Below are 55,550 nucleotides of genomic sequence, written 5' to 3' on the forward strand. Positions count from 1 at the left end.
AAAAACAAAAACCTGAAGAACTCACGGAGGGCTGGGGGGGGGGGGGGCGGAACCCCCCCGCCCCTGCGTTTACCGCCCGACTCAGCCGACGGTGAAGGTCTTGCTCAGCTTGGCCGCGGCATGGGTCGCCGTCGCCGCCTGGGAGATGGTGACCGTACAGGTGCCCTTGGCGCCGAAGACGATCCCACCGGAGGCGAACCTGCAGACACCGGTGGCAGACATCGACGCGGAGTAGCTGAAGGCCTTGGAGCCGGAGGTGCTGGTGGCATTGAGCGGCACAGACTGGCCGACGCTCACCGAGCCGGGGGCATCCCAGGTGATCACATTCGCCTTGAGACCGGTGACCTGCCAGGAGCGGGTGACCGGCGCGGCCGCATTCACCGTCGCACTGCCGGGCTGGCTGGCGGTCACGGTGCAGGAGCCGCCGCTGAGGTGGGTGACCGTGCTGCCGCTGACCGTGCAGACCGCCGGGGTGGACGAGCGGTAGTCAATCGCCAACTTCGCCGATGAGGTGGCCGACAGGGTGGCCGTGGTGCCGGCCGCCGCATCGGCGGGCTGCGCCCAGGTGATCACATTCGCGGCCTTGCCGGCCGACCCGACGAAGACCGAGCGCGTCGTGGAGGCGGCCGCCCAGGTGGCATTGCCGGCCTGGTCCGCCTTGATGGTGCAGGTTCCTTCCGCCAGGTACTTCACCGTCGCACCGCTCACCGAGCAGATGGTCGGCGTGGTGGAGCTGAAGCTGACCGGCAGACCGGAGGTGGCCTTCGCGCTCAGGCCTGTGGTCTGCCCGATGGTGCCCGCCCCCGGCAGATCCCAGCTGAAGGACTGGGGCGAGGCGTCCTTCGTCTGGTCGAACAGGGTGGTGGTCCAGGTGTGGGCCGGCTGCACCACCCCACCCTTCTTGATGCCGCTCACGGTGATGGTCAGCGCCTTGTCACTGCTGACGTCCGCGGCGGTTATGCCCGGCTTGAAGCCGACAGCCGGCTTGCCGTAGCCAGCCGCGGGACGAGTGACCTCCACCGGAACACTCTTGCCATCGCTGGTGATGCTCACGGTGGCGGCGGACATGTCGGTGGCCGCATCGCTGGCGGACAGCGTCCAGATGTTGTTGCTGGGCACCAGCGCCTTGGGCACATAGCCCGCGTCAGGCCAGGCGACGAAGGCCGGCGTGTTGGCCGGGTTGGCGCTCGGCACCGCACCGTCCCACAGCTTCAGGGAATTGCCCCGGTTGGTGAAGCCGCTACCCATCACGGTGATCCGCGGATCCAGGATCCAGCGACGATGCCCCAGCGTGGCGTCATTGCCGGCGTCGTCGATGTACCCGTTGATCGCCTTCGCGCCATTCGAGTAGCCGAGCGCGAGGTTGCCCGTCTTGGCGGCATCCGCGCCGGCGGCCGTGTAGCACTTCCAGGTGCTGGGCGGGGTGTGGCTCAGCGAGTTGTTGGCCTCCATCATGAGCGCGGCCTGCTGCGCCTTGGCCGACCAGGTGGGGTTGAGGGTGGCTGGCGCCAGACCCACCATGGAGCGGTAGTAGTTGATGGTGGTCAGGGTGGCCGCCTGCGCGTCGGCAGAGACAGCACCGGGAGCGCAGGGATCCACCGACCCCGTCCAGCCAGCCGCGACGGCGGTGGCGGCCTGGTTGTAGGAGCGGTAGGCAGCCAGCGCCCCCGCTCGCGTCGAATTGTCCACGGTCGGCGTCGCGGGAAGCGACGCGTGGGCCGCAGGCTGGGCAGCGAGGCCCGCGACGAGAGAGGTGCCCGCAAGCATGGCGAGGGTGGTCCGGCGATGGTTGATGATCACTTCTTCTCCTGTGTTTGCGTACCCCCGTACGACCCCGATGGACATGTCCAGCTGACCACACGATGTGACGAAAGTCACTCCCTTTTGGACAGTTGACCCATTCACTGGTGGCGAAGAATTCACCAGTTAGCCCGGCCTGACAGGGAATACCAGCGGGAGGAATTCACTTCCGGACCCAACGGCCAGCTGGCCCGACCGCCCCAACCCGAGGCAGCGCCGGGCGACATCTGCCCCCGTCTGCTTCAATCTGCGATTTCCGCAAGACGTACCCATACACTGCAAGGCATGGATCCGATTCGCAATCCCTATGCCCCCGGTGCGGGCCAGCGCCCGCCCGAGCTCGCCGGGCGCGACGAGCAGCTGCGCGCCTTCGACGTCGTGCTGGAGCGGATCGCCAAGGGCCGCCCCGAGCGGTCGATCATCCTCACCGGGCTGCGCGGCGTCGGCAAGACCGTGCTGCTGAATGCCCTGCGGAGCCAGGCCGTGCGCGCCAAGTGGGGCACCGGCAAGTTCGAGGCGCGGCCCGACCAGGGCATTCGCCGTCCCCTTGGCGCGGCGCTGCACATGGCGGTGCGTGAGCTCGCCCACCCCGACGCCGATGCGGTGCTGGGCACCATCAAGGCCTTCATCGAGCGCGACGCCAAGCCCGGCGCCAAGCTCAGCGAGAAGTGGAACCCGGGGATCATGGTGCCCGCCACCAAGGGCCGCGCCGACTCCGGCGACATCGAGATCGACCTGGTGGAGCTGTTCACCGACGTCGGCGGACTGGCCCAGGACCAGGGCGTTGGGATCGCGATCTTCATCGACGAGATGCAGGACCTGCGCCCCGAGGACGTCTCGGCGATGTGCGCGGCCGTGCACGAACTGAGCCAGCAGCGGTTGCCGTTGATCATCGTCGGTGCCGGCCTGCCGCACCTGCCCGCGGTGCTGAGCGCGTCGAAGAGCTATTCGGAACGGCTGTTCAAGTACAACCGGATCGACCGGCTGGAGCGGGCCGCGGCGGATCTGGCGCTCACCCTGCCCGCCGAGGACGAGGAGGCAGCCTTCGAGGCCGAGGCGCTGGACGAGATGTACCAGCTGACCGGCGGCTACCCCTACTTCATCCAGGCCTACGGCAAGGTGGTCTGGGATCTGGCCCCGGCCAGCCCGATCACCGTCGACGACGTCCGGGTGGCCACCCCGGAGGCAGAGGCGGAGCTGGCCGTCGGCTTCTTCGGCTCCCGCTTCGAGCGCGCCACCCCCGCCGAGCGCGACTACCTGCGTGCCATGGCAGAGGCCTCCGGCGGCGAGGACGACGCCGACCAGGTGCTCACCTCCAAGGTGGCCGAGGTGCTGGACCGCAAGGCCCAGAGCCTCTCCCCCGCCCGCGACGCCCTGATGAAGAAGGGCCTGATCTACGCCACCGAACGCGGCAAGGTCGCCTTCACCGTCCCGCACTTCGGGCGTTACCTGCGCAGTCAACAGAGCTGACGCGGGCCCGCTCCCGCCGCGCCAGCCGGTGCACCAGCAGCGCGTGGCCAAGATCGAACAGCGGGGTGGCGACGCCCACCTCCCGGGCCCGACGACAGACCCCGCCCACCAGGGGATCCAGCTCCCCCGGTTGCCCGGCGGCCAGATCCCGATGCAGGGAGGTGGTGGCATCGGCCGGCATCCGGTCGGCGAAGGCGAGGGTTTCCTCCACAGCATCGTCGAGGGCGATGCCGGCGGCCAGGCCGACGTCGCGCACCTCTGCCATGATCGCGGCCAGCTGCGGCCGCAAGCGGGTGCGCTGGTCGCCCAGCGGGGCATCGGCCAGTGCCCCGAGCAGACCCGTGGAAACCACGAACATCACCTTGCGCCACAGGTCGAGCCAGATGTCCTCGGGCGGGGGCGAGGCAATCCCGGCGGCGACGAGGGCCTGGCGAATCCTCGTGTTGCGCTCGGTTTCCGCGTTGTCCCACTCGGCGACGGTGATTGATCCGGGCCCACCCATGTGCTCGATCACCCCGGGCGCCGCGATCCGGGTGTAGACCCGCACCACCGCGGGCAGAACTCGGTCGCGGCCCAGGACGCCGGCCACAACGCCGGGCGCCTCCAGCCCGTTCTGCAGGGTGACGACGGCGGTCTCCGGGCCGATCAGCCCGGAGAGGGTGGGCAGCACCTCGTCGAGCTGGTTCGCCTTGACCGCCAACAGCACCAGATCCGCCGGGGCCAGGATCTGCGGGTCGTCGGTCACCGCGATCGACAGGGTGAGGGTGGTGGCGCCGGTGATCCGCAGGCCGTCGCGGCGCAGCGCCGCCAAGTGCTCACCGCGGGCGAGGTATTCCACGCCGTGTCCGTCCCGCTGCAACAGCGCCCCGAAATAGCCACCCAGGGCTCCGGCCCCCACCACCACGATTCTCATGGGGTCACTGTGGCACTCGTGCCGACTCGCGGGGGAGGGGTTCACATCACGGCGCGCATCGCCTCGGTGGCACGGTGCAGGAAGCGGGTGACCACCGCCCGCTCCTCCTCGCTGAGATCGGCATCGGCCTGCGCCAGGCCACGAAACATCGGCGCCAACAACTGGACAACCTCGGCCCGCCCGGAATCGGTCAGGTCAATCTGGGTACGTCGGCGATCGCTGGGGTGCGGGCGCCGCTCCACGTGACCGCGCGCCTCCAGCCGGTCGACGATGCCGGTGGCCGCGGCGGAGGTGACCCCGAGCATCCGCGCCAGCTCGGCCGGGCCGATGTCATCCCTCATCAGGTGCCGCAGGGAATGCAGCTCGCTCTCGGAGAGCTGGGCGCGACGGGCGACGGCGGGCATGGAGGCCGCGGCCACCTGGACGAGCTCGTTGAGGGCATCCAGGGCCATCGATCGTTCCCATTCGGGGACGACCGCGCGCACCGACTCGTGGCCACGCTCACCCATCGTCCATCCTCCTGTCGCGCTGGTTTGCGCCGAACACGCCATGTCAGCTTCCCAAGCTGGTCACCTGACCTCTGGGCTGGCCCCATCATCCCACCGGCCCGGGTGCCCACCGGCCGAGCGGCTGTTGGTTCCCAGCCCCGAATATGATTAACTTTATTAGCAATCATTTTGGTGAAGTTACTTCCCGGAGGCAAGCCGATGTCCACCAGCACTTCGCACCCCGAGACCCAGCCGTGGCTGCGTCGCCATGCCTCATCGCTGGTGGCGCTGCTGCTCCTCCTGACCGGCCTTGGACTGATTGGTGGGCTCGGCTCCGCCACCGCGAACCGCAACAGCCTTGACCAGCTGCCGGTTGGCAGTGACTCGGCCGCCCTGGTCAAGGCCCAGGAATCCCTTCCGGACAAGGACTCCAGCGCGGCGATCGTGCTCTTCAGCAGCGACTCCAAGCTGCCCCCACAGACCATCGGCCTGATCGGGCAGAAGGCCGCGGAGCTGACCGGCCAGGCCAAGCCGCCGATCGTGCCCAGCCAGGACGGCACCGCGGTCTTCGTGCCGGTCAACGTCGATGGCGTCGGCTCGGCCGAGCTGAAGTCCGGCGTCGGCAGCCTGCGCGAGCGCGCCAAGCAAGGGCTCCCCGACGGAGTCACCGCGCAGGTGACCGGCCCGGCGGCCATCCAGACCGACCTGGGGGCGGTCTTCGACGGCGCCAATTTCAAGCTGCTGGCCACCACGGCGCTGGTGGTGGCGGTGCTGCTGGTGGTCACCTACCGCTCGCCCTGGCTGTGGCTGGTGCCGCTGACCGTCGTGGGCGTCGCCGACCGGCTGGCATCGGTGCTGGCCACCCATGCGCTGAACCGGCTGGGGCTGGCCTGGGACGAATCCACCACCGGCATCCTCTCGGTGCTGGTCTTCGGCGCGGGAACCGACTATGCCCTGCTGCTGATCTCCCGCTATCGCGACGAGTTGCGCCGGCACCACAGCCGCCACGACGCGATGCGGGTGGCCGCACGGCGCACCGTGGAACCCGTCGTGGCCAGTGCCTCCACCGTCTTCGTCGGCCTGCTCACCCTGCTGCTCTCCGTCTTCCCCAGCACTCGGGGACTGGGGGTGGCGTGCGCGCTCGGCGTCCTGGTGGCCGCCTTCTTCGTGCTGGCGGTGCTCCCGGGCGCGCTGGTGGTCTTCGGCCGGTGGATCTTCTGGCCGCGCAGCCCCCGGGTGGGCGAGCCGTCGGCCGTCGAGGGCAATTCCATCTGGGCACGGGTGGGGCACTTCGTGGCTGCCCGCCCGGCGACGGTGGCCATCGCCTCCACTGCGTTGCTCCTGCTGGCCGCGCTGGGCATGGGCTCGATCCGGCTGGGGCTGAGCGACTCCGACCAGTTCCTCGAGAAGCCGGAGGCCATCGTCGCCGCCGAGAGGCTGGGCCGCTCCTACCCGGCGGGCTCGGCCAACCCGATGCTGGTCACCACGCCGCCCAGCCAGGTGGCGCAGGTGACCGAGCGGATCACGGGCCTTCCGGGCATCAGCAGCGTGCGCCCCAGCACGTCGGGCAGCACCGTGACGGAACTGCAGGTGGTGACCTCGGATGCCCCCGGCAGTGCGGGCGCCACCGATCGAGTGCGTCAGGTGCGGGCGGCCGTCGCCGGGCTGCCCGAGACCCATGTGGGTGGCAGCGAGGCGCAGCGCATCGACGAGGCCGAGGGCACCGCCCATGACCGACGGGTGATCTTCCCGGTGGTCCTGGGGCTGGTCTTCCTGGCCCTGGTGCTCCTGCTGCGCTCGGTGGTGGCACCGGTGGTCCTGGTGGGCACCGTGCTGTTGACCTATCTGGCGGCGCTCGGCCTGGGCTGGTGGGCCTTCACCGGCGTGCTGGGCTTCGACCGGATGGACGGTCAGGTGCCGCTGTTCGCCTTCGTCTTCCTGGTGGCCCTGGGCGTCGACTACAACATCTTCTTGGTCACCCGAGCGCGAGAGGAGGCGGCTGGCCATGGCACGCGCACCGGCATGTTGCGCTCCCTCACCGCGACCGGCGGGGTGATCACCAGCGCCGGGATCCTGCTGGCCGCGGTCTTCGCGGTGCTCGGGGTGCTGCCGCTGGTGGTGTTGGCCCAGTTGGGCGTGGTGATCTTCATCGGGGTGTTGCTCGACACCCTGGTGGTGCGCACGGTGCTGGTTCCGGCACTGGCCTTGCTCCTGGGCGACGGCTTCTGGTGGCCCCACCGCCCGACACGCGCCTGATTCATCACTAGACCGGGTTGTTTGTCCGTGTTTACCGTCGATCCGCGTCCATGATTTCATCAGCGCATTCAGCCGGGCTACAGGTCAGGCAGTATGGAGCGTGCCCCGCGGATTGGGGCACCGCCACCCCGCAACCTAGAATGGGACGCATGATCGAGTCGCGTGACTGGACCCTGGTCGACCCCCCGGTCGACGGGTTGTCGTGCGACCGCTGGGCGGAACCGAACACCCCCCACCGGATCCCGATCGTGCTGGCCCTGGTCACCGTCGTGCTCTTCGGCATCGGATGCACGATGCTCGGCGCCGTTGCCGCCCGCACCGCTCATCCCTGCCTGAACGGCTGCTCGCCGCTGGCGATGGACCTGCTGGCCCTTCGCCTGATGACCTGGGGCCCCGCCGCCGTGAGTGCAGTGTCTTGCCTCATCACCCTGTGGCGCGCGAGCAATGGACGCAACCAGCCGTGGATCTGCTCAGTGCTGGGCTGCGTGGGCGGAGTCGCCTGCGTGGCCATCGGCTCGGCCATGCTCGGGATCTTCTGATGGCCGGTGCTGCTCGGCAGCGCCGCGCCCCGCACGGACTGCGCGAATGGCGCATGGCCGGCCTGGCCTGGTTGGACGAGGCCGAGGGCGGGGCGAAGGTGCTGGTGCGCCGCCCCCGCCCCCACACGAGCTCACCCATCCACCCGATCACCGCCAAGAATGCCGAGCGCTTCGGGCGGGCCCTGGCCCGTACCCACCGGGCCGGCGCTCCCGGCTTCGGAGCCGCACCGCCGGGGTGGAAGGGGGATGGCTTCTTTGGCAAGGACCCGCTGCCGATGCCTTCAGCCGATGCCCTGCCCACCAGCTGGGGCAGCTTCTATGCCACCTACCGACTGCTGCCGGCTGCCCGTCAGTCCCTCGCCCGCGGCGGCATCGACTCCACCTCCATGGAGCAGATCGAACGGCTGTGCGCCCTGCTGTCGGCCGGCGCCTTCGACGACTCCCGCCCCGCCTCCCGAATCCACGGCGACCTGTGGATCCGCAACCTCGTCCAGACCCGCAAGGGCTTTGCGATGACCAGCCCGTCCGCCCACGGTGGCCACGCCGAGACCGATCTGGCCACCCTCCGGCTGTCCGGGGCACCCTTCCTGGAGTTGATCGAGGGCGCCTGGGCCGAGGAATATCAGCCCGTCGGGGACTGGCGGGCCCGCACGGAGTTGCACCAGTTGCACACCATGCTGGTTCACCCGGCGCTGTTCGCCAACCCGCCGCGTCGCAGCTACTACGAGGGCCGGATGCCGCACCAGGCCGGCGAGATCGCCGAATCGTACGCCAACAAGCACCGCTGAGCGCCCGCCGTCACCACCACAGGTGCTGGATCCGGGGGCTGCATTCCGAGAATCGACCCGGGACTCGCCTTGCCCGGGGTTGGCCCGCGTGCACTCGCCGAAATAGTCGAATCTGGTGGGCGATTCTCGCAAGGACCTGTTCGTGAGATGCACGCGACCCCACCGGAGGCTCGGACGATGCCGGTCTTCCGGTGGGGTCGGGTGCGTGATCGGCAGGAGGGCCGGGATCAGCGCAGGTGGTCAGCGCAGGGTGGCCATGGCCTTGGCAGCGGGAACCAGGGTGTCGAAGAGCTCCTTGACCTCACCGGCGCGACGCTCATTGGGAGCGAAGCCGTTGTCATCCATCTCCGCGAAGATGTTGATGCTGACCGCATTGCGGATGTCGTAGACGTTGAAGTTGGCCAGGATCACCCGCCACGCCTCGACGGCGCGCACACCGGCGTCGGCACCGTAGGAGACGAAGCCCACGGCCTTGTGCATCCACTCCGCACCGAGCACGTCGACGGCATTCTTGAAGGCGGCCGGGACGCTGTGGTTGTACTCGGGGGTGACGAAGACGAAGCCGTCGTACTCGTCGATCTTCTTGCTCCACTCCTGGATCTCCGGCTCCGGGTATTGCTTGCCGAGCGCGGCCGGTGGCACGGGGCTGGTCATGAAGGGCAGGTTGAAGTCGGCCAGGTCCACCAGTTCGAAGGTGGCGTCGGTGCGCCCCTCGGCCTGCGCGACGACCCATTCGCCGATGTTCTTGCCGGCGCGGTTCTGCCGGGTGCTGCCAACGATGATGCCGATCTTCATGGTGCTCCTTGGGTGACGTGTTGTGGTTGAACTTTCTACTAACTCTACGTGTGGGGTGCCCGGATATTCCCGATCCCCGATCATCTCCGATCGGCGACGGATCTGGGCCCGGTGGCATCGGTAGGGTCCTGTGCATGGCATCACTGGTGGGGCTCTTGCGGCCCGTGGCGATCCGACAGGGCGAACGAACCATCGGACGGTTGGCTGGGTTGCCCGTGCCGCTCGATGCCCCGCATGGGCTGGTGACCCCGCCGAACGGGGCCGGGGGCCTGCGTCTGTCCCTGGCGGTGTTGGGTGACGAGTCCGCCCTGGGCGTGGGCGGGAGTTCGCTGTCCGAGGGGCTCCCCGGGCTGCTGGCCCGGGAACTGGCCGAGCGGGAGCGCCGCGAGGTGCTCTGGCAGGTGGTGGGCGAACAGGACGCGACCAGCCTGGGGCTGCACCACCGGCTGGTGCCGCAATTGTCGCCCGCGACGGATGTGGTGGTGCTGCTGGTGGGGATGCACGACCTGCTGGCCCGACGCCCGGTGACCGCCTGGCGGGCCGAACTCTCGGCGACGCTGGACCTGCTGGCCCGGGTACCGGAGGTGGTGGTCTGCGGTTGCCCACCCATCCACCGTGCCCCGCTGCTGCGCTGGCCCCTGACGGCCCTGCTGGAGCGCGATGCCCGAGCTCTCGATGACGCGACCCGGGAGCTCTGCGTCCAGCATGGGCGGACCTTCGTGAGCCTGATGGGGGTGGCGGTCCGGCCCGAGGACTTCGCCAGCGACGGGCTGCACCCCGGCGATCCCGGCTATCGTCGCTGGGCGCAGGAAGTCACCGCCGCGTTCTGAGCCGCCCGGCCCTTTCGCGACGGTGCGCTTGAACCCGACGTCCTTCCCCTGATCGGTCACGCGAGCTGGGAACGCCGGCGACCCTCCATCACCTCCTGCATCAGGTCGACGGTCTCGGGAGCGAGATCGACGCCCAGGTTGCGGGCCTGACGAGTGACCTGCAGCACCAGTCGCTCCACCTCCGGCTGGTTGCCGGCCAGGTGCTCGGTGCGAATCCGGACGCACAGCAACAGCTCGTCGCCGGGCGCTGCCTGCAGGGCACGGGCGGCCGCCCACCTGGCCAGATCGGTGTCCCCATCGGTCAGGGCACGTTCGCTGAGCACCACCCCGACGTCGCGCACCACCGAGGCCATGTCGGTGCGCAGTTCCTCGGCCCAGAGCCACTGACCGGGGGCGGCGTCGGCCAGCGGCGCGCCCCGGACCAGCTTGAGCGCATCCACCAGGGCATCGGTGGAGCTGCGGTTCACCCCGGGCGCTATCAGCAGTTGCAGGTGCTCCCAGTCGGTGGTGACCGCGGGGTGCAGCTGGATCCGGCCGGAATAGGCGTCGGGCAGGTAGAGGTCCCCATTGGGGTCGGCTCCCAACCAGTTGCGCAGTCGGCTCATGTTGGAGCGACGGGTGCTCTCGGCCACCATCAGCTCGCGTGACATCAGCGTCGAGGTGCGCCCCGGGTTGAGCTGCAGCCAGGCGCAGTATTCGATGCACTGCAGGCGAGCCCGCTTGGGCTGTTCGCCGCGGCAGCCGTGCAACTCCAACGGGCCGAGCAGTAGCAGGGTGGGTTGGGTGCAAGCCGTGGGATCCACCGGCTCCTCCTTGTCCGGGCCAGTGGCGGTTCGCCGCCGTTCGAGCAGCGTGAGATTGGGGGGCAGGTCGTCGTCGCTGGACCACCAGGGGGCGTGGCTGGTGGTGGGCGACGTGGTGGTCTGGAAGAGCTCCAGCACCGCCCGTCGTGCGGTGGCGTCCATCAGGTGTGGCGCGAAGGACTGCCCGGTGGAACACAGCCGGGCATGCTCGGCGTCGCGAATCTCGATCAGCTCGCCGCACTCCACCACCTGGTCTGCCGCGGCCAGGACGCTGACCCCGACGGGGGCGCCGGACAGGCAACGGCGGACGCGGCGCCAGTCGTCGTCACCCAGCCTCTCGGCGAAGACGAAGACCTGGGGCGACCACGCCTCCCACCGCTCCGGATCGGCGCGCAGGTCTGTCAGGGTCGGGGCGTGCTCCGCTGCCCGACGAAGCGCTGATCGCTCCGCTCGTCGCAGCCCGGAGTCCTCGTCGAGCCCAGCGGTGTCGGCACGGGTCAGGGCCATCCGGCGAGCGGCCACGGCACGTTCCAGCTCGGTCAGCGTTTGGTTCACATCGGTCCTGACCTGTACCTGTGGCTCATCGAGCGTGGCCAGCCACGGTAGGTTCCCGACCGCGACCACGCCGGATTCGGCCGACCAGGGGTGCAGCACCAGGCCCGTGGTGATGGCTGCCACCGCCCCGTCAACCACGTCCGCCGGCCCGATCAACACGGTGCTCCCGCTGCTCTCCAACTCGTGCAGCACCGGTTGCTCGCGCTCGTCCAGGCCGAGCAGCACGGCGGTGAGGGGGGCTTCGGCTGGTGGCTCGGGCGCGCGGGCCGCCGCCCTGCCAAGGGCCGCCTCGAAGCGACGATTCTCCTCCTGGGGCAGGGGAATCCGGCGGCCGGGTGGCCGCTGCGCCAGCTGGGATCGGCGTCGTACCAGCAGGGCCCCGCTGAGGGCCGCTGCCAGCAGCGTGCCGAGCCCGACGACCAGTTCAAGCCCGGGTTCGGCCTCTTCCACGGGTGCATCGGCTGTCGCCGTGAGTTCCGGCTCGCCGCCCGTCTGCTCCACGGAACCGCCGGTGGGAAGCGGCTCGACCTCCGGTCCGTCGTCCGTCGTTGCCGGGCTGGCCGCAGGCCTGCTTGGACGTGTCGTGGACTGCCCAGCCCCGTGATCCTTGCCCTGGCCACCGGGCTGTGGCCCAGCGGGCTGTCGATGGCCCTGCTCCGACGGTGGCAGTCGCAGCCGCCAGCCGGGCCGGATCAGGTCCGGGTCGGCGATCCGGGGGTTGAGCTCGACGATCTCGGGCCAGCGGTCGGGATCGCCCAAGTATCGTTCGGCCAGTGCGCTCAGGTTGTCGCCCTCCAGCACGGTCACCGTCCGGCCGTCGGTGCTGGTCTGGCGGGGCAGCGTGGATGCCGCGGGCGCGGATGGGGCGGGGACTTCGCGCAGGGTGAGAACCAGGCCGACCGGCAGCGCCGCCTCGGCGTCGAGCCGGTTGTCCTTGGCGATCCTTCGCCATTGCATGCCGTCGCCGTAGTACTTCTCGGCCAGGCTCCACAGGTCGTCACCGGAGACCACCCGGTGACGCACCAGCTGGTCGTCGGGTGAGGCATTCTCGGCTCGATGGTGCGGCGTGGGTGCCTTGGCCTGGGTGGTCGGAAGTTCCGCGGACACCCGCTCGGGGTGGCTCGGCGCCAACGGAGCGGCCACGGTTCGCGCCGGACGGTCCGGCATGCCGGTCTCCGCCCGGGCAACCCCGGCCCCGCCGGGCACCATCATGAGCGAGGCGACGGCCATCACCAGCGCGCCGACCATCGGCTGCGCCCAGGCCCCGCCGGGGATCCGTACCCGGATCCGTCCGCGACTGGCCACCCGGGCAATCTCGGCCAGCACGGTGGCGAGCAGCACCAGCCACGCCCCCCAGGCCACCACCGTCAGCAGGAAGAGCAGCAGCGCCCCGGTGTCCGACAGGAAGGCCAGCGAGTCGAGCGTCAGGGGCGGGAACCCGTCCAACCGCCCCACGCGCAACAGCGCGACCGGGGCGCCGACCACCAGCGTCGCCAGCGCCAGCAGGGAGCCCAGGCCTTTCAGCAGTCGTGTCATGGTTGCCTCTCCCGGAAGGTGTCCAATGGATGCTTGCCCTGGGCGCGGACCTGCCACTGGCCGGGCAGCCCCGGAGCCAGCAGATCGCCCAGCCCGACGGTGCAGCTGATCCCGACCGTCACCTCGGCGCGCTCCCCCGGTGGGCGGTGGAAGCCGGAGACATCCACGTCGATCCCGGCGCCCTGGCAGGGCAGTCCCAGCGTCTGAAGATTGCTGCGGGCCACGCTCTGCGCCCGGGCACGCGCCGCCGATCCACTCTTCTCCACGGTGGCGGCGCGGGCGGCGGCCCCCGCGGCGTCGGTCACCTGGGCGCGGGCCGACCACAGGCGCCAGCCAGCCACCAGGGTGCCGAGCACGAGCATCAGGACGGGGATGATCAGCACGACCTCCACCGCGACGGCTCCCCGTTCATCCGTCCGGTTGCGGGTGGGCGTCATGGCCCCTCCTGCGGCATGACGGCCCGGGAACGGACCTGGGTGGTGCCGATCACGAAGAAGGTGTCCACCCGGCCGGTGACCTCGACGCTGACCTCCTGCGGGCCCGCCGCCACGGCCACCCGGACATCGAGCAGCCCGGCGCCCTCGGCCACCTCGCGGGCCACCCTCTCGCCCGTACCGCCCGCGGCGTGGTGCAGCGCTTGGGCCTCGGCCCCCGCCAGGGCCGCATTGGCCGCCGCGCTGCGCCCGTGCAACCAGATCCCGGACTGGATCAGCCCCAGGATCGCCAACAACACCAGCGGCATCAGCACCGCCCACTGGACGGATTCGGACAGCCCGCGCTCGTCGCAGCGCCCCGGCCGGCCTCCCGGAGCAGGGTGATGCGAGAAGGCGGACGACGCGGGGTGGGCAGTGGTCACCGTCGGCTCACTTCGGCATGTTCTTGGTGACGTAGTTGGTCACCGCGGTGATCACGACGATGGCAACGGCCACCGCGCCGGCCAGCAGCACGGCATTCTCCGTCGACTGCGACAGTCCGCGCTCGTCGCGCCGCGGTTGTGGGTTGAGCAGGGCGACGACCAGCCCGACCATCGTGGCCAGTCGACGGGAGCTCTCGGTGGGGTTTACGGGGGTGGGGTTGTTCATGGCACGTCCTTTCATCAGTGAGTATGTGCATCGCGTGTCACTTGTCCACAGGCACTCGTCGCACCTGTGGACAACTCGCACCGTCCGGGCCGGTCAATGGTCCAGTCCGAGCAGTTTGAGAATCGGTGGGGTGAGGAAGACCAGGCCGAAGATCATCGACGGAATGACCATCCACAAGGTCATTCGCTCCGAGACCTGTTGGGCGGCCAGCTTCTCGGCCAGCAGGTGCGCATCCCGCAACTCCTTGACCCGGGCACGCAGGGCATCCGAGAGCGCGGCACCCTGCTCGTCCAGCCGCATCACGTCGGCGATGTCGCCGATCTCCGGCACCTCCAGCTCCCGGGCGAGTCGGTGCAGTTCGTGCCACGGTGGCCGTTGTTCCAGCCGGGCACGCTCCAGCGCGGTGCGCAGCCGCAGGAAGAGCGGCACGTCGGAGAGGGAGGCGGCCGACATCATCGCCTGCGCCGCGGAGGCATTCGCCAGGCGTTCCAACGTGACCAGGTCGAAGAAGGTGAACAGGGCTTCACCGGCGTCGGCCCGCAGGGTCTGGTCGGAACGACGCAGGGTGACGTCCGGCCAGAACCAGCCCAGCCCGGCCAGGGCCAGGGCCGCCCCCAGTGGCAGCGGGGTGATCAACTGCCCAAAGCCTTGCAGCAGGCCGGTCAGCAAGAGCGGGGCGGAGAGCCCGAGGCCGAACAGGATCAGCTTCTCGGCAAAGAAGTCTCCGATGGAGCGGTCTCGCAGGCTGAGTGCCCGACGGGTGCGCTCCGACAAGGGCAGCCTCAGCCGGGTGAAGGCCCAGGCCCCCAGACGGCTGGTCAGGTCTCCGTCATTGCTGGCGGGCTCATCGGCGCGCACCTGCTGCGGGTGCAAGAGCATCGGGTCACCCGCCAACAGCCCCAGGGCATCCCCCAGCCGAGCCGCCCGACCGTGCATCCCCGTGACGGCCAGGAAGAGTCCGGTGGCCAACAGGATGCCGCTCGCCACACCGCCCAACAGGATCGGGTCACGCATCGGCCACCTCCACCGCCCGCGCCGGGGGGCGGCGACGGATGATCCGCTCGCGCCGGCGCGGCACCGTGATCCGTCGCATCACCAACAGCGAACCGGCATAGCCGAGGATTTGCAGCAGCATCATGACCTGGCCGATCGGGGAGCGGTAGGCGAGGAAGAAGGAGGGCCGCAGCAGTAGCGCCGCGGCGACCGACAGCAGGCTGATCAGGGTCACCTGACGCACCACGACGCGCGGTTTGGCGCGTTCCGCCTCGATCTCGCGCAGGGCGCGCAACCTGGTCTGGATGGTGTCGGCCAGTTCTGTCAGGATCGCGGTGGCGCCGATGCCGCCGCGTTCGGCGGCTAGGATCAGTGATGCCAGCACGGCGTCCGCGTCGGGGCTGTCCAGGTCATCGGCCAGGGCCAGCAGCGCCTCGCGGGTGCTCCAGCGGGCATCCAACCGGGCCACCATCACCTGCACCGGGCCGCGGATCCGCTCCGGTGCCTGGGCTGCGGTGGCGCGAATGGCGTCGGTGACCGACTTGCCGGTGGGCAGCGACGCGCCCAGGGAGCGTACCCACCGGTCCAGGGCCTCCAGCACGTCGACGTCGCGATTGTGCGGCTCGGCCAGCAGCGCCGGCAGGCCGATGGCCAGCAGTGGGATCGCCACCAGCAGGACTGGCCAGCCGGTCAGCGTGAAGCAGACCATGGCCGCCGCCAGGCTCCCGACGAGGTGCACCTTCCGGGCCCGGGAGCGCGTCATCCACCACTTCTCCACAGTTGTCCACAGCGTTGTGGATTTCCCTGTGGACAACGCCCGGTCCCGCAGCCGCAGGCCGTCGGCGGCCAGGAAGAGCCCCGCCACCAGGGCAAAGACGGACAGCCCCACGATCACCGGGCTCATGCCGACTCCTCGAAGCTGCCGGCGAATTCGGCGAGCTCGTCGGCCAGCGCCGGATCGGGATGCCAGACGGCGGATGTCCCGGCGGTGGCGGCCTGGTAGAGCAGGTGGGTGATCGGCCGGCCGCTTTCCATCGCACCGGTCACCAGCCGCACCTCGGAGACATAGCGGCGCCGTGTGCCGCCCCGCCAGGTGTCGTCGACGAGCTTGACGTGCACCAGCAGGTGGATGTTGTGGGCTATCTGCCGGTAGGCCTCGTCGATGCTGACCACTCCGCCCTGCGCCACCCGAGAGGCCAGCCGGTCCATCGTCGATGACGCGGAATGGGAGTGCGTCGTGGACAGGCTACCCGCGCCACTCTGCATGGCCTCGAACATGGCGGCGGCCTCACCACCGCGCACCTCGCCCACCACCAGCCGGGACAGGTTCTGTCGCAGGGCCTCGGGGATCAGATCGCCGATGCTGAACTCGCCCATCCGACTGCCGTCGGCGGCTCGCTCCCCCAGGCCAACCTTGGCCTGCAGCGCCAGCATGTTCTGCCGCCCCTCCTGCAGGTGGGTGAGCAACTCGTAGTCGGTCTCCAGGGTGCCGAAGCGTTCCGTGGTGGGGATCGCGTTGATCATGGCGCGCAGCAGGGTCGTTTTCCCGGCGCCCTGATCACCGCTGATGACCGCTGATTTGCGCGCCAGGACGGCATCATGCAGCAATTTCGCCACCTGGAGGGGCATCATGCCGCCGTCGGCCAGCTGGCGCAGCGAGACCTGGGTGAGGATGTGCTGGCGGATGATGATGCTGGGCCGAAAGCTCAACCCGAAGCCGATCGCGTGCAACCGGAAGCGGTCGCCGAGCGCCAGCGTCATCATCGGGTGGGCGTCGTCGAAGGGACGGCTGGGGGCGGCCGATTCGCCCAGGAAGCGGATGGCTTCCACCAGTTCCTCGTCGGAATCCGCGACGGGTGGATGCGGTTCCCGCCGGCCGTCGCCGTACTGCACCATGACCGAATTCCAGCCGTGGATCTCGATGTTCTCCGCGTCGGGAATCTCGAACAGCGGCTGCAGTCGGCCGTAGCCGAAGATGGCATTCTCCACCGCCGCCGCATAGGACTGCTCCAGCTCGATCGGCCACAGCGCCTGCCCCTCGTGGGCCAGGATCTCGGCGTGCTGCCGCACCACCTGCCGGATCACGGAGCGGCCCATCATCCGCCGGTCCTGCGGGCTCATCGCCCGGCCCCGGTCCCCGCTCCAGTGCTCACCGACGTCGGTGATCTGTTCCGAGGCCCGGCGGCGCAGTTGGACGACCACGTCCCAGTCGACGGCAGGCTGCTCGGCCGGCTGGCCACTCGACGGCTGCTCGGGGCGGTTGCGCCTGGTCTCGGGCAGCCCGCGACGAGCGCCTCGCTCCCCGGGCAGGGGCCCAGCCAGGTTGCCCAGCGCCTCGTCCAGTGCCGGTGCCTCCACGACTGCCCGGCGGCTCATCGGGCACCCCAGTCGACGCTGGACCGGGTTCCGGCCACCACCTCGCTGCGCCGCTGCACCGACTCGGACAGCCGGGAGGCGCAGGCCTTGTAGCTGCGGGTGAGCATGCCCGTGGTCAGACCCCGCGGTGGAGCTGCACCATCACTGAAGACCCTTGCCTGCTTGGCATCCCAGGCGATGGTGTGCCGTACCGGGAGCCCGAACTGCTTCTGGATCTCCGAGCTGCCATAGGGCCTGCTCGGGCCCACGACCAGCAGGCCGAGTTGGCAGTGGGCCGCGAGCGCCTCGGCGTGGGCCTGCACCGTGGGCAGGTGGAGCCGCAACGCCGCGAGCGCCCGCAAGGAGCTTCCGGTCACCACCAACAGCACGTCGCTCGCCGCCACCAGCGCGGCCGGCAGACCGTCGCGCCCGACCCGTCCGGCGTCAACCAGCACGTCGGTGCCACCGGAGCCCTGGGCCACGAAGGAGTCGGCCAGCTCCTGCCAGATCGGGGCGAACAGCCCGACCGCGCCGGGATGGGTGAAGCCGGGCAGGTAGCGCCGGTCGCGTTCGCCGTCGTGCAGCCGGACGGTCTGCAGCCACATCTCCTCGGAGAGCTGCCGATGTTCACGATGGATCGCGGCCAGCTGCCCCAGCCCACGCCCGCCCAGGTCCGTGCCGCGCAGCCACCCCGCCGGAATGCTCTGGGCGGGATCGCGGTCACAGTCGGCCAGCAGCACGTCGCGTGGCCAGTTCAGCGCCAGCCCCAGGGCGGTGGTGGTGACCCCGGGCGATCCGGTGGCGCTGGCCAGGGTGATGACCGCCATCTCAGCCACCCGCCTTGCGGACGACCACCAGCAGATCCCGCGCCGAGAGGTCCGCCACGCGGGAGGCCTGGGCTTCCGGCACCGCGACGTCGAGGGTCTGGCTGGAGCCGTCGGGCAGGGTGCGCGGCGCGGTCACGACGCTGGCATCCACCACCAAAGCGGAGGATTCATGCTTGTCGGAGGTGACTTCCACCAGTTGGATCGGGGTTCCCGCGGGCATCGTCTCCACCGGGACCCGGCCGGCCGCCAGCTTGAGGCCCAGCTGGGCGCTTCCGGCGGGCAGCTTCGGCTCGCCCACCGAGCCGGCCCCGACCAGGGACCCGGCCGCCAGATCGACCAGTGCCTGCTTGCCCACCAGGGAGGGCAACTGCTCCGCATCGACGGTGTGCACTCCGGGCGCGGGGCCGATGGTCACCACCGCCAGATCGGTGGCATGCACCACCTCGCCGCGAGGCACCGAGCGCTGCATCACGACCACCTGGTTGGCATGCGAGGCCTCCTGGTAGGCCATCGCCCCACCGAGCCCGCCGAGGCAGGCGAGGAGCAGGCCGGCCGCGACCAGACGGGGACTGCGACGCGGCCTCAGGTGTGAGGCAAGGGCCGCAGGGCGGTCCCTGTCGACGGGTGGCGCGGCGGCGGTCTCGGATGTTGCGGTGCGGAGCATGCGGCCGAATGTGGCACGCCGGTGCGCAACCGATCGACCGTCATATGGCGGTTGTGGATAACCCGCGAGTTGTCCACAGTTATCCACAATCTTCTGTGGAAAAGTCGTCCTTCTGTGCACAAGTCCTAGTCAGCTGGCCCGCGGCGAATCCACGAATGATGGGCGATGAACCCCATCCGCCACGCTCGCAGCGCAGGTGTTTACCCTGAATTCATCTTCTGCTCACCCTCCGGGCGGGGAACCCCACTCTCCCGGTCGGGTCTGCATGCCTCTGTGCGCGCCGGTTGAGGTACCTCAGAAGCCACTGCCGAAGATCCTTCGGAAGAAGCACGCCCTTGGGTATGTTCTTCGGTTGGAGGAATTGATCGGAGTCGAAGATCATTCGGTCTTTGACCGCACCTCTTCAAAGTGGACCCCCATCCGGCCAACACTCGTCCTACTGGATGCCGCCGAACGGCCTGCGGCACCAACCGTCCAATGGAGGATGACATGCGTATTTCCGTACCCACAGAGGTCAAGAACAACGAGTTCCGCGTCGGCATCACCCCCGTCGGTGTGCACGAACTGGTCAAGCACGGCCACGAGGTGTTCATCCAGAAGGGTGCCGGGCTTGGATCGTCGATCACCGATGAGGAGTACATCGAGCAGGGAGCAAAGATGCTCGACACTGCCGATGAAACCTGGGCCACCGGCGAGATGGTGATCAAGGTCAAGGAGCCGATCGAGCAGGAGTACGGCTTCCTGCGCGAAGACCAGATCCTGTTCACCTACCTGCACCTGGCCGCCGACAAGCCGCAGACCGACGCCCTGCTGAAGGCCGGCACCACCGGCATCGCCTACGAGACCGTGCAGCTGCCCGACCGCTCGCTGCCGCTGCTCTACCCGATGAGCGAGGTTGCCGGTTGCCTGGCTCCGCAGGTGGGCGCAGCGCACCTGATGAAGGCCAATGGCGGCCGGGGCGTGTTGCTCGGCGGCGTCGGCGGCGTCCAGCAGGCCAAGGTGGTCATCCTGGGTGGCGGCACCGCCGGCCAGAATGCCGCGCAGATCGCGATGGGCATGGGCGCCGACGTGACCATGCTCGACGTCGACCTGAACAAGCTGCGCCAGTCCTACTGGCGCTACGGCAACAAGGTGCACGCCCTGGCCTCCTCGGCGCTGACCGTGCGCGAGCAGGTGCTGGCGGCCGACCTGGTGATCGGCACCGTGCTGATCCCCGGCGCCAAGGCGCCCAAGCTGGTCACCAATGAGATGGTCTCCCAGATGAAGCCCGGATCGGTGCTCGTCGACGTCGCCATCGACCAGGGCGGCTGCTTCGAGGATTCGCACCCCACCACCCATGCCGATCCCACCTTCACGGTGCACAACTCGGTCTTCTACTGCGTCGCCAACATGCCCGGCGCCGTGCCGAACACCTCCACCTGGGCACTGACCAATGCCACCCTGCCCTATGCTGTGAAGCTGGCGGACAAGGGCTGGAAGAAGGCACTGCAGGAGGATGAGGCGCTGGCCAAGGGCCTCAACACCCACCAGGGCAAGGTCACCTTCTCGGGCGTCGCCGAGGCCTTCGACATGGAATGCACCCCGCTGGCGGAGATCCTGAAGTAGTTCACCACCGCAGGGGGCGAACAGACCGGCGGTCCCCTGCCGCAGGCCGTCCTTGCGGAGCGCGTCCCCAGGACCGCTCCGCAAGGGGCACGGCCCCACAAATTCCCACCAGGAGAACAAAGGAGTCCTCCCATGACTGACACCGGCACCACAGATTCCACACCCATCCCACCCAGTTCTCGGCGCCCCACGACGGGCATCGGAGCGCAGGAGATGCAGCTGCAGCGCGGCCTGACCAATCGTCACCTGCAACTGATCGCCATCGGCGGCGCCATTGGCACGGGACTCTTCCTCGGCTCCGGCCGCACGATCCACCTGGCGGGTCCGTCGATCCTGCTCGTCTACGCCGTCATCGGCTTCTTCCTCTTCTTCGTGATGCGAGCCATGGGCGAGCTGTTGCTGTCCAACCTCGCCTACAAGTCCTTCGCGGACTTCGCCACAGATCTGATCGGCCCCTGGGCCGGCTTCTACATCGGCTGGACCTACTGGATGTGCTGGGTGGTGATCGGCATCGCCGACACCGTCGCCATCTGCGGCTATCTGGCCGTCTGGTTCCCGGACCTGCCCAAGTGGATCCCGGCGTTGTGCGTCGTGCTGCTGCTGACCGCACTCAACATGGTGGCCGTGCGGCTCTTCGGGGAGCTGGAGTTCTGGTTTGCCATGATCAAGATCGTCACCATCGTCGCCCTGATCTTTGTCGGCGGCTACCTGGCGCTGACCGCCTTCCAGCCGCCGCAGGCCGGCGCCCCGGCCGCGTCGATCACCCACCTGTGGGACCGCGGTGGCTTCTTCCCGACCGGATTCTCGGGCTTCCTGGCCGGCTTCCAGATCGCCATCTTCAGCTTCCAGGGCATCGAGATGGCTGGCACCGCCGCCGCCGAGACCGCCGACCCGACGCACAACCTGCCCAAGGCGATCAACTCCATCCCCGCCCGCGTGCTGATCTTCTACGTCTTCGCGCTCGGCGTCATCATGTCCGTTGTTCCCTGGGATCTGCTCGATCCGGAACACAGCCCCTTCGTGACCATGTTCGGCTTCATCGGCATCGTGATTGCCTTCCACGTGATCAACTTCGTGGTGCTCACCTCGGCCGCCTCGTCGGCCAACTCGGGTGTCTACTCCACCTCACGGATCATGTACGGCCTCGCGCGGGAGAAGGACTCCCCGGAGATCTTCGCCAAGCTCTCCTCCCGCCACATCCCGCGCAATGCCCTGATCCTGACGGCCTTCTGCATCTCGCCCGCCATCATCATGGTCTCGATCGAGGGTTCCGTGATGGACGCCTTCAGCATGATCGCCGGCGTCTCCTCGGTGCTGTACATCTCCGTGTGGGGCCTGATCATGGTCAGCTACCTGCGCTACCTGAAGAAGTTCCCGGAGCGGCACGCCACGTCGGCCTTCAAGATGCCGCTGCCGCACGTCATGCCGTGGGCCACGCTGGTCTTCTTCGCCCTGGTCTTCGTCGTGCTGGGCCTGAGCGAGGATTCCCGGATGTCCCTGCTGGCGGCACCCATCTGGGTGGGCCTGATGGCGATCATCTTCCGCCTGATGAAGCCGGTCAAGGCCACCAAGGAGCCGCTCGACTTCGACGCGATGCGTGACGTCGAGGCCGCTGCCCATGGGGCCGAGGCCTACGGTCGCACCACCAATGGGTAGTCTCATGGAGTGACCACTTCGGGTTCTCGGTCCGGGCAAGGAAGCCCACGGGGAAAGCAGCCACGGCAGCTGGACGGCACTGATCGTCAGATCCTCCAGCTGCTGATGGCCAATGGGCGAATGAGCAATGCGGCCCTGGCAGCCGCCACCTCAACCGCCGAGTCCACCAGCCATGCACGCGTGCAAGCCCTGAGGGAGGCGGGAGTGATCACAGGCATTCACGCCGACGTGGACACCGCCGCCCTCGGGCGTCCACTGCAGGCGCTGATCTTCATCCGGATCCACTCCGGATCCCGGGAAGAACTGGAGAAGGAGGCGGACCGGCTCGCGGAACTCACACCCGTGCTGCACGTGCTTTTCCTGGGTGGGCACTGCGACTTCGTCGTCTGGGCAGCGTTGGCCGATCCGGCCGAGCTGCGCAAGTTCGTGCTGGAAGACCTCAGCCGGGATCGGGCGATTGCCAATACCGAGACCTGCGTGATCATGGAACACCGCCGTGGGCAGGCCTTCGACCTGACCAACTGAACGGACCGGTGGTACTCCTCCCCGCCCGTTCAGTGTCACCAGCGCTTTGCCGACGCCGCTCAGGGTTACCCCGATACCGCCCCCCACCCCAGTTCACCCGGGGGGATGAGCGCGGACGAGCCTCCGGGATGATGTGCGCTGAGGCACCCGACAAGGACAGTGGATACATGATCATCCACAGCCTCAGCATCATCCTCGCCATGATCGCCATCGTCCTGATCGCCGGCATGGCCATCACCCCACTGCTCGCCGACGAGTTCTGACCCGACCGCTCAGATGGCGTCGAACATCTCCTCGAAGCTCCGGGTCAGGGTGAAGTCCCCCACCGTCGCGCCCTGCGCCTTCCTGGCCGGGATCGCGCTCGGCGCGGCGGCAGCCTCGTCCTGCAGCGCCTCGGGAAGCGACTCGCCGGTGCGCAACCGCATCATGGCCGCCAGTTCCCGACCGGCCTTCGTGATCCGTGCTTGCAGCCCGGAGTCCGCATCGCCCCAGTCCGACGTCGCCGCAAAGACCGCGGTCGGCACCACGGCCGCCTTCAGGTAGAAGAACAGCGGCAGCAGCGCCTGGTCGATCGCCAGGGAGTGCCGCTCGGTGCCGCCGGTCGCGGCCAGCAGGACGGGCTTGTCCAACAGGGCGCCCTCGTGCAGCACATCGAAGAACATCTTGAACAGCCCGGAGAAGGACGCGTTGAAGACCGGGCTGACCACCACCAGCCCGTCGGCCGCCACCACATGCTCCACGGCCTGGCGCAGGGCCGGGGAGTGCACCCGGGTCAGCAACGCATTCACCAGGTCATGGGCCAGCAGGCGCAGCTCGATCTGCTCCACCTCATCGGCTGCCGCCACCGCGGCCAACCGCTCGGCCAACAGATGGCTGCTGGACGGCTCGCCGAGCCCGGCACTGATCGCTACGACCTTCATGACTCCCTCACGGTTGACTCCGCTCCGGACAACACGCGGGCGGACCCAGACATTCCACACCATCGGATGCCCTCACCGCTGGCCGGGACCTCGACACAGGGTGGATCGATCGTCCAATTCCGAGAATCGACCTCTGGAATCTGCCAAGAGGCGGCCTGTGGCCACGCCCCCGCGGGAAGCGGTGCCCCGGGCCGAAATCCTGAGGTCGGTTCTCGGAAGATGCCCAACCCCTGCCGTGATCGCTCGACAGGGGTTGGAGGCGGTGGATCCTGCGGTCCGCCTAGAGTGGCGGGCGTGCCCAGCCCCACAACGCCCTACGGCGCACCCCCCCAGACCGGCCTCAGCCGCGAGATCCTCGCGCTGGCCGTGCCTGCGTTCGCAACCCTGATCAGCGAGCCGCTGCTGCTCATGGCCGATTCGGCGATGGTCGGCCACCTGGGAACCCGGCAGCTGGCCGGGCTGGGGCTGGCCAGCAGCGTGCTGAGCATCATCAACGGGTTGTGCGTCTTCCTGGCCTACGGCACCACCTCGCTGGTGGCTCGCCGGATCGGGGCCGGTGACACTCGTCGTGCGTTGGCCGGGGGAATCGACGGCATGGCCTTGGGTGTGCTGCTCGGCCTGACCCTGGCGTTGGGCCTGCACATCGGCGCGCCCACCGTCACGGGCTGGTACGGCGCACCCGCCGACGTGCAGAGCCAGGCCGTCGCCTACCTGGAGATCGCCGGCTGGGGGCTGCCGATGCTGCTGCTGATGCTGGCCTCCACCGGGGTGCTGCGCGGGTTGAAGGACACCCGAACCCCGCTCTACGTCGCGGTCAGCATGAATCTGGCGAACATCGCGTTGAATGCGCTGTTCATGTACGGGCTCGGGATGGGGATCCGCGGGTCTGCCCTCGGCACGGTTCTCTCCCAGGCCGTCGGGGCCTCTGTGCTGGCCTGGGTGGTGTTGCGTGGCGCGCGGGCCGCCGGCACCCCGATCGCGGTGCGTTTCTCCGGGGTGCTGGCGGCAGCCCGGGGCGGCAGCTGGTTGGTGCTGCGCAGCGTGTGGCTGCAGGCGGCGCTGGCCGTCACCGTCGGGGTCGCCGCCCAGACCGGGCAGATCGGGCTGGCCGGGCACCAGGTGACCAATTCCATCTGGAGCTTCCTGTGCCTGGCGCTGGATGCCCTGGCGATCGCCGCCCAGGCGATGGTCGGGCATGAGCTGGGCGCCGGCGATGCCGACAAGGTGCGCTCGATCACGGCCAAGTTGTGCTGGTGGGGAGCCGGAGGCGGAGCGGTCTTCGCGGTGCTGCTGGTGCTGGCCCGGGGGCTGCTGGCCCCCGTCTTCACGCCGGATGCCCAGGTGCAGGCGCTCCTGATGCGGCTGTTGCTGGTGCTGGCCCTGATCACCCCGATCGCCGGGATCGCGTTCGTCCTGGACGGGGTGTTGATCGGTGCGGGTGATGCGCGCTACCTGGCCTTCGCCGGCATGGTGGCCTCGCTGTGCTACCTGCCATTGGCCTGGCTGGTGGATCAGCGCAGCGCCGGAGTGGTCTGGCTATGGGTGGCCTACGGCGGCTACCTGCTGGCTCGAGTGGCCACCCTCACGGTGCGGGCGCGCACCGACGCCTGGATGCGGCTGGGCGAGCACTGAACCCACGCGCGCAGAAGGTCAGGCGTGGGCGCGCAGCGGCACGTCGTTGCGGCGGAAGTCGACGAAGATCACGGGGGAGTTCTGCTCCCCGTCATCTTCCGGCGGCGCGGATCGCGGCCCGCGGCTGGCGCGGAAGGCCGCCAGGTCGAAGACCGCGGCATTGTCAGCCGGCTCGATGGTCGGCGCCGGGGCGAGCGGCGCCGCCTGCTCCAGCGGATTGCGTCGCACGCTGGACTCCAGCCAGGCCATGGTGGCAAAGGGCAGCACCAGCAGAGCGGCCCAGAGTGCCGAGTGAGTTGCCGTGGCGGCCAGCAGCAGCAGCGCGACGAGCGCGACGATGACCAAGCTGGTGTTACGAATGAAAGCGGATCCCCGCATGTGAAATTCCCCCGAGAGTTGACCGGGTTCCCCAACCCGGCGCTGATGACGCGAGCCCCCGCCCATCGTCTCTTCACAGACTAAGACATTGGCGTGCCAATGACACGTTGAGAGGGGTTCACGACAACTGTCCTTCAGAACCGGGCACCGAATTGTCACCTGATCACGGGACAGGACGCGAAACCGGGGGCCGTTGGCATAGGGGTCAGCCGCGCTGGGTCAACTCGACCCGGTCGCTGGTTCCGGTCCAGACGTCCTTGGCCGCCACCGACCCGCCGTCGGTCAGCGCCTGGGACAGGTCGTCGGCCAGGTCCATCTCACCGCGCAGGCTGGCGTGGGTGGGCGCCTCCGCAATGTCGGCCGGGCGACCCTCGTCGAAGCCGGCCCGCAGCGCGGGCAGGATCTCGCCCAGCAGGTCGAGTTGCTCCAGCACGGTCTTCAGCGGCAGGCCGGCGTGGTCGATCAGGAAGAGCTGACGCTGGTAGTGCCCGACATGATCCTTGAAGGTCAAGGTACGTTCCAGCACCTGCTGCGGGGAACCGACGGTCAGCGGGGTCTGCGCGGTGAACTCCTCCAGACTGGGCCCGTGGCCGTAGACCGGCGCATTGTCGAAGTACGGCCGGAATTCGTTGACCGCATCCTGCGAGCTCTTGCGCATGAAGAACTGCCCACCCAGCCCGACGATCGCCTGGTCTGCCCGGCCGTGGCCGTAGTGCTCGAAGCGCTGCCGGTAGAGGTTCACCATCTGCCGGGTGTGGTCCATCGTCCAGAAGATGTTGTTGTGGAAGAAGCCGTCGCCGTAGTACGCCGCCTGCTCCGCGATCTCCGGGCTGCGGATGGAGCCGTGCCAGACGAAGGGCGGGATCTCATCGAGCGGGCGCGGGGTGCTGGTGAAGCCCTGCAGCGGGGTGCGGAACCTGCCCTGCCAGTCGACGACGTCCTCCCGCCACAGCCGGTGCAGCAGGTTGTAGTTCTCCAGGGCCAGGTTGATCCCGTCGCGAATGTCCTTGCCGAACCAGGGATAGACCGGGCCCGTATTGCCCCGGCCCAGCATCAGGTCCACCCGGCCGTCGGCCAGGTGTTGCAGCATCGCGAAGTCCTCGGCGATCTTCACCGGGTCATTGGTGGTGATCAGGGTGGTGGCGGTGGAGAGCTGCAGGGTGCTGGTCTGCGCGGCCAGGTAGGCCAGCGTCGTGGTGGGCGACGAGCTGAAGAAGGGCGGGTTGTGGTGCTCGCCCAGCGCGAAGACGTCCAGCCCGACGGCCTCGGCATGCTTGGCAATGGTGACGATGTTCTTGATCCGCTCGGCCTCGGTGGGGGTGCGGCCGGTGGTGGGGTCGGTGGTGATGTCGCTGACGCTGAAGATGCCGAACTGCATGATGTCCCTCCCAGGAATCAACCAGATGGTTGAAGTTTCATCAATCTCAAGCCCTGGCCGGCTCGCTTTATTCCGGAGCGCCAGCCCCGCACCTTTTCACCAGATGACTAGCATCGGGGAAAGTCCCCCGAAAGGATGCCCCCAGATGAAGCCATCCATCCCCCGTGGCCTGGCTCCCCTCACGATGCTGGTAGTGCTCGCCACCAGCGCCTGCACCGGCAGCCAGTCGAGCGAGCCGGACACCACCCCGCCCGACGGCGCCCCCGCAGCCGACGCCGCGGTCAAGCAACTGACCTCGGCCCTGGTCAAGGGCGACGTGAGCAAGCTACCGATGACCGGCACCGCCGCCCAGGCACAGACCGAACTGGAGACCCTGATGGTGGGGATGGACGGCCTCAAGCCGAGCGTCACCCCCGGTCAGATCACCTACGACGACAAGGCCCAGACGGCCTCGGTGCCCCTGGAACACTCCCTTCCGCTGGGCGAGCAGACGTGGAAGTGGCAAACCACCGCTCAACTGAAGTACCTCTACGGCCAGTGGAAACTGGACTGGCAACCCAGCATCGTGCAGTCGGAGCTCACCTCCCAGACCCGGCTGCGGCACCGGCGCGAGATCCCGGCGCGGGCCGCGATCACCGGCGCCGACGGGCAGGCGCTGGTGGAGACCGCCGTCGCGTACCGGGTGGGAGTGGACAAGGCAAATCTGCCCGCGGCCCAGCAACAGGCCGTCGCCACCCAACTGGCCACCCTGCTCAAGATCAACGCTGCCACCTACACCAAGCAGGTCAAGGCGGCCGGTGCCCGGGCCTTCGTGCCCGCGATCACGCTGCGCGAGGGTCAGGTGCCCGCCGCGGCGACCAAGATCAAGGGGGTCCTCGCCCAGCCGGTGGAGCTGCCGCTGGGCCCCAGCAGCAGCTTCGCCGTCGGTCTGTTGGGCACCTCCGGGCAGGCCACCAACGAGCAGGTGGCGGCCGGCAAGGGCGATGTCCTGGCGGGAGACCACGTCGGCCAGAGCGGTTTGCAGAAGCGTTACGACGCACAATTGCGCGGCACCATCGGGCACAGGGTGGAGTTGGTGCAGCGCAGCGCCCCGTCGGCCTCTCCGACGCCGTCCGCCTCGCCGGAGACCGGCGCATCACCCAGCCCCGAATCACCCGATGCCAGCACCGGGATGGTCAAGGAATTGTTCGCCAGCCCCGCCAAGCCGGGCACGCCGGTGGCGATCAGCCTGGACAGGAATCTGCAGACTCGCGCCGAGGAGGCCCTGGCCTCACAGAAGGGGATCGCCTCCCTGGCCGTGGTGAAGGTGGGCAGCGGAGACCTGCTGGCCGCGGCCACCTCGACGGCCGGCGGCGCCAGCCCCAATGCCACCTTCGCCCAGTACCCGCCGGGCTCCACCTTCAAGGTGGTCAGCGCGCTGGCCCTGCTGCGCAAGGGGCTGACGCCCACCAGCACCGTGCCCTGCACCAAGACCGTCACTGTCAACGGCCGCAATTTCGAGAACTACGACGACTTCCCGGCGGGCAAGATCGGCACCATCACCCTCACCGATGCGCTGGCCAATTCCTGCAACACCGCCTTCCTCAGTCAGCACGCCAGGCTGGGCGACGGGGACCTTGCCTCAGCGGCTGCGAGCCTGGGCGTCGGAGTGGACCACGACGCCGGCTTCCCCTCCTTCTTCGGCTCGGTTCCGACGCCGAAGGATCCGGTGACCAAGGCCGCGGACATGATCGGCCAGGGGCAGGTGGAGGCCTCCCCGATGGCGATGGCCGGGGTTGTGGCGTCGGTGGCGTCGGGCAAAACCGTCGTGCCGTGGCTGGTGGCCAGCAAGAAGCCCACCCAGAAGGGCACGCCCCTGACCGCCGCCGAGGCGACGCAGTTGCAGACCATGATGAAGGCCGTGGTCACCAGCGGTTCCGGAGCCGCGCTGAAGGGTGTCGCGACCGGAGCCAAGACCGGCACCGCCGAATACGGCACCACCAAGCCACCCAAGACCCACGCCTGGATGATCGCCTGGAATGGGCAGTATGCGGTGGCCGCGCTGGTGAACGACGGCGAATCCGGCTCCAAGGATGCCGCGCCAATCATCAAGAGCTTCCTGGCCGGGAGTTAGGCCCGGCCGGCTGCCACAAGTGGAAGCCGGGAGCGTAGGTAGTGCATCTATTGACGTGATCTTGGTCCTGGCTTCCCGATGTGGCGGCGGCCCTGGGCAGCTGCCCTGACCGACGGCGGCTTTCCCTGGACAGTGGTGCGCCACTAGGGTCGCGACGTCGTGTTTCCGGCCCCAGCAGGAGTTTGCTCGTGAGTGTTCGTGACCGCCGTGACCGTTGCCCGGGTGTGCTGCGCCCCTGGCCTGCCGCCGACGGCCTGCTGCTGCGGCTGCGGCTGGTGGGCGGCCGGCTCAGCGGCGAGGCCCTGCGCGGGCTGGTGGACGCGGCGGAGCGCTTCGGCGACGGCCGGGTGCGGCTGACCAATCGGGCCAACCTGCAGCTACGCGCCTTCCCGGCCAGCCCCGAACCCGGCAAGGAGCACCAGGTGGCCTCCGGCGCGCTGGAGGCGATCCGCGCCACCGGGCTGGTGGAGCACCCCAGCCATGACCTGGTGCGCAACATCATGGTCTCCCCGCTGACCGGCTTGGGTGGTGGCCGGGCTGACCTCCGGCCGGTGGCCACGGAGCTGGACGGGCTGATCGTCGCCAGCCCGACGCTCGCCCGACTGCCCGGCAAATTCCTCTTCGTGCTGGACGATGGCCGGGGTGACATGCTGGATCATGCCTGCGACCTGGGACTGGTGGCACTGGATGCCGACACGGTGCAGCTGCGGATCGGCGACGGCTGGGGCGAGCTGCTGCCCCTGCCGCTGGCCGCCGCCCGGCTGGCGGTGCTCGCCGAAGAGTTCGTGGAGCGAGTCGGGGCGGGCCCCGATGCCCCGTGGCACATCCGCGAACACGACGGGGAGCTGTTCGCCTTGACCGAGCCGGATCCGCGGCTGCCCGAGCCGACCGGGGCCTTGCCCTTCGGGCCGGTGACCGGCGGGGAGCACGTCGAGGTGGGCGAGGCCGGAATCGACCGTGCGCTGGCCGAGCAACTGCTCGCCCGCGCCGAGAACTTCGTCGTCACCCCGTGGTACGGCATCATCGTCCCTGCCCGCACCCAGAACTGAGGAAGCCCGTGAGCGCACCCCGCCGGCCCGCCAGCCGCTATGAGTACATCCGTACCGGCCAGGAGATCTACGTCGACTCCTTTGCCACCATCCGCCGGGAAGCAGACCTCTCCCGGATTCCCGCCGACGCGGAGAAGCTGGCCGTCCGGATGATCCACGGCTCCGGCCAGGTGGACCTCACCACGGACCTGCAGGTGCATCCGCGGCTGATGGCTGCCGCCCGGGACGCGCTGCAGGCCGGCAAGCCGATCCTGTGCGACGCGACGATGGTGGCCACCGGCGTCACCCGCAGTCGACTGCCGCAGGACAATGACGTCGTCTGCCTGTTGAACGACCCGCGAGTTCCCGCCCTTGCCAAGGAGTTCGGGACCACCCGGACCGCCGCAGCGGTCAGCCTCTGGGAGCCGATGCTGGAGGGCGCCGTCGTGGCAGTAGGCAATGCCCCGACCGCCCTGTTCCACCTGCTGGAGCTGATCCTGGACGGGGCACCACGCCCGGCGGCGATCATCGGCTGCCCCGTGGGCTTCATCGGCGCCGCCGAATCCAAGCAGGCGTTGGCGAATCTTGCCGTCGACCACGGCATCGACATCCCTTTCGTCACCGTCCACGGCCGCCGCGGCGGCTCGGCCATGACCTCGTCGGCGCTGAACGCGATTGCGCAGGAGCAGGAATGAGCCTCGGCCGCTTCCACGGCGTCGGCGTCGGTCCGGGCGACCCGGAGCTGATCACCCGCAAGGCCGCCCGGTTGATCGGCGCCGCGGACGTGATCGCCTACCACTGCGCGCCCGGCAAGCCGTCGAATGCCCGCCGGATTGCCGCGGAGCTCTTCCCCGACGGGGTGCTGGAGGAGGTGCTGGAATACCCGGTGACCACGGGTTCCGTGGATCACCCCGGGGGCTATGCCGGCGCGATGGCCGACTTCTATGAGTCCGCTTCCGCCAGGCTGGCCGCGCACCTGACGGCCGGCCGGGACGTGGTGTTGCTCAGTGAGGGCGACCCGATGCTCTACGGCTCCTACATGTACATGCACGACCGACTGGCCGAGCGTTTCCCCACCGAGGTGGTGCCCGGGGTGCCGTCCTTCCTGGCCAGCACGTCGACATTGGGCAGCCCGCTGGTGCGGCACGAGGATGTGCTGACCATCCTGCCCGGCACCCTGCCCGAGCCCGAGCTGGCCCGACGCCTGGCCGACACCCAGGGTGCAATCATCATGAAGCTCGGCCGCACCTTCCCCGCCGTGCGCCGCGCGCTGCACGCCGCGGGACGGCTGGACGGGGCGCTCTACGTGGAGCGGGCCTCCATGCCGGAGGAACGCTGGCTGCCGGTCGCCGAGGTGGATGAGGCATCGGTGCCCTACTTCAGCCTGATCGTGGTGCCCGGCGACACCCTGCGGACTGGCGCGAATACCCCCTCGGAGCAGTTCCACGTGAAACCGGCCGAGCTGGTCGTCGTCGGGCTGGGTCCCGGGCCGGACCGCTGGCTCACCCCCGAGGTCAGCGAGGCGCTGGCCGAGGTCAGTCACGTGATCGGTTACGGCCCGTATGTGAACCGCGTGCCGCAGCGCCCCGGGCTGATGCGGCACGCCACCGGCAACACCGTCGAGGTGGATCGCGCCCGGCACGCCCTGGAGCTGGCCCTTGCCGGCGAGCGGGTGGCGGTGGTCTCCGGTGGCGACGCGGGGATCTTCGGGATGGCGGCCGCGGTCTTCGAGGCCGCGGAGGACCCGCGCTTCGCCTCGGTGCCCGTCCGGGTGCTGCCCGGGCTGAGCGCGGTGCAGGCCGTCGCGGCGGCGGCCGGGGCGCCAATCGGTGCCGACTTCTCGGTGATGAGTCTCTCCGACCGGCTCAAGCCCTGGTCGGTGGTGGAGGATCGGCTGCGGCACATCGCCCAGGCGGATCTGGTGCTGGCGCTGTACAACCCGCGCTCGCGCAGCCGCACCGAGCAGTTCGGGCAGGCGCAGGCGGTGCTGCTGGAGCACCGCTCCCCTGAGACGGTGGTGGTGGTTGGCCGCGACGTCGGCCGCGCCGACGAGTCCGTGACCGTCACGACGCTGGGTGAGCTGGACCCCGAGTCCATCGACATGTTGTGCCTGGTGATCGTTGGCGCCTCGTCGACGCGGGTCAGCCCGGCGGGAGTGTGGACCCCGCGCTTCGTGGAGTCTGGTGGGGAGGCCCGATGACCGTCCACTTCGTCGGGGCGGGCCCGGGCGCCGCCGATCTGCTCACCGTCCGCGCCACCCGCCTGCTGGCGGCGGCCGACGTGGTGCTCTACCCCGGCACCTACCTGGATCCGGAGCTACTGGCCCTGGTCGGGCCAGGGGCGAAACTCGTCGACACCCAGGATCTTGATCTTGACCAGATCACCGCGGAGTTGGTGTCCGCGCACCGGGCGGGCAAGGAGGTGGTGCGGCTGGCGTCGGGCGATCTGAGCGTCTATTCCGCCTTGTCGGAACAGAGCCGAAGACTGGATGGGGCCGGCGTGCCGTGGGATGTCACCCCCGGCGTGCCCGCCTATGCCGCGGCGGCTGCGCGGATCGGCCGGGAACTGACGGTGCCGCTGCTGGCGCAGTCGCTGGTGATCACCCGGACCCAGGCCCGCTCCACCAAGATGCCCGACGGCGAGAGCCTGCAGGCCTTCGCCGCCACCGGCGCGACCCTGGCGCTGCACCTGGCCATTCGTCGCACCCGGGAGCTGATGGCCGAGCTGGAAGAGCGGTTGGGCGCCGATTGCCCCGTCGTCGTGGTCTACCGCGCCAGCCAGCCCGACGAGCTGGTGCTGCGCGGCACGATCGGCACCATCGGGGATCAGGTGGAGACCGCCGGCCTGCGGCAGGCCGCGCTGATCCTGGTCGGCCGGGCCCTGGACCCCGAGCCGGGCGGCGAGAGCTTCCTCTACGACTCACACCGGGAGCGCAAGGCCCGCCAACAGGGCTGAGGACGGGCACCGGCTGCGGGGCTGTCAGCGCGTCGCATCTCTGTGCCACAAACCACACTCTGATTCCGAACCGGTGCCATGAAGGCACTGGGCACCACTCAGAATGCAGTTTGTCGCGCAAACCAGCGGAGGCGGGATCTGGCGTGGATGTGGGATTCCATCCAGCGTCAAGAAGGTCAGGGTCCTCGTCGTCGGGATTGAGCCACCAGATCAGCAACTGTCGCTGGCCACGTATTGATCCGGTGCAGGTCACCGTCGTCGTCCTGGCGGCGCAGGCTAGCCATGCCAAGGTTTCAGGCGACTGCCTGAAAGGACAGCTTCAGGCCCAGCGCCTCGCTGACCTTCAGCACGGTGGACCATGTGGGATTGCCCTGGTCGGACAGCGCCTTGTACAGGCCATCGCGGCTCATGCCCACGCGACGGGCGAGCTCGCTCATGTTCCCCGAACGGGCGATCACACCGAGGGCACGGGGCACGGCCGTTGGGTCGTCACCGGATTCCTCCAGTGCGATCTGCAGGTAGCCGGCGACGTCGTCGAGGCCGTCGAGGTAGTTCGCGGCGTCGAAGCGCTGGTAGGTCTCACTCATCATTGCCCTCCTCCTGGTTCCACTCGGCCGCCAACTGGCGCGCCCTGATGATGTCGTCGGCCTGGCTGGACTTGTCGCCACCACACAGCAGCAGCACCAGTTGTTTCCCGCGCCGGGTGAGGTAGACGCGATATCCAGGCCCGAAGGCCAGACGAAGCTCCATGACCCCGCCACCCACCGGTTTCACATCACCGAAGTTCCCCGCTGCGAGGCGGTCCAGTCGGGACAGGATCCGAAGCCGGCCTTGCCGGTCCTTGAGCCTGCGCAGCCAGCGATCGAATTCCTGTGTCGTGAGGACCTCGATCATGTGTCGATTATAGTCGACAATTGCTTGATGGGAAGAGGCACGCGCCGCCTGGCATCGGGCCGGACTCGGTCCAGGGTGGCAGTTCAGTATGCCGGGCAGGTCGTGCGGAACTCGCGATAGAAGGTGGGCTGGCCCAGATACTCGCCGTCGTGTCCGCGTCCGGCTTCGCGCATGCCAAGTCGCTGGAGGATCCGCACAGAGGCCTGATTGGCGTCCAGCGCTTCGGCGGTGATCGTCGTGTACCGGCGCACAGCAATGCAAACGAGTCGCGGTAGGCCGGTGACACTCCATCCCAGCTGCTCATGCAGGTCAATCTGGCAAACGCCTCACCACACCCGACCGCAGCAGCACAGGATGCGGGGCAGCGGAGGAAATGGGCTGGCGCCGGGCTCGTCTCTCAGCGAGTATGACTGTCTTCGATCACTAGGGAGAATCATGGGCTACGACGATCCGCGTCTGGCGGCCATCCACGACATCGACAACCCCGACGGCCCCGACCATGACTTCTTCCGCAGGGTGGCTGACGAGCACCAAGCCGCCGACATCATCGATCTCGGCTGCGGAACCGGCATCCTCACGGTCACTCTGGCTGGCCCCGGCCGGACAGTCACCGGGATCGACCCTTCCCGGGCCATGCTGGACCACGCCAGGAACCGTCCCCGTGGCGACAAGATCACCTGGATACTCGGCACCGGTGAGCAGATCGCGCCGGCCAGTGCCGACATGGTGGTCATGAGCGGCAACGTCGCCATGCACATCCTTCGCGACCAGTGGCCAACCACCTTGGAACGCATCGCACACGGTCTGCGGCCCGGAGGAATCCTGGTCTTCAAGAGCCGCAATCCCGAGGCTCGAGCGTGGGAGCAGTGGAACGAGGGACTCACCGAGAGAGGGACCACGGTGGGGCGACTGCGAGAATCCCTGGTCACCGTCCCACCCGATGAGGACGGGGTGGTCGTGATGCACTGCCACAACGAGTTCGTCGACGACCAGACGGTTCTCGACGTTGACCAAGAGCTGCAGTTTCGCACCCACGGCCAGATCGTCGAGGACCTGACCGCTGCCGGTCTAGTTGTGGATGCCACCTATCGCGATTGGCACCAACACCCATTCCACGGTGGCCACGGTGAGCCGCTCATGGTCTTCCTCGCCACCCGTCACTGACCATCTGCGGCATGTCAGGGCACAAGCGCACGCCACAGCATTCAATGATCTCATCTGTGACCTGGGGTGGTCCCAGAGGTTGTTCTCGATCACCGATGGCAAGGAGTACTTGGCAATGAGGGATCCCCAGGAGGGGCTGGATTCGCGGGGGTTCATCGTGACCGGGGTGGCCCGGGACAGGATCCCATGCGACTTCTGGCCGATCGTTGACGATGTGATCGCCGCCGTGGATGACGGCGTGTCGGTGTACGTGTATGGCTCCGTCGCGACGGGGCAAGCGCGGCTGGGCGAGTCCGACGTCGATGTCGTGACCCTGGGCATGGATCCGGGAGAGGCGACGATGCTGGGCAGGGAGCTGTCTGCCCGCTATGCCGCCCGCACTCGGGGCGTTGCGATCGGGGCTTGGACGCCTGCCGACCTGGCTGATGGCGACGCCGGGTATGGGAACCGGGTCTTCCTCAAGCACTACTGCGCGTGGCTCGCGGGCCCGGATCTGGCGGATTGTCTGCCACGGTTCCCGGGCGACGTCGCTGCTGCGCGCGGGTTCAATGGTGACTTCCCAGCACTGGCGACTCGCTGGACGGACGCGTTGGAGGCGCTGAATCCCGACGACATCCCGGCGGTGCACGGCCTGGCTCGCAGGGTGGGACGAAAGTCGTTGTTTGCCGTGAGCAGCATGGCCAGTGTCCACGATTCCCGCTGGACCACAGATCGCGCCACCGCCGCGGCGCGCTGGGCCGAGGTCCATTCCGACGTGGCAGACGATCTGGGGTTGCTGTTGGCCTGGGGCGACGACTCGAAGCTCCCGTCGCGCAGCGAGCTGAGACGCATACTGAGCACCACCGTCGGAGTTCTTGTGGATCAGTTCGTGCGCCAGATCGGAGCGTGGCGGACGATCACCTGACGGCGACAACTGATCGGCCCGACAAATCTGTTGCGAGGGCCAAGGCCTGCGGCGAGGATTGGTGGCATGCAGTCTTTCGCGCACACGCGCACTCGCTGAACGACGAGGTGCCCCATTCCCACCGTGGCCGACGCCGCGGTGATCCTCGTCCCATCACAGCGAGAAGGACCACCCATGAACATTCGCGACTACCAGCCCAGCGACTACGCCCAACTCCTGATCCTGACGTGTGAGACCTTCCAACCCTTCTACGAGCAGAGCTTCCCGGCCTACATGGATCATGGAGCTGAGCTGGTCGGTCACCAGCACGGCCACTGGCGTGAGGATTACCAGCGTCAGCTGCCGCAATTGCTGCCGCCCGATGGCCCCGGCCGCGCCGTGGTCGCGGTTGAGGACGGTCAGCTGCTTGGCTATGTCATCTGGCGGCCCGACAGTCGCCCCGATCACGCGCATGTCGAGATCCTGGCCGTGGCCGTCGATGCCCGACGGCGAGGGCTGGCTGAGTCGCTGATGAACCGGGCCATGGACGACATGCGCGCAGACGGCAGGCGTTTCGTCGAACTCGGCACTGGCGGTGACGATTTCCATGCACCGGCGCGTCAGCTGTACGAGCGTCTCGGGTTCCACGCGATGCCGCTGGTGGTGTATCTCCGTCAGCTGTGAGCGTCTGGGCGGCCTGTGGAGGCGCACTGTTGATGGCGCCCCCGAGGGGCGTGGAAGGACAATCACCAGCTTGTCGGCGGGCGCGCAGCGGCAGAAGAAGGGTCAGTTGCCAAGCGTGAGTGCATCACGAGGGACTGTGGCTGGTCCTTGACGCGCCACGCGTCGCGGTGAAGCCCTTCAATGGTGAAGCCCGCTTTTCGGGCGATGCCCATGGAGCCGTGGTTGTCGGGTGAGCAGCGAAGTTCCACGCGATGGATTCCCATCTCGTCGAATGCCAGGCTGCACAGGGAGCGAACGGCTGTGGTGGTGATGCCCCGTCCTGCCTCGTCGTGGTCGATCCAGTAACCGATGTCGGCGATGGAGAGCACGAAGCGGATGGCGAAGATGTGTGCGAAGCCGATCATCGTGTTGTCTCGTTCGATGGCAAAGGGAAGGCTCCAGGGGCCGTGCTCTCCTGGAGCAAGCCGCTGGATCTCGGTAACCGCCTCGTCGGCCCCGAAGGGGGACCACACCCAGTTCGCCCAAGCGCCGATCTCGGCTTGATTGCGCCCGACGAGTTCCACAAAGCGCTCGGCATGGCGTTCTTGGAGGGGCTGGAGCGAGAGACCGTCTGTGAGATCCCGCGGGTGCCAGAAGGCCAGCACCTCGTCTCGCGTGTGGGCAGTTCGGGAAGTCATGAGTTGGAGTATGCACCCCGGGATCCTCGAGCTGGCGAGGGTGAACTCGGCACTGGAACTGGTGCAACGAAAGACCTCGGGGAAACAGCTCGGATCGCAGCGCCCGATCCGAGAGGTTGTGTCACCCGGCTTCCATGGACTGGCTGATCTTGAGCAGTTCCATCGGGGTCAGGGGGCCGGCTGTCACGTTGGGGATGGTGGCGAGCACGGCGGGGTAGTGCTGGCCGGACTCGTGTCCGTCGAGCTCGATGGGCTCGGGCGGAAGGCCTTGGAGCAGCGCTGCCAGGGCGACTTCCACGTGGTGGCGGGCGTCGGGATGGTCGGGCTGGAGGGAGTCGACCAGGGCCATGAGACTTGGCCCTTCCCTGAACGCGAAGGCGATCGCGACCGGCCGCCCGCCGGTCTCCACGATCCGTGTCAAGGTGGGGTCGACGGCGCGGCTGACAAAGCCCCTGAGTTGTGACCTCACGAGGCTGCGATCGCTGGTGACGCCGAAGTGCTGATGTGCCCTCACGTAGAAGTCGATCCACAGGTCAGTGAGCTGATCGGTGCTGAAACCCGTCCCGGAGCGCGTGTCGCCCTGATGACTGATGGCCCATTGGATGACCTGGGGATCGGCAGGATCGATGCAGGCTGCCGGGACACGTTCGAAGACCGTCGCACCGGCCGCTAGTGCGAGTTCATGGGTGCGGGAACCGGGGATGGCGCGCAGGAGGGCAGGATGCTCACCGATCTGGGCGACGGCGTGGACGAGGTCAACGGACGCGTCACCGACGACAGCGAGGTCGAGGTAGTCGAGCCGCGGGTGGATCGGGTTCGGCATGCGGAGGGCCGCGCCGACGATCCGTCCCGTGCGGTCTTCCTCAACCACGACGCGTCTGCCCGACGCCGGATCGTCGGCGCGCAGCCACGGGATGGTGTCCAGATGGTCCTGGGTGGTGGCGGGACGAGTTGGCATGCGGCGAGAGTGTCACGGTGAAACTCACGGTGACAAGGGGACTTGGCGCCGGACGAGATCTGCGATCCGCGTCCGACTCTGGACACTAGAATGGATGTGTCATCGCGGCACCGATCCCCGACGGGCATGCACCACGGCTCAGGACGAAGAAGCCACTGCCCGTGCACGATCCGCGTCGCCACCACCACCGAACTCCTTGATGCAACAGCTCAGGGCCTAGCGTTTATGCGACCTCGCCGAAGCGCTATCCACAGTCACCCAGCGACACGACAGAGCAAGCGCATGGCGATGACACTTCGACTGAACCCCAAGGACGAGCAGGTCCTTGCTCAGCTGGCCGCCGACGAGGGCATCAGCCGCCCAGCAGGACAGCGAGGGCGGCGGCGATGTGCACCTTGCCCCCGCCACCATCGCAAGGTACCTTGTCGTCATGGACGAGCCGATCATCGCCGCGTCGGCACTCAAGCACGGTCTGGCTGAAGAGGAGATCCTCCACGCCTACCGCAACCCGATCCGCGCCTGGGACCTCGGCGACGGGTTCACCATGATCGTAGGCGCGAACCATGCTGCGATCATCCTCGAGGTCGGCTACATCCAGGGCTCGACAGCCATCGTGATCGTCCACGCGATGCGGGCCCGCGAGAAGTTCCTGAGGTGATGACGATGCCCCGAACCGTCGAGGAGATCCTGGCCCACGCCGACCAGCTGGCCGCGCGCTTCGAGAACTACGAACCCGCGGAGGCAGACGAGCTCGACCTGACTGCAGTCAATGCCCTACGCGCCGCCGTGGCCGAGCAGTCGGCTGCCGAGCGGCACGTGCTCGAGGCAGTCCGGACTGCACGGCAGGCTGGCATGTCGTGGAATGCGATCGGGACCTTCGTCGGAACGTCCGGCGAGGCCGTGCGCCAGCGCTACATGGCCAAGGTCGCCTGACCAGCCCCGCGGAAGACCGCTCGATCCACGCGGGGATGAACCAGACCAAGGGCCTCGCGATTCTCCGCGCCAGTGGGTGCAAGATCAGCCAGGGCTGACCACGCCTTGGACGCCAAGTCAGTCGTCGTAGACGGTGGACCGGTGGCCCACGTCCAGCGCGACGATGACGACTTCACCACGCCTGATGTCCAGGACCACCCGATAGTCGCCGACGCGGAGCCGCCAGAGCCCGGACATCGGTCCGGTCAGGGCCTTGCACGGCCCCGTGGGGTCGTCGAGTGCGGCCAGCCGCTCGACGCCATCGAAGACCCGTCGAGCCACCGCTTTGTCGAGCTTCCGCATGGCATTTGCGGCACGTGGGGCGTATTCGATCTTCCAGCTCATGAGAAGAGTTCGGCGGCCAGATCGTCACTGGAGATGGTCTCCAGCTCCCCACGACGGATGGCCTCGGCCTCGCTGCGCAGCTGGTAGGCGTACTCGAGTTCGTCGAGGTGTTCGAGCAGCGCCTCGCGGACATAGTAGGCAGCAGGTCGTCCGGTGGACGCGCTGAGGGCGTCCAGGCGGCTCTTCACATCGGCATCGACTCGGATGCTCACGACTGCTGTAGACATGTATACAGCATAGGTCTGAGGGACTCTGGGGACAACCCTGCAGTCCCCTGACTGATCAGCCCACGGTCCGGGCCGTGGCGGGAATGTGGGACGCGCCGTGGGCCCAGAAGACCGCATCGGGCCTGGTCAGGGTGGTGTGGCCCGCCTCCGGTGCGACGCAGACCAGACCGGGGACTCCCAGGTTGCGTGCGGCGGCCATCGCATCGTCGGGCTCGGCGGTGAGGCAGGTGGCGGTGCACGACGGGTGGCAGCGCAACCACTCGATGGCCACCGACGCGTCATCTGTCCACAGGTGTTCGCCGGGAACCGGGGCCAGCCGGGCCAGGATCACGGCCCGCTCATCCCGCGGCAGCGGGGTCAACGGGGCAAACAGGTTGTCGGGGGCACCGGCAGTCCAGCCGGCCCGCAGCGGCCCGTCGAGTTCCAGCCCGACGATGTTCAGCCGCGGCGAATCCCCTTGCCAACCGGCCGCCCGGCCGGTCCGGTGGGTCTGGTCGGGGGCACCCAGATTGCCCAGCACATGCAGGATGCTGGCGCCGTAGCCCGCCGCCACCAGCAACTCCGCAATCTGCGCGGGGGTGTGCTCGTCGGAGCTGAGCACGATCACCCGTCGCCCCGGCGCCAGCTCCCGGTTGATCAGGCTGACGTCGCGGCCGACGACGCTCACCACGGCGCAGCTCTCGGCGCTCCAGCGCAACTCCGCCCGGGCCAGGGCGACGGAGGAGGCGGCGGGGTGGATCCGGACCCGCTCGGCGCCCAGCATCCCGATCAGCGTCGTGCCGATCCCGCTGACCAGCGGATCACCGGAGGCCAGCACCACCACCGCCGCATCGGCCGGCAGGGAATCCAGCAGCGCGGGCAGCTTCTCCCGTAGGGGGGAGGGCCACGGCAGGCGAGTTGGGCGCGGGGACCCCTCGACAGGCTCGGGGACCGTGGTTGGGTTCTTCTCGGGGGCCGTGGACAGCGACCCAGCCGCGGCGGCCGAGCCTGTCGAGGCCCCCGGGATCATCGCCAGGTGGCGGGCGCCGCCCAGCAGCACGTCGGCGTCGAGCACCAGCCGTCGCAACCGATCGGGCAGGCCATCCCAGCCGTCGGCGCCAACCCCCACCACGTCAACCGGTCGCTCGAGACTCATGGAGCCCAACGCTAGCGGCACCACTGCGGCCCGCCCCAGTGCCAGACTGGTGGAATGCTGCTCACCCTGACCTCCACCGCGCCCTCGGCGTCCGACCTGGGCTTCCTGCTGCACAAGCATCCGGACCGGGTGCAGCGCAGCAGCCTCAGCGTCGGCACCGCGACGGTCTACTACCCCGAGGCCAGCGACGACCGGTGCACCGTGGCGCTGGGCGTCACCGTCGACCCGATCGCGCTGGTCAAGCAGCGCGGCATCAAGGCGCAGCCCGGCACCCTGGGCCAGTACGTCAACGACCGGCCCTACGCGGCCGGTTCGATGCTGGCGCTGGCGATCGGCAAGGTCTTCACCACCGCCCTCAACGGCCGCTGCGATGCCCGCCCGGAACTGGCCGCCAGCCCGCTGCCGCTGACCGTGCACCTGCCGGCGATGGCCGTCCGCCCCGACGAGGGGCAGGACGCGAATGAGCTGGTCACCAGCCTGTTCGGGCCGCTGGGCTGGCGGGTGGAGACCCGCAGCACTCCCCTGCTGGAGCAGGATGCCGGCTTCGGCTGGGGTCCGTCGCCCTATCTGGACGTCACCCTCACCGGCACTCTGCGGCTGGCCGACGCGCTCAGCCACCTCTACGTCCTGCTGCCGGTGCTGGACCGGGGCAAGCACTACTGGATCAGTACCGACGAGGTGGACAAGCTGATGCGTCGCGGCGGCGACTGGCTGCCCGGCCATCCGCAACGCGCGTTCATCACTGGCCGCTATCTGGGCGCGCATCGCGGTCTGGTGGACGACGCCCTGACCCGGCTGGAGGAACTCGACGACCGGCTCCCCGCCGAAGTGGATTCCCTCGAGGCTGACGCCGCCGAGGCGGAGATCACCGAAGCCGAGGCCACGGACAACGAACCCGAAGCGCGCCATCCGCTGCGCAAACTGCGCCTGGAAGCGGTGCTGGCCGCGCTGCATCGCAGCGGTGCGCGCAGCGTCGCCGACGTCGGCTGCGGCGAGGGTGCCTTCCTGCGCCACCTGCTGCCCGACCCGCAGTTCACCCGGGTGATGGGACTGGATGTCTCGGCCCGTGAGCTGGAACGGGCCGAACGCAAGCTGAACCTGGACCGGCTGAGCGACACGGTGCGCGGCAAGCTGACCCTGCGGCAGTCGTCGGTGACCTACCGGGACGACGCCCTGACCGGCTTCGACGCGATCCTGCTGGTGGAGGTGCTGGAGCACGTCGACGAGGATCGGCACCCGTCGCTGGAGGCCAACATCTTCGGCGCCGCGAAGCCCGGCCAGGTGATCGTGACCACGCCCAATGGCGAGCACAATGCCCGCTACGGGCTGGCGCCGGGCCAGCTGCGCCACCCGGACCACCGCTTCGAATGGACCCGGGAACAGTTCGCCAGCTGGACCACGCGCATCGCCCAGACCTACGGCTACCAAGTGACGCTCGGCGGTATCGGCGACGACGACCCCGAGCTCGGCCCACCCACCCAACTGGCCGTCTTCACCCGCACCGAGGAGGCCTCCCATGGCTGACGTCCACGTCCCGGAACTCTGTCTGGTGGCCCTGATCGGGGTCTCCGGCGCCGGCAAGTCCACCTTCGCTCGGGAGAAGTTCGCACCCTTCGAGGCGGTCAGCTCCGACTTCTGCCGCGGCCTGGTCAGCGGCGATGAGAATGACCAGTCCGCCTCCGCCGACGCCTTCGAGATCCTGCACCACATTGTCGGCAAGCGGCTGGAGCGCGGCCTGCTGACCGTGGTGGACGCCACCAACACGTCGCCCCAGGCCCGCAAGGAATTGGTGCGGGTGGCCAAGGAGCAGGACGTGCTGCCGGTCGCGATCGTACTGGACGTCGATCCGCGGGTGGCGATCGAACGCAACACCCACCGGCCGGATCGTGCCTTCGGCGAGGGGCCGGTGCGTCGACAGGCCGCACAACTGGCCAAGTCCCTCAAGGGCCTGCAGCGCGAGGGGTTCCGGCACATCACCGTGCTCGGCTCCGCCGAGGAGATCGAGCAGGCCCGGATTGTTCGCGATCCGCTGCTGAACAACCACAAGCACCTGCACGGCCCCTTCGACATCATCGGTGACGTACACGGCTGCCTCGACGAGCTGGTGGAGCTGCTGGAGACCCTGGGCTACCGGATCACCCGCGACCACGACGGTCACGCGGTGGACGCGGAACATCCCGACGGCCGCACTGTGGTCTTCGTCGGTGACCTGGTGGATCGCGGCCCCGGCACGGTCGACGTGCTGCGGCTCGCCATGGGAATGACCGCCGCCAGCCACGCGCTGGCGGTGCCCGGCAATCACGAGGCCAAGCTGGTCCGAGCCCTGGACGGGGCAAAGGTGCAGGTCAGTCACGGTTTGGAGACCACCCTGGCGGAGCTGGACGCCCAGCCGGCCAGTTTCCGGGCCGCCGTGCGGGAGTGGTGCTACGCGCTGGTCTCCCACCTGGTGTTGGACGACGGGAAGCTGGTGGTGGCGCATGCCGGGCTGAAGGAGGCCTACCACGGGCGGGCCTCGGGCCGGGTGCGCTCCTTCGCGCTCTACGGTGACACCACCGGCGAGACCGACGAGTTCGGCCTGCCCGTGCGCTACCCGTGGGCCGACGAATACCGCGGCCAGGCGATGGTGGTCTACGGCCACACCCCCACGCCGCGGTTGGAATGGGTGAACAACACGCTCTGTCTGGACACCGGTGTGGTCTTCGGCGGGCAGCTCTCCGCGCTGCGCTATCCGGAACGGGAGACGGTGCAGGTGGCCGCGCACGCGGTTCACTACCAACCGGTGAAACCATTCGCGACGGCCGAACGCGCGCCCGACCAGCTCCGGCTGGACGACGTGCTGGGGCTGCGGAATGTGGAGACCGAGCTGCTGGGCCGCGTCGCCGTCCCGGCGGAGAATGCCGCCGGTGCGCTGGAGGTGATGAGCCGCTTCGCGCTGCACCCGTCGCAGCTGGCCTATCTGCCGCCGACGATGTCGCCGGTGGCCACGTCCAAGCGAGCTGACTACCTGGAACACCCGGATGAGGCCTTCAGCCAGTTCCGCGAGTGGGGCGCCGGACGGGTGGTCTGCCAGGAGAAGCACATGGGCTCTCGGGCCGTGGTGCGCCTGCACGACGACGGCGACGTTGTGCACACCCGCACCGGCCGGGCCTTCCTGCCGCCCAAGTTGCAGGCCGAGTTCACCGGGCGACTGCGCCGGGCCGCCACCGCCGCCGGGCTCTTCGAGGAGCTGGGCAGCAACTGGCTGCTGCTGGATGCCGAGCTGTTGCCGTGGTCGTTGAAGTCGGAGGGAATGCTGCGGGAGCAGTATGCCGCAGTCGCCGCGGCCGCGAAGTTGTCGTTGACCGCCGAGGTAGCGGCGCTGGAGGCTGGCGGCGGACGCGGGCTGGAGCTGGCCGAGGAACTGGCCACCGCCCGGCAGAGCCTGGCCAATGCCCACGCCTATGACCAGGCCTGGCGCCGTTATGCCTGGCCAACTCGGGGTCTGGACGGGGTGCAGCTGGCGCCCTTCCAGGTACTGGCGGCGGCAGGCGCCACCTTCGAGACCCGCGACCATCGCTGGCATCTGGCCGTCGCGGACCGGCTGGCGGAGGCGGATCCGGAGCTGATCCGTCGCACCCGACGGCTGGAGGTGGACGTCGAGGATCCCGCCTCGGTGGCCGAGGGAGTGGCCTGGTGGGAGCAGCTGACCGGCGCGGGCGGCGAGGGAATGGTGGTCAAGCCGCTGGCCAACCTGAGCCGCACGACGAAGGGCGCGCTGATGCAGCCCGGCCTCAAGGTCCGCGGGCGGGAGTACCTGCGGATCATCTACGGTCCGGACTACACGGTGGAACGCAACCTCACCCGGCTGAAGAGCCGCAACCTGGGCAAGAAGCGCTCGCTGGCGCAGCGGGAGTACGCGCTGGGGCTGGAATCGTTGCACCGTCTGGTGCGTGGCGAGCCGCTGTGGCGGGTGCACGAGCCGGTCTTCGCGGTGCTGGCGATGGAGTCGGAGCCGGTGGATCCGCGCTTGTGACGACGGTGTGGCCCGGTGTGGGAGGACGCTAAAGTGGGCCGGACAAGGCCCGAGGTGCCTCCGAACCGGTCCGCCGGGGGTTGGGGAGAATCTGGGAAGCCGGTGGGAATCCGGCACAGGCCCGCTGCGGTGAGCCGGGGCGTCGCGCACGCACCCGACGAGTCCGAAGACCGGCCTCGAGCCACTGACCATCCATCGGCCACTTGAGCGGGAGCCTCGAATGCCCTTGTCACCAAAGACCCAGCCACACCAGACCCAGCCACACCAGCACTTCCCCTTCTCCGCGATCGTCGGCTGCGAATCCGAGAATCTCGACGCGATGGGCCTGGCCCTGGTGCTGACCACCATCCAGCCGCAGATCGGCGGGGTGCTGGTCCGCGGCGAGAAGGGCACGGCGAAGTCCACCGCGGTGCGCGCGCTGGCCGCCGTCCTGCCCCCGATCGACGTCTTCCAGGGCGACCGTTTCTCCATCGACCCGGCCGATCCGCGCGCCACCTCACCCGACGGCCCCTTCGACGCGGACTCGGTCACCAGCCGGGCGGTGCGGCTGGTGGAGTTGCCCGTCGGCGCTACCGAAGACCGGGTGCTGGGCTCCATCCACCTGGAAAGTGCCTTGTCACACGGCAATGTGGAGTTCGAGCCCGGGCTGCTGGCCAAGGCGCACCGCGGGATCCTCTACGTCGACGAGGTGAACCTGCTGCACGACCACCTGGTGGATCTGCTGCTGGATGCCGCCGCCATGGGCGGGGCGACGGTGGAACGCGACGGCGTCTCGATCGAGCACGCGGCGCGCTTCGTGCTGATCGGCACCATGAACCCGGAGGAGGGCGAGCTGCGCCCGCAGTTACTGGACCGCTTCGGCCTGACCGTCGAGGTGGCCGCCCCGCGGGACTGGCAGCTGCGCGCCGAGGTGGTGCGTCGCCGGATGGCCTACGACGCCGACCCGGCCGGCTTCCAGGCCCACTACCGGACGGCCGACGAGACCCTGAGCGAACGGATCGCCCGCGCCACCGAGCTGCTGCCCAGCGTCCGACTGGGGGAAGCGGCACTGCTGAAGATCGCCGAGATCTGCGCCGCCTTCGAGGTGGACGGGCTGCGCGCCGACATCGTCACCGCCCGCACCGCCATCACTCACGCCGCGTGGCAGGGCCGCACCGCCGTGACCAAGATCGACATCCGACAGGCCGCGCTGCTGGCGCTGCCGCACCGTCGTCGACGCAATCCCTTCGACGCGCCCGGTCTGGACGAGGACCTGCTGGACCAGCTGCTGGGCGACGACGAGCTGCCGCCCGAGCCAGATGAGCAACCGGACCCAGCCGACAGCCCCGACGCCCCGGAGGATGATCGCGACCCAAAAGGCGGTGAGGGCGACGACGGTGAGCTGACCTCGCCGGAGCCGCCCACCACGGGCCCCGACTCCCCCAGCACGGATCCCGAGCCCGTCGAGGGGCACGAGCCTCCCGCCGAGGCACCGGAGGAGGACCTGCCGCAGCCCCCGCCACCCATTCCCCCGGCCGCGGCATCGGACGGGGCGCAGACCGTGGTGAAGGCCGCCACCCCGTCGCCCCGGCCGCGGACGCTGACAGTGCGCGGGGTGGGCGACGGTGCCGCGGGCAAGCGCAGCCGCGCAATCACCAGTAGTGGGCGACGGGTTGGCGCCCGCCGACCGAACGGCGACTCGACCGGATCACTGCACCTGGTGGAGACCCTGCGGGCCGCCGCCGGGGAGCAGCCCCGTCGCCGAAACGCGGAGGTCGACCACCGCCTGGACCTGCGCGCCGAGGACATCCGGCTGGCCGTCCGGGAGGGACGCGAGGCCAACCTGGTGCTCTTCTGCGTTGACGCGTCGGGATCGATGGCCGCGCGCAAGCGGATGGTGCAGGTCAAGACCGCGATTCTCAGCCTGCTGCTGGACGCCTATCGCCGCCGAGACAAGGTGGGCCTGATCAGCTTCCGCGGCGCCGGGGCGGAGTTGGTGCTGCCACCCACCAATTCGGTGGACATCGCGGCGCCCCGGCTCGACGAGGTTCCGGCCGGCGGCCGCACTCCCCTGGCGGAGGGCCTGTTGGAGGCCGCCCGGGTGCTGCGTCGCGAACAACTGCGCGACCCTCACCTGCGGCCCCTGCTGGTGGTGGTCACCGACGGTCGCGCCACGGCCGGCCCCGATGCCGTCGCCCGGTCCATCCAGGCAGCGGACTTCGTTGCCGGGCTGGGAATCTCGACGGTGGTGATTGACGGCGAACAGGGCCCGCTGCGGATGGGTCTGGCCAGGAAACTCGCGGTGCACCTGCAGGCCGAGCACCTGGCCGTCGCCGACGTCACCGCCGACGCCCTGACCAGCACGGTCCGTCAGCGCACCATCCCCGGGCCGCCGGAGGCACCGGCCGCGGGCTAGCCATGGCCAACGTCAGCGAGTCGGAGCGATGTACTCGAAGCTGAGGTTGACCACGCGGGCGATGTGGCCAAAGTCATGGTCGGCGGACATCACCGTAGCTCCGTTCACCAGGGCATAGCCCGCGATCAGGATGTCGAGCGGGCCGGCGGACCTCACCAGACCGGCATTCCACAGGGCATTCTGGATGTCGAGCACCAGACACTCGTCTGGCGCAAACACCAGGGGTAGAGCCAAGGACATCCGGTCGCGGTACCGCTGATGCTCCTGCGCACTGCGGGCGCTGTGACAGAACTCCAGCATTTGGGGAGGACAAGTCACCACCAGGTCAGCAGGTGAACGATCGATCTGGTTCAGGCGCCCGATCATGCCCTGATCACCCAGAATGGCCCTGGCCCAGACTGAGTTGTCGACCAGATAGTCAGTCATCGGTCACGACGTCGTAATGGATGACCGGCGCCCCCAGTTCAGCGGGCAGGTCCTTGAGCTCCAGGATTCCGTCGATCATGACCCCCTTCTGCTTGGAGGCGATCAGCCGCCGCAACGCAAGATCCAGCACAGCTCGGTTCGACCGCTCACCGGTCAGCTCGCGGGCACGTTCAAGCAACTGCGGGTCCAGATCAACACTGGTGACTGCCATGTCGCTCCCCCCTCGTTATATTGTCCATTATATATCTTGGTTGATGTGGCCCGTCGGTGCAAGCCGAGGAGGTGACAAGTCCAGTCAGCAGTCCGGCATCCAGACGGCACGTGAAGTGCGCTCCCGGAACCTCAGCGAGAACGCCCGCGCGTCGGCTCAGCGCTGACGCAGCACCCAGGAAACCGCCTCGTCGATGTCGGTGACCGTCTCGACCCCGTCGGCGGGGTGCGGGCGATCCACCACCACACAGGCAATCCCGAGTTCACGCGCCGCGTCCATCTTGGGGCGGGTGAAGTGGCCGCCGGAATTCTTGGTGACCAGCACGTCGGTGCCGTGCTCGCGCATGATGGCCAGGTCGCCGTCGAAGGTGTAGGGGCCACGGCTGGTGAGGATCTGCCAGCCGTCGGGGGCGACGAGGTCCGGTGCCTGCACCATCCGGGCCAGCACCGCGCGGTCCCCGAGGGCAGGGAGGTAGCGCGCCAGCTCATTGCGACCGACGGTGACGAAGGGGCGTCTGCCCAGGCCAGCGGCCAGTTCGGCGGCCTGTTCATGCGTCGCCGCCAGGTGCCAACCGTCCTCGACGGGCCAGGCCGGGCGCTCCAGCCGCAGCAGCGCAATCCGTCGCCCATCCGGCAGCGGGGTGGCGCAGGCCGCCGCCGCATTGGCACTCATCCCCTGGGCAAAGGGGTGCGTCGCGTCCACCATGACGTCGATCCCGGCCAGCGCGTCGCGCAGGCCGTCGACGCCGCCGAAGCCGCCGATCCGCACCTCACCGACGGGCAGGCGCGGCTTCGGCACCGCCCCGGCCAGAGAGGAGAGCACGGCAACGCCGGGCTGCTCCACCAGCGCCCTGGCCAGCTCCCGCCCCTCGGTGGTTCCACCCAGGATCAGTACCCGGAGCGTCACCGGGGGCCCCGGAGCAGGCAGAGGTCCATCACCCAACCCGCCTCGTCAAAGGCCTCCTGACGAGCAGCGACAACCGCCTCGCGGACCTCACCCAGCCGCCCGGCGACCAGCCGTTCCCCCACCGCGCCCAGGTTGGCGCCCCACCAGATCTGCCAGTCGTCCAGCCCATTCATCGGCGGCTCGTCCCAGTTCACCTCGCCCAGCATCGCGACGATGTTGCGCTGGCCGGAGCTGATCGCGTCGGGCAGCTTGCGCACGGCGGTGATGTGCACCGGATCCCCGACGGCGTGCAGGCTCATCCGGTACTTGGCTGCCAGCAGCTGCACAGCGCTCACCCCGGGCAGCACATCCCAGTCCGCGCCGGTGCGCTCGGCGATCGCGGAGACGATCCGCACCGTCGAGTCGTAGAAGGCCGGGTCACCCCAGGCCAGGAAGCCGATCGTCCCGCCGTCGCGCAGCCCGGGAGCGCGCTCCAGCAGCACCGACTCCAACGCATCCAGCCGCGCCTTGTGCCAGTCCGCGACGGCCTTCTTGTAGTCGTCGGGATTGCGGTCGCGCTCCGGGTCGGGAATGGCGACGAGTTCCTTGCCGTGCGCGTCGGCGACGCGTTGCCGCACCGCCAGCAGCTCGTCAACCCCATCGCCGACCCGCGCACCGGTGGTGCGGCCCTTGTCATAGGCCACCAGGTAGTCGGCCTCGTGCATGGCCTGCGCCACCTCGGCGGTGACGTGCTGCGGGCCCATCCCGATGCCCAGAATGCGGATCTTCACCGTTCGTCCTCCAAATCGCCCTCGACGTCAAGGTAGACCTGCTGCATCGCGGCCAGCACCCCGGCATCCGGTTCGGCCCACAGCCCGCGCTCGGCCGCTTCGTGCAGCCGCTCCACGATCCCGCGCAGCGCCCACGGGTTGGAGGTGCGCAGGAAGTCCTGGTTGGTCTGGTCCAGCACGTATTCCTTGGCCAGCCGGTCATACATCCAGTCCGGCACCACCCCGGCCGTCGCGTCGAAGCCGAACAGGTAGTCCACCGTCGCCGCCAGCTCGAAGGCCCCCTTGTAGCCGTGTCGCTGCATCGCGGAGATCCAGCGCGGGTTGACCACGCGGGCGCGGAAGACGCGGGCGGTCTCCTCCGCCAGGCTGCGGGTGCGGATCCGGTCCGGGCTGGTGGAGTCGCCGACGTAGGCCTTCGGCTCGGCACCGGTCAGGGCGCGCACCGTGGCCAGCATGCCGCCGTGGTACTGGTAGAAGTCGTCGGAGTCCAGGATGTCGCTCTCGACATTGTCGACATTCTTGGCGGCCACCTTGATCCGACGGTAGTTGGTGCGCATGTCCTCGCTGGCCGGGACGCCGTCCAGGCCGCGACCGTAGGCGTAGCCGCCCCAGGCCGTGTAGACCTCCGCCAGGTCCTCGTCGCTGCGCCAGTTGCCACTCTCCACCACCTGCAGGATGCCGGCGCCGTAGCTGCCCGGCTTGGAGCCGAAGATCCGGGTGCGGCTACGGCGTTCGTCGCCGTGCTCGGCCAGGTCCGCGGCGCTGTGGGCGCGCACGTGGTTCTGGTCGTCGGGCTCGTCGAGACCTGCGACAAGCTGCACCGCGTCGTCCAGCATGGCGACGACGTGCGGGAAGGCGTCGCGGAAGAACCCGGAGATGCGGACCGTGACGTCGATGCGGGGACGGCCCAGTTCCTCCAACGGCACCACCTGCAGGCTCGCCACCCGACGGGAGGCCTCATCCCATTCCGGCCGGACGCCCAGCAGGGCAAGGACTTCGGCGATGTCGTCGCCACTGGTGCGCATGGCCGAGGTCCCCCAGACGCTGAGCCCGACCGAGCTGGGGTACTCGCTGGTCTCGTCCAGGTAGCGCTTTAGCAGGGAGTCGGCCATCGCCTGGCCGGTCTCCCAGGCCAGTCGCGACGGGATGGCGCGCGGGTCGACGGTGTAGAAGTTGCGCCCGGTGGGCAGCACGTTGACCAGGCCGCGCAGCGGCGAACCCGACGGGCCGGCGTTGATGAAGCCACCCGCCAGGGCGTGGATGACGGCGGTCAGCTCGTCGGTGGTGCGGGCCAGGCGGGGAACCACCTGCTCGGCGGCGAAGCGCAGCACCCGGGCGACCTCCGCAGCATCCACGCTGCCCGGGCTCGTCGAGGCCACCCGGTCCGCGGCCTCCGGGTCCCAGCCGGCCTCCTCCATCGCCTGCACCAACTCCCGCGCGACGCCCTCCACCTCGTCGGTGTGCACGGCATCGGCGTCGTCGGCCAGCCCCAGCGCGCGACGCAGGCCGGGAACCGCGGCGGTGGCGCCTCCCCAGACCTGGCTGGCGCGCAGGATGGCCAGCACGAGGTTCACCCGGGCCTCACCAACCGGCGCGCTGCCCAGGGTGTGCAGGCCGTCGCGGATCTGGGCGTCCTTGATCTCGCACAGCCAACCGTCGACGTGCAGCAGGAAGTCGTCGAACTCCTCGTCCTCCGGCCTTTCCTCCAGCCCCAGGTCACGGTGCATCTCCGCGGCCCGCATCAGGCTCCAGATCTCGCCGCGGATGGCGGGCAGCTTGGCCGGGTCCATGGCGGCGATGTTGGCGTGCTCGTCCAGGAGCTGCTCCAGTCGGGCGATGTCGCCATAGCTCTCGGCGCGCGCCATCGGCGGCACCAGGTGGTCGACGATCACCGCGTGCGCGCGCCGCTTGGCCTGCGCCCCCTCACCGGGATCGTTGACCAGGAAGGGATAGACCAGCGGCAGCGAGCCGATCGCGGCATCCGGGCCACAGGCCGCCGAGAGCGCCGCATTCTTTCCGGGCAGCCACTCCATCGAGCCGTGCTTGCCCAGGTGCACCACCGCGTCGGCGCCGAAACCGTGCTCGATCCAGCGGTAGGCGCCGATGTAGTGGTGGCTGGGCGCCATGTCCGGGTCGTGGTAGATCGCGACGGGATTCTCCCCGAAACCGCGGGGCGGCTGGATCATCAGCACCACATTGCCGGCCTGCAGGGTGGCCAGCACCAGTTCTCCGTCGTCGTTGACGAAGAGCTGACCGGGCCCCTCGCCCCAGGCCTCGGTCATCTGTTCACGCAGCTCCGACGGGAGGTCCGCGGTCCACTCACGGTACTGGTCGGGGGTGATCCGGACGTGCGCGTCGGTGAGCTGGTCGCTGGTCAGCCACTCCTCGTCCTGACCACCCGCGGCGATCAGGGCGTGGATCAGGGCGTCGCCCGCGACGGTGTCGTCGTCACCCTCGATGATCCGGGTGACCTCGTTCTCGCCACCCAGGTCATAACCCTCGTCACGCAGCCGGCGCAGCAGCCGCACCGCGGAGACGGGGGTGTCCAGGCCCACCGCATTGCCGATCCGGGCGTGCTTGGTGGGATAGGCGGACAGCATCAGCGCGATCTTCTTGTCCTCGTTGGGAAGGTGTCGCAACCGGGCGTGGTGGGTGGCGAGCCGGGCCAGCCGGGTGCAGCGCTCGGGGTCAGCGACGTAGTGGGGCAGCCCTTCGTCGTCGAACTCCTTGAAGCTGAACGGCCCGCCGATGATCCGGCCGTCGAATTCCGGGATGGCGATCTGGGTGGCGGCATCCAGCGGGCTGACGCCGTCGTCATTGGCCTGCCAGTCCGCCCGCGAGCTGGTCAGGCAGAGGCCCTGGATGACGGGGATGTCCAGGGCGGCCATCCGCTCCACGTCCCACGCCTCGTCATCCCCTCCGGCGCTGGCGGTGGCCGGGGTGCTGCCGCCCGCGGCCAGGACCGTCACGACCAGGGCATCCAACTCACCCAGGGCTTCATAGAGCGCGTCGGGGGCCGAGCGCAGCGAGCCGGCAAAGATCGGCAGCCCGACGGCCTGCCCGGTGGCATCGACGGCGTCGGCCAGGGCGTGCGCAAAGGCGGTGTTCCCGCTGGCCTCGTGGGCGCGGTAGTAGAGGATGCCCACCTTGGCCAGGCCTTCGGCACCCGCCACCGGCTCCCGCGACGCCCAACCCCAGGCCGGAATCGCCTGCGGGGCCTCGAATCCCTCGCCGGTGAGCAGCACCGTGTCACCCAGGAAGGCGTGCAACTGGGCCAGGTTGGTGGGGCCGCCCTCGGCCAGGTAGCGGTGCGCCTCGGCCGCGATCCCGATCCGCACCGTGGAGAGCTCCATCAGCTCGGCGTTGGGCTGCTGCTCCCCGCCGAGCACGACGGTGGGAATCCCAGTGGCGGCGATGCGGCGGAAACCCTCGCACAGGTCCTGCGGCCCACCCAGGATGCGGGCCAGGACCAGGTCGCACCCTTCGATGAGTTCGGCCATCGACTGGTGGCCGGAGCGGGCCGGATTCGCGAGCACGTACCCGGCGCCGCTGGCGCGGGCCGAGAGCAGGTCGGTGTCGGACGTGGACAGCAGCGCGATGCGCACTTTTCCTCCTGGGTGGGGTTCTCGCCCCATCGTCGTTCAGGTCATGCCCGCGGTGAGTGTCTGGCTTGGTGCCCGTCAACCAACTGACAAGGGCTTTCACAGTGGCGGAACCGCCCCGGACTCGCACCGGGTTCCTGCGCCGCGAGCGGGGTCAGTCTAGCCAGAGGCGGGCCGGTGGCGATGAAGTTGCGCGGTCGGGCGCCCGGCACCCGACCCGGACCCGACACAATGGAGCCATGCTGTTGCAGAGTCTCGTCTTCGTCTGGCCGGAGACGGCCGTCGCCATCGCCGTGATCATCGCGCTGGCGGTGATCGGCCGGTGGCTGGTGCAGGTGGCCATCCGACGGATGGTCAAGCTGTCCACTGACCGGGCCAGGCAGCACTTGGACAAGCTGGGCCGCCCCGGCCAGATCCTGGCCGCCGCCACCGGGATGGAATCGCAGCGGCAGAGCCAGCGCGCCGCCACCATGGGGTCGATCCTGGGCAGCGCCGCCACCTTCCTGATCGTCACCGTGGCGGTGCTGACCATCCTGAGCCACATCGGGATCAACCTGGCGCCGGTGCTCGCCTCGGCCGGCGTCGGCGGCGTCGCCTTGGCCTTCGGTGCGCAGAGCCTGGTGAAGGACGTGATCAGCGGCATCTTCCTGATCCTGGAAGACCAGTTCGGCGTCGGCGACGTGATCACCGTGAACGAGATCACCGGCACGGTGGAGCACGTCGGGCTGCGAGTCACCAGCGTCCGCGATGCCAACGGGATGCTCTGGTACCTGCGCAATGGCGAGATCACCACGCTGGGCAATGTGTCGCAGGGCTGGAGCATCGCCACCATCGACCTGCCGATCAATCCGACGGAGGATCCGGCCCACGCCGTCGATGTGCTGGAGCGGGTCTGCACCGCTTTCGCCGCCGACGAGAGCCACGCGGCCGACCTGATCGACCCGCCCGAGGTGCTCGGCGTCGAGACCATCACCGGCCAGGCAATGACCCTGCGAATCACGGCAAAATGCCTTGCCAACAAGCAGTGGGGCGTGCAGCGAGAGCTCCGGGAGCGCGCCAAACGAGCCCTGGACGAGGCGGGGGTCCGTGGCCCGATCGCCTGGGGTCACGGCTCGACGACGATCTGAGGCGGCTCCCTCCGAGGCCCTCGGCAAGCTCGGGGACCGCGGCTGCGCCGCTGCCCGACGCCCACCGACGACCGGATGCGCCCAACCCAGCCACGATGGCCGAGCCCGTCGAGGTCCGGTCTTGTATCAAGTTATTGACACAAGACCACCACAGCCGGACACTTGTATCAAACGCGCGATACAAATTCGCCACTGTCGAAAGGCCAACCATGAGCGGAGCCGTCTTCTTCGTCATCCTTGTCCAGTGGATCGCACCGATCCTGTTGGTGACCACCGCCATCCTGGTCGTGCGACGCAGGCGACTGCAGCCCGATCCGGTCACTCATCCACGCCTCGCCCACCTTGACCGCAGCAGCCTCACCGCTCGCTGGGGCGGGCTGTTCGCGGGCACCATCGTGGCGATGATCGTGTCTCCCACGGGACGCTTCGGGTTGGGCCTGATTCTGGCCCCCAGCGCCGGAGCACTGGTCAGCCTCGTCGTCCTGGCGCTCAACGAGGCCTTCGTGTGGCGCAGCGCCCGCACCCCTGGGGTGGCCGCGCTCGAGGACAGGTCCCAATCCCATTACGTGCCGACCGCACTGAGCAGGACCCTGGCGGTTCTGGGACTGGCCCTGACCGCATTGCTGCTGTGGTGCTGGCGACACCAGGACCCGAACCCCGACGAGCTGGGCACCGTGGGACGGAGCTTCGGTTGGGAGTCGCCGGTCGAGCCGACGCCGGGCCTCCCCCCTGTCACCTCCATCCACAGCGCTGGCCCCTTCCCGGGAACCTGGTACTCCGGTCCGCTGGCTGCACTGCTCGCGCTGTGCATGGTGGCGCTCGCCATTGGTCTCGCGCTGGCCATCTCTCGGCCACGCAATGGATCCGACCCTGCCGTCGTCGCCATCGACGACCAGACACGCCGCCTCACCATAGAAGCGATGGTCGCGAGCGCCCTGATTGCCGTCGGGGCACCCTTGGCCTCCTGCAGCGCCCTCACGGCCCTCGCCATCGATGACAACCTCCCACGCCTCGCCCTGGTGCTCGGGGCCGTGGCGCTCTTCAGCATCGCAGCCTGCGCCTGGGCACTGGCCGTGCTGATCGCCCCCGGCCTGCGCACGAAAACCGTGTCATGAGCCTCCAGATCCGGGTGCTCGACAGCGACCCGACACCCCCCTACGAACAGCTCCGTGCCCAGATCGCGACGGCAATCGCCACCGGACAGCTGGCCACCGGCACTCGACTGCCGTCGGTGCGGCAGCTGGCCCGGGACCTGGGGGTGGCGGCCGGCACCGTGGC

53 protein-coding genes, 1 pseudogene and 2 riboswitches (1 of these 56 running past the window's edge) are annotated in these 55,550 nt (G+C 69.1%); of the genes and pseudogenes, 26 read left to right on the forward strand and 28 right to left on the reverse strand.

All coding sequences use genetic code 11. From position 1 onward, the window contains the following. Window positions 1–81: 81 nt before the first annotated feature. Window positions 82–1,800, reverse strand: coding sequence for a CAP domain-containing protein (locus tag AAEX57_RS07490; RefSeq protein ID WP_342091721.1), 1,719 nt, complete (start codon window positions 1,798–1,800; stop codon window positions 82–84). A gap of 285 nt (window positions 1,801–2,085) precedes the next feature. Here AAEX57_RS07490 and AAEX57_RS07495 point away from each other — a divergent pair, with 285 nt between their 5' ends. After that, window positions 2,086–3,270: an ATP-binding protein gene (locus AAEX57_RS07495; RefSeq protein ID WP_342091722.1), complete on the forward strand. Its 1,185-nt coding sequence runs from the start codon at window positions 2,086–2,088 to the stop codon at window positions 3,268–3,270. On the opposite strand, the gene AAEX57_RS07500 is transcribed toward AAEX57_RS07495, so the two are convergent. Together AAEX57_RS07500 and AAEX57_RS07505 are read right to left on the reverse strand one after the other, a co-directional pair. Next, on the reverse strand, window positions 3,224–4,183 hold the full coding sequence (locus AAEX57_RS07500; RefSeq protein ID WP_342091723.1) for a 2-dehydropantoate 2-reductase: 960 nt from the start codon (window positions 4,181–4,183) through the stop codon (window positions 3,224–3,226). The two genes, AAEX57_RS07495 and AAEX57_RS07500, sit on opposite strands and share 47 nt — an antisense overlap. A 41-nt stretch (window positions 4,184–4,224) precedes the next feature. After that, the gene (locus AAEX57_RS07505) at window positions 4,225–4,692 is read right to left on the reverse strand and encodes a MarR family winged helix-turn-helix transcriptional regulator (RefSeq protein WP_342091724.1); all 468 of its coding nucleotides are present in this window, start codon (window positions 4,690–4,692) and stop codon (window positions 4,225–4,227) included. Window positions 4,693–4,890: 198 nt separating this feature from the next. On the opposite strand from AAEX57_RS07505, the gene AAEX57_RS07510 reads away from it, so the two are divergent. The 3 genes from AAEX57_RS07510 to AAEX57_RS07520 all read left to right on the forward strand — a co-directional run bounded on the left by AAEX57_RS07510 (window position 4,891) and on the right by AAEX57_RS07520 (window position 8,254). Then, window positions 4,891–6,927 (forward strand): MMPL family transporter, encoded by a 2,037-nt coding sequence (locus AAEX57_RS07510; RefSeq protein WP_342091725.1) that lies wholly within the window; start codon window positions 4,891–4,893, stop codon window positions 6,925–6,927. 149 nt (window positions 6,928–7,076) lie between these two features. Continuing rightward, window positions 7,077–7,466: a hypothetical protein gene (locus AAEX57_RS07515; protein ID WP_342091726.1), complete on the forward strand. Its 390-nt coding sequence runs from the start codon at window positions 7,077–7,079 to the stop codon at window positions 7,464–7,466. Beyond that, window positions 7,466–8,254: a fructosamine kinase family protein gene (locus AAEX57_RS07520; RefSeq protein WP_342091727.1), complete on the forward strand. Its 789-nt coding sequence runs from the start codon at window positions 7,466–7,468 to the stop codon at window positions 8,252–8,254. Before AAEX57_RS07515 ends, AAEX57_RS07520 begins: the two co-directional genes overlap by 1 nt. A 240-nt stretch (window positions 8,255–8,494) precedes the next feature. Here AAEX57_RS07520 and AAEX57_RS07525 read toward each other — a convergent pair whose 3' ends face one another. Next, entirely contained in the window at window positions 8,495–9,049 is a 555-nt protein-coding gene (locus AAEX57_RS07525; protein ID WP_342091728.1) for an NADPH-dependent FMN reductase, read from the reverse strand. 134 nt (window positions 9,050–9,183) lie between these two features. Here AAEX57_RS07525 and AAEX57_RS07530 point away from each other — a divergent pair, with 134 nt between their 5' ends. Continuing rightward, entirely contained in the window at window positions 9,184–9,879 is a 696-nt protein-coding gene (locus AAEX57_RS07530; protein WP_342091729.1) for an SGNH/GDSL hydrolase family protein, read from the forward strand. 56 nt (window positions 9,880–9,935) lie between these two features. Here the strand turns inward: AAEX57_RS07530 and AAEX57_RS07535 are convergent, their stop codons facing one another. The 9 genes from AAEX57_RS07535 to AAEX57_RS07575 form a co-directional block, all read right to left on the reverse strand. Then, window positions 9,936–12,773, reverse strand: coding sequence for a LysM peptidoglycan-binding domain-containing protein (locus AAEX57_RS07535; RefSeq protein WP_342091730.1), 2,838 nt, complete (start codon window positions 12,771–12,773; stop codon window positions 9,936–9,938). Continuing rightward, on the reverse strand, window positions 12,770–13,210 hold the full coding sequence (locus AAEX57_RS07540; protein ID WP_342091731.1) for a TadE/TadG family type IV pilus assembly protein: 441 nt from the start codon (window positions 13,208–13,210) through the stop codon (window positions 12,770–12,772). The genes AAEX57_RS07535 and AAEX57_RS07540 overlap by 4 nt, the downstream gene beginning before the upstream one ends. Then, window positions 13,207–13,629, reverse strand: a complete 423-nt coding sequence (locus AAEX57_RS07545; protein WP_342091732.1) for a TadE/TadG family type IV pilus assembly protein — start codon at window positions 13,627–13,629, stop codon at window positions 13,207–13,209. The genes AAEX57_RS07540 and AAEX57_RS07545 overlap by 4 nt, the downstream gene beginning before the upstream one ends. A gap of 7 nt (window positions 13,630–13,636) precedes the next feature. Then, the gene (locus AAEX57_RS07550) at window positions 13,637–13,855 is read right to left on the reverse strand and encodes a hypothetical protein (protein ID WP_342091841.1); all 219 of its coding nucleotides are present in this window, start codon (window positions 13,853–13,855) and stop codon (window positions 13,637–13,639) included. A gap of 93 nt (window positions 13,856–13,948) precedes the next feature. After that, entirely contained in the window at window positions 13,949–14,869 is a 921-nt protein-coding gene (locus AAEX57_RS07555; protein WP_342091733.1) for a hypothetical protein, read from the reverse strand. Then, on the reverse strand, window positions 14,862–15,752 hold the full coding sequence (locus AAEX57_RS07560) for a type II secretion system F family protein (protein ID WP_342091734.1): 891 nt from the start codon (window positions 15,750–15,752) through the stop codon (window positions 14,862–14,864). Before AAEX57_RS07560 ends, AAEX57_RS07555 begins: the two co-directional genes overlap by 8 nt. Next, on the reverse strand, window positions 15,749–17,224 hold the full coding sequence (locus AAEX57_RS07565) for a CpaF family protein (RefSeq protein ID WP_342091735.1): 1,476 nt from the start codon (window positions 17,222–17,224) through the stop codon (window positions 15,749–15,751). The genes AAEX57_RS07560 and AAEX57_RS07565 overlap by 4 nt, the downstream gene beginning before the upstream one ends. Continuing rightward, on the reverse strand, window positions 17,221–18,030 hold the full coding sequence (locus tag AAEX57_RS07570; protein WP_342091736.1) for a hypothetical protein: 810 nt from the start codon (window positions 18,028–18,030) through the stop codon (window positions 17,221–17,223). Before AAEX57_RS07570 ends, AAEX57_RS07565 begins: the two co-directional genes overlap by 4 nt. A gap of 1 nt (window position 18,031) precedes the next feature. Beyond that, window positions 18,032–18,694 (reverse strand): SAF domain-containing protein, encoded by a 663-nt coding sequence (locus tag AAEX57_RS07575; protein ID WP_342091737.1) that lies wholly within the window; start codon window positions 18,692–18,694, stop codon window positions 18,032–18,034. A gap of 489 nt (window positions 18,695–19,183) precedes the next feature. On the opposite strand from AAEX57_RS07575, the gene ald reads away from it, so the two are divergent. From ald to AAEX57_RS07590, 4 genes and pseudogenes are all read left to right on the forward strand, one after another. Then, window positions 19,184–20,299 carry an alanine dehydrogenase gene (gene ald, locus AAEX57_RS07580; protein WP_342091738.1) on the forward strand — a complete coding sequence of 372 codons (1,116 nt, stop codon included), beginning with the start codon at window positions 19,184–19,186 and terminating at the stop codon, window positions 20,297–20,299. Window positions 20,300–20,431: 132 nt separating this feature from the next. Continuing rightward, on the forward strand, window positions 20,432–21,955 hold the full coding sequence (locus AAEX57_RS07585) for an amino acid permease (protein ID WP_446721113.1): 1,524 nt from the start codon (window positions 20,432–20,434) through the stop codon (window positions 21,953–21,955). Window positions 21,956–21,964: 9 nt separating this feature from the next. Further along, window positions 21,965–22,156 (forward strand): annotated as a pseudogene (locus AAEX57_RS16230) (AsnC family transcriptional regulator); the annotation flags it as partial. 3 nt (window positions 22,157–22,159) lie between these two features. Further along, the gene (locus AAEX57_RS07590) at window positions 22,160–22,480 is read left to right on the forward strand and encodes an Lrp/AsnC family transcriptional regulator (RefSeq protein WP_342091739.1); all 321 of its coding nucleotides are present in this window, start codon (window positions 22,160–22,162) and stop codon (window positions 22,478–22,480) included. A 272-nt stretch (window positions 22,481–22,752) separates the two neighbouring features. Here the strand turns inward: AAEX57_RS07590 and AAEX57_RS07595 are convergent, their stop codons facing one another. Further along, window positions 22,753–23,400, reverse strand: a complete 648-nt coding sequence (locus tag AAEX57_RS07595) for a CE1759 family FMN reductase (protein WP_342091740.1) — start codon at window positions 23,398–23,400, stop codon at window positions 22,753–22,755. A 294-nt stretch (window positions 23,401–23,694) separates the two neighbouring features. Here AAEX57_RS07595 and AAEX57_RS07600 point away from each other — a divergent pair, with 294 nt between their 5' ends. After that, complete coding sequence (locus AAEX57_RS07600) at window positions 23,695–25,032, forward strand: MATE family efflux transporter (protein ID WP_342091741.1); 1,338 nt, start codon at window positions 23,695–23,697, stop codon at window positions 25,030–25,032. An 18-nt stretch (window positions 25,033–25,050) separates the two neighbouring features. Here AAEX57_RS07600 and AAEX57_RS07605 read toward each other — a convergent pair whose 3' ends face one another. Both AAEX57_RS07605 and AAEX57_RS07610 read right to left on the reverse strand, forming a co-directional pair. Next, a complete protein-coding gene (locus AAEX57_RS07605; protein ID WP_342091742.1) occupies window positions 25,051–25,410 on the reverse strand; it encodes a hypothetical protein in 360 nt (119 codons plus the stop codon). Between the two features lie 205 nt (window positions 25,411–25,615). Further along, entirely contained in the window at window positions 25,616–26,788 is a 1,173-nt protein-coding gene (locus AAEX57_RS07610; protein WP_342091743.1) for an LLM class flavin-dependent oxidoreductase, read from the reverse strand. Between the two features lie 145 nt (window positions 26,789–26,933). On the opposite strand from AAEX57_RS07610, the gene AAEX57_RS07615 reads away from it, so the two are divergent. The 5 genes from AAEX57_RS07615 (at window position 26,934) to AAEX57_RS07635 (ending at window position 32,884) form a co-directional block, all read left to right on the forward strand. Continuing rightward, entirely contained in the window at window positions 26,934–28,901 is a 1,968-nt protein-coding gene (locus AAEX57_RS07615) for a penicillin-binding transpeptidase domain-containing protein (RefSeq protein ID WP_342091744.1), read from the forward strand. 188 nt (window positions 28,902–29,089) lie between these two features. Then, complete coding sequence (locus AAEX57_RS07620) at window positions 29,090–29,950, forward strand: nitrite reductase (RefSeq protein WP_342091745.1); 861 nt, start codon at window positions 29,090–29,092, stop codon at window positions 29,948–29,950. 8 nt (window positions 29,951–29,958) lie between these two features. Further along, window positions 29,959–30,624: a precorrin-8X methylmutase gene (locus AAEX57_RS07625; RefSeq protein ID WP_342091746.1), complete on the forward strand. Its 666-nt coding sequence runs from the start codon at window positions 29,959–29,961 to the stop codon at window positions 30,622–30,624. Further along, complete coding sequence (locus tag AAEX57_RS07630) at window positions 30,621–32,129, forward strand: precorrin-2 C(20)-methyltransferase (RefSeq protein WP_342091747.1); 1,509 nt, start codon at window positions 30,621–30,623, stop codon at window positions 32,127–32,129. The genes AAEX57_RS07625 and AAEX57_RS07630 overlap by 4 nt, the downstream gene beginning before the upstream one ends. After that, window positions 32,126–32,884: a cobalt-precorrin-4/precorrin-4 C(11)-methyltransferase gene (locus AAEX57_RS07635; protein ID WP_342091748.1), complete on the forward strand. Its 759-nt coding sequence runs from the start codon at window positions 32,126–32,128 to the stop codon at window positions 32,882–32,884. The genes AAEX57_RS07630 and AAEX57_RS07635 overlap by 4 nt, the downstream gene beginning before the upstream one ends. A gap of 293 nt (window positions 32,885–33,177) precedes the next feature. Here AAEX57_RS07635 and AAEX57_RS07640 read toward each other — a convergent pair whose 3' ends face one another. Next, complete coding sequence (locus AAEX57_RS07640) at window positions 33,178–33,471, reverse strand: addiction module antidote protein (protein ID WP_342091749.1); 294 nt, start codon at window positions 33,469–33,471, stop codon at window positions 33,178–33,180. Beyond that, on the reverse strand, window positions 33,464–33,778 hold the full coding sequence (locus tag AAEX57_RS07645; RefSeq protein ID WP_342091750.1) for a type II toxin-antitoxin system RelE/ParE family toxin: 315 nt from the start codon (window positions 33,776–33,778) through the stop codon (window positions 33,464–33,466). Before AAEX57_RS07645 ends, AAEX57_RS07640 begins: the two co-directional genes overlap by 8 nt. 435 nt (window positions 33,779–34,213) lie before the next feature. Here AAEX57_RS07645 and AAEX57_RS07650 point away from each other — a divergent pair, with 435 nt between their 5' ends. The 3 genes from AAEX57_RS07650 (at window position 34,214) to AAEX57_RS07660 (ending at window position 36,509) form a co-directional block, all read left to right on the forward strand. Further along, on the forward strand, window positions 34,214–34,942 hold the full coding sequence (locus AAEX57_RS07650) for a class I SAM-dependent methyltransferase (RefSeq protein WP_342091751.1): 729 nt from the start codon (window positions 34,214–34,216) through the stop codon (window positions 34,940–34,942). 79 nt (window positions 34,943–35,021) lie between these two features. Then, a complete protein-coding gene (locus AAEX57_RS07655; protein ID WP_342097771.1) occupies window positions 35,022–35,846 on the forward strand; it encodes a nucleotidyltransferase domain-containing protein in 825 nt (274 codons plus the stop codon). 174 nt (window positions 35,847–36,020) lie between these two features. Continuing rightward, a complete protein-coding gene (locus AAEX57_RS07660; protein WP_342091753.1) occupies window positions 36,021–36,509 on the forward strand; it encodes a GNAT family N-acetyltransferase in 489 nt (162 codons plus the stop codon). A 62-nt stretch (window positions 36,510–36,571) separates the two neighbouring features. On the opposite strand, the gene AAEX57_RS07665 is transcribed toward AAEX57_RS07660, so the two are convergent. Continuing rightward, window positions 36,572–37,186 carry a GNAT family N-acetyltransferase gene (locus AAEX57_RS07665; RefSeq protein ID WP_342091754.1) on the reverse strand — a complete coding sequence of 205 codons (615 nt, stop codon included), beginning with the start codon at window positions 37,184–37,186 and terminating at the stop codon, window positions 36,572–36,574. A 121-nt stretch (window positions 37,187–37,307) separates the two neighbouring features. Next, window positions 37,308–38,057: a hypothetical protein gene (locus tag AAEX57_RS07670; RefSeq protein WP_342091755.1), complete on the reverse strand. Its 750-nt coding sequence runs from the start codon at window positions 38,055–38,057 to the stop codon at window positions 37,308–37,310. Window positions 38,058–38,574: 517 nt separating this feature from the next. Between AAEX57_RS07670 and AAEX57_RS07675 the strand changes: the two genes are divergently transcribed. Both AAEX57_RS07675 and AAEX57_RS07680 read left to right on the forward strand, forming a co-directional pair. Beyond that, window positions 38,575–38,802, forward strand: coding sequence for a hypothetical protein (locus tag AAEX57_RS07675; RefSeq protein WP_342091756.1), 228 nt, complete (start codon window positions 38,575–38,577; stop codon window positions 38,800–38,802). A 5-nt stretch (window positions 38,803–38,807) separates the two neighbouring features. Further along, on the forward strand, window positions 38,808–39,077 hold the full coding sequence (locus AAEX57_RS07680) for a hypothetical protein (RefSeq protein ID WP_342091757.1): 270 nt from the start codon (window positions 38,808–38,810) through the stop codon (window positions 39,075–39,077). 117 nt (window positions 39,078–39,194) lie between these two features. On the opposite strand, the gene AAEX57_RS07685 is transcribed toward AAEX57_RS07680, so the two are convergent. The 3 genes from AAEX57_RS07685 to cbiE are packed head-to-tail and all read right to left on the reverse strand — an operon-like array spanning window position 39,195 to window position 40,823. Continuing rightward, window positions 39,195–39,461, reverse strand: a complete 267-nt coding sequence (locus AAEX57_RS07685) for a type II toxin-antitoxin system RelE family toxin (RefSeq protein ID WP_342091758.1) — start codon at window positions 39,459–39,461, stop codon at window positions 39,195–39,197. Next, the gene (relB, locus tag AAEX57_RS07690) at window positions 39,458–39,688 is read right to left on the reverse strand and encodes a type II toxin-antitoxin system RelB family antitoxin (protein WP_342091759.1); all 231 of its coding nucleotides are present in this window, start codon (window positions 39,686–39,688) and stop codon (window positions 39,458–39,460) included. Before relB ends, AAEX57_RS07685 begins: the two co-directional genes overlap by 4 nt. 55 nt (window positions 39,689–39,743) lie before the next feature. Beyond that, window positions 39,744–40,823 (reverse strand): precorrin-6y C5,15-methyltransferase (decarboxylating) subunit CbiE, encoded by a 1,080-nt coding sequence (gene cbiE, locus AAEX57_RS07695; RefSeq protein ID WP_342091760.1) that lies wholly within the window; start codon window positions 40,821–40,823, stop codon window positions 39,744–39,746. A 54-nt stretch (window positions 40,824–40,877) separates the two neighbouring features. On the opposite strand from cbiE, the gene AAEX57_RS07700 reads away from it, so the two are divergent. The 3 genes from AAEX57_RS07700 (at window position 40,878) to AAEX57_RS07710 (ending at window position 47,230) form a co-directional block, all read left to right on the forward strand. Beyond that, a complete protein-coding gene (locus tag AAEX57_RS07700) occupies window positions 40,878–42,347 on the forward strand; it encodes a 3' terminal RNA ribose 2'-O-methyltransferase Hen1 (RefSeq protein WP_342091761.1) in 1,470 nt (489 codons plus the stop codon). After that, window positions 42,340–44,835: a polynucleotide kinase-phosphatase gene (locus AAEX57_RS07705; RefSeq protein ID WP_342091762.1), complete on the forward strand. Its 2,496-nt coding sequence runs from the start codon at window positions 42,340–42,342 to the stop codon at window positions 44,833–44,835. The genes AAEX57_RS07700 and AAEX57_RS07705 overlap by 8 nt, the downstream gene beginning before the upstream one ends. A gap of 40 nt (window positions 44,836–44,875) precedes the next feature. Beyond that, window positions 44,876–45,028, forward strand: a riboswitch (cobalamin riboswitch). 27 nt (window positions 45,029–45,055) lie between these two features. Then, entirely contained in the window at window positions 45,056–47,230 is a 2,175-nt protein-coding gene (locus tag AAEX57_RS07710; RefSeq protein ID WP_342091763.1) for a VWA domain-containing protein, read from the forward strand. A gap of 12 nt (window positions 47,231–47,242) precedes the next feature. Here AAEX57_RS07710 and AAEX57_RS07715 read toward each other — a convergent pair whose 3' ends face one another. The 5 genes from AAEX57_RS07715 to cobN form a co-directional block, all read right to left on the reverse strand. Continuing rightward, complete coding sequence (locus AAEX57_RS07715; protein ID WP_342091764.1) at window positions 47,243–47,656, reverse strand: PIN domain-containing protein; 414 nt, start codon at window positions 47,654–47,656, stop codon at window positions 47,243–47,245. Then, entirely contained in the window at window positions 47,649–47,867 is a 219-nt protein-coding gene (locus AAEX57_RS07720; RefSeq protein ID WP_342091765.1) for a type II toxin-antitoxin system VapB family antitoxin, read from the reverse strand. The genes AAEX57_RS07715 and AAEX57_RS07720 overlap by 8 nt, the downstream gene beginning before the upstream one ends. Window positions 47,868–48,023: 156 nt before the next feature. Then, window positions 48,024–48,773: a cobalt-precorrin-6A reductase gene (locus AAEX57_RS07725; RefSeq protein WP_342091766.1), complete on the reverse strand. Its 750-nt coding sequence runs from the start codon at window positions 48,771–48,773 to the stop codon at window positions 48,024–48,026. After that, complete coding sequence (cobF, locus tag AAEX57_RS07730; protein WP_342091767.1) at window positions 48,770–49,543, reverse strand: precorrin-6A synthase (deacetylating); 774 nt, start codon at window positions 49,541–49,543, stop codon at window positions 48,770–48,772. Before cobF ends, AAEX57_RS07725 begins: the two co-directional genes overlap by 4 nt. Continuing rightward, window positions 49,540–53,178, reverse strand: a complete 3,639-nt coding sequence (gene cobN, locus AAEX57_RS07735; protein WP_446721114.1) for a cobaltochelatase subunit CobN — start codon at window positions 53,176–53,178, stop codon at window positions 49,540–49,542. Before cobN ends, cobF begins: the two co-directional genes overlap by 4 nt. Before the next feature lie 4 nt (window positions 53,179–53,182). Continuing rightward, window positions 53,183–53,307: riboswitch (cobalamin riboswitch) on the reverse strand. Between the two features lie 77 nt (window positions 53,308–53,384). Here cobN and AAEX57_RS07740 point away from each other — a divergent pair. The 3 genes from AAEX57_RS07740 to AAEX57_RS07750 all read left to right on the forward strand — a co-directional run. Next, complete coding sequence (locus AAEX57_RS07740) at window positions 53,385–54,272, forward strand: mechanosensitive ion channel family protein (protein ID WP_342091769.1); 888 nt, start codon at window positions 53,385–53,387, stop codon at window positions 54,270–54,272. Window positions 54,273–54,481: 209 nt separating this feature from the next. Continuing rightward, window positions 54,482–55,387, forward strand: a complete 906-nt coding sequence (locus tag AAEX57_RS07745) for a hypothetical protein (protein ID WP_342091770.1) — start codon at window positions 54,482–54,484, stop codon at window positions 55,385–55,387. Then, window positions 55,384–55,550: the 5' end (the start) of a GntR family transcriptional regulator gene (locus AAEX57_RS07750; RefSeq protein WP_342091771.1), read on the forward strand. The gene runs 196 nt beyond the window's last position; 167 of the gene's 363 nt are visible here — the first part of the coding sequence; its start codon is at window positions 55,384–55,386; the stop codon falls past the right edge of the window. Before AAEX57_RS07745 ends, AAEX57_RS07750 begins: the two co-directional genes overlap by 4 nt.

Source organism: Luteococcus sp. H91, from assembly GCF_038433135.1.
In the GTDB taxonomy this organism is placed as follows: Bacteria; Actinomycetota; Actinomycetes; order Propionibacteriales; family Propionibacteriaceae; genus Luteococcus.

Coding starts and splice junctions, on each gene's coding strand:
- AAEX57_RS07495 (WP_342091722.1), top strand. CDS start 2,086: ATGGATCCGATTCGCAATCCCTATGCCCCCGGTGCGGGCCAGCGCCCG.
- AAEX57_RS07500 (WP_342091723.1), bottom strand. CDS start 4,183: ATGAGAATCGTGGTGGTGGGGGCCGGAGCCCTGGGTGGCTATTTCGGG.
- AAEX57_RS07505 (WP_342091724.1), bottom strand. CDS start 4,692: ATGGGTGAGCGTGGCCACGAGTCGGTGCGCGCGGTCGTCCCCGAATGG.
- AAEX57_RS07510 (WP_342091725.1), top strand. CDS start 4,891: ATGTCCACCAGCACTTCGCACCCCGAGACCCAGCCGTGGCTGCGTCGC.
- AAEX57_RS07515 (WP_342091726.1), top strand. CDS start 7,077: ATGATCGAGTCGCGTGACTGGACCCTGGTCGACCCCCCGGTCGACGGG.
- AAEX57_RS07520 (WP_342091727.1), top strand. CDS start 7,466: ATGGCCGGTGCTGCTCGGCAGCGCCGCGCCCCGCACGGACTGCGCGAA.
- AAEX57_RS07525 (WP_342091728.1), bottom strand. CDS start 9,049: ATGAAGATCGGCATCATCGTTGGCAGCACCCGGCAGAACCGCGCCGGC.
- AAEX57_RS07530 (WP_342091729.1), top strand. CDS start 9,184: ATGGCATCACTGGTGGGGCTCTTGCGGCCCGTGGCGATCCGACAGGGC.
- AAEX57_RS07535 (WP_342091730.1), bottom strand. CDS start 12,773: ATGACACGACTGCTGAAAGGCCTGGGCTCCCTGCTGGCGCTGGCGACG.
- AAEX57_RS07540 (WP_342091731.1), bottom strand. CDS start 13,210: ATGACGCCCACCCGCAACCGGACGGATGAACGGGGAGCCGTCGCGGTG.
- AAEX57_RS07550 (WP_342091841.1), bottom strand. CDS start 13,855: ATGAACAACCCCACCCCCGTAAACCCCACCGAGAGCTCCCGTCGACTG.
- AAEX57_RS07555 (WP_342091733.1), bottom strand. CDS start 14,869: ATGCGTGACCCGATCCTGTTGGGCGGTGTGGCGAGCGGCATCCTGTTG.
- AAEX57_RS07560 (WP_342091734.1), bottom strand. CDS start 15,752: ATGAGCCCGGTGATCGTGGGGCTGTCCGTCTTTGCCCTGGTGGCGGGG.
- AAEX57_RS07565 (WP_342091735.1), bottom strand. CDS start 17,224: ATGAGCCGCCGGGCAGTCGTGGAGGCACCGGCACTGGACGAGGCGCTG.
- AAEX57_RS07570 (WP_342091736.1), bottom strand. CDS start 18,030: ATGGCGGTCATCACCCTGGCCAGCGCCACCGGATCGCCCGGGGTCACC.
- AAEX57_RS07575 (WP_342091737.1), bottom strand. CDS start 18,694: ATGCTCCGCACCGCAACATCCGAGACCGCCGCCGCGCCACCCGTCGAC.
- ald (WP_342091738.1), top strand. CDS start 19,184: ATGCGTATTTCCGTACCCACAGAGGTCAAGAACAACGAGTTCCGCGTC.
- AAEX57_RS07585 (WP_446721113.1), top strand. CDS start 20,432: ATGACTGACACCGGCACCACAGATTCCACACCCATCCCACCCAGTTCT.
- AAEX57_RS07595 (WP_342091740.1), bottom strand. CDS start 23,400: ATGAAGGTCGTAGCGATCAGTGCCGGGCTCGGCGAGCCGTCCAGCAGC.
- AAEX57_RS07605 (WP_342091742.1), bottom strand. CDS start 25,410: ATGCGGGGATCCGCTTTCATTCGTAACACCAGCTTGGTCATCGTCGCG.
- AAEX57_RS07610 (WP_342091743.1), bottom strand. CDS start 26,788: ATGCAGTTCGGCATCTTCAGCGTCAGCGACATCACCACCGACCCCACC.
- AAEX57_RS07615 (WP_342091744.1), top strand. CDS start 26,934: ATGAAGCCATCCATCCCCCGTGGCCTGGCTCCCCTCACGATGCTGGTA.
- AAEX57_RS07630 (WP_342091747.1), top strand. CDS start 30,621: ATGAGCCTCGGCCGCTTCCACGGCGTCGGCGTCGGTCCGGGCGACCCG.
- AAEX57_RS07635 (WP_342091748.1), top strand. CDS start 32,126: ATGACCGTCCACTTCGTCGGGGCGGGCCCGGGCGCCGCCGATCTGCTC.
- AAEX57_RS07640 (WP_342091749.1), bottom strand. CDS start 33,471: ATGAGTGAGACCTACCAGCGCTTCGACGCCGCGAACTACCTCGACGGC.
- AAEX57_RS07645 (WP_342091750.1), bottom strand. CDS start 33,778: ATGATCGAGGTCCTCACGACACAGGAATTCGATCGCTGGCTGCGCAGG.
- AAEX57_RS07650 (WP_342091751.1), top strand. CDS start 34,214: ATGGGCTACGACGATCCGCGTCTGGCGGCCATCCACGACATCGACAAC.
- AAEX57_RS07660 (WP_342091753.1), top strand. CDS start 36,021: ATGAACATTCGCGACTACCAGCCCAGCGACTACGCCCAACTCCTGATC.
- AAEX57_RS07665 (WP_342091754.1), bottom strand. CDS start 37,186: ATGACTTCCCGAACTGCCCACACGCGAGACGAGGTGCTGGCCTTCTGG.
- AAEX57_RS07675 (WP_342091756.1), top strand. CDS start 38,575: ATGGACGAGCCGATCATCGCCGCGTCGGCACTCAAGCACGGTCTGGCT.
- AAEX57_RS07680 (WP_342091757.1), top strand. CDS start 38,808: ATGCCCCGAACCGTCGAGGAGATCCTGGCCCACGCCGACCAGCTGGCC.
- AAEX57_RS07685 (WP_342091758.1), bottom strand. CDS start 39,461: ATGAGCTGGAAGATCGAATACGCCCCACGTGCCGCAAATGCCATGCGG.
- relB (WP_342091759.1), bottom strand. CDS start 39,688: ATGTCTACAGCAGTCGTGAGCATCCGAGTCGATGCCGATGTGAAGAGC.
- cbiE (WP_342091760.1), bottom strand. CDS start 40,823: ATGAGTCTCGAGCGACCGGTTGACGTGGTGGGGGTTGGCGCCGACGGC.
- AAEX57_RS07700 (WP_342091761.1), top strand. CDS start 40,878: ATGCTGCTCACCCTGACCTCCACCGCGCCCTCGGCGTCCGACCTGGGC.
- AAEX57_RS07705 (WP_342091762.1), top strand. CDS start 42,340: ATGGCTGACGTCCACGTCCCGGAACTCTGTCTGGTGGCCCTGATCGGG.
- AAEX57_RS07710 (WP_342091763.1), top strand. CDS start 45,056: ATGCCCTTGTCACCAAAGACCCAGCCACACCAGACCCAGCCACACCAG.
- AAEX57_RS07715 (WP_342091764.1), bottom strand. CDS start 47,656: ATGACTGACTATCTGGTCGACAACTCAGTCTGGGCCAGGGCCATTCTG.
- AAEX57_RS07720 (WP_342091765.1), bottom strand. CDS start 47,867: ATGGCAGTCACCAGTGTTGATCTGGACCCGCAGTTGCTTGAACGTGCC.
- cobN (WP_446721114.1), bottom strand. CDS start 53,178: ATGGGGCGAGAACCCCACCCAGGAGGAAAAGTGCGCATCGCGCTGCTG.
- AAEX57_RS07740 (WP_342091769.1), top strand. CDS start 53,385: ATGCTGTTGCAGAGTCTCGTCTTCGTCTGGCCGGAGACGGCCGTCGCC.
- AAEX57_RS07745 (WP_342091770.1), top strand. CDS start 54,482: ATGAGCGGAGCCGTCTTCTTCGTCATCCTTGTCCAGTGGATCGCACCG.